At 34.8% G+C, this 41,876-nt stretch carries 35 protein-coding genes and 1 pseudogene (1 of these 36 only partly in view); 22 read left to right on the forward strand and 14 right to left on the reverse strand.

The features are described 5' to 3' along the window. A protein-coding gene (locus tag B3L86_RS08740; RefSeq protein ID WP_291117782.1) for a hypothetical protein crosses the window boundary here: on the reverse strand, window positions 1-88 show its 5' end (the start). 410 nt of this gene lie to the left of the window's left edge; 88 of the gene's 498 nt are visible here — the first part of the coding sequence; the start codon lies at window positions 86-88; its stop codon lies off the left edge, out of view. A gap of 177 nt (window positions 89-265) precedes the next feature. Between B3L86_RS08740 and der the strand changes: the two genes are divergently transcribed. Then, window positions 266-1,576 (forward strand): ribosome biogenesis GTPase Der, encoded by a 1,311-nt coding sequence (der, locus tag B3L86_RS08745; RefSeq protein WP_188360606.1) that lies wholly within the window; start codon window positions 266-268, stop codon window positions 1,574-1,576. 195 nt (window positions 1,577-1,771) lie between these two features. Further along, a complete protein-coding gene (locus tag B3L86_RS08750; protein ID WP_291117786.1) occupies window positions 1,772-4,555 on the forward strand; it encodes a TonB-dependent receptor in 2,784 nt (927 codons plus the stop codon). Window positions 4,556-4,585: 30 nt separating this feature from the next. Here the strand turns inward: B3L86_RS08750 and B3L86_RS08755 are convergent, their stop codons facing one another. From B3L86_RS08755 to B3L86_RS08770, 4 genes are read right to left on the reverse strand one after another with little or no spacing between them, the layout of a single operon-like run. Then, window positions 4,586-5,530 (reverse strand): M48 family metallopeptidase, encoded by a 945-nt coding sequence (locus B3L86_RS08755; protein WP_291117788.1) that lies wholly within the window; start codon window positions 5,528-5,530, stop codon window positions 4,586-4,588. A gap of 3 nt (window positions 5,531-5,533) precedes the next feature. Further along, window positions 5,534-6,097 carry a LemA family protein gene (locus tag B3L86_RS08760; RefSeq protein ID WP_291117791.1) on the reverse strand — a complete coding sequence of 188 codons (564 nt, stop codon included), beginning with the start codon at window positions 6,095-6,097 and terminating at the stop codon, window positions 5,534-5,536. Between the two features lie 18 nt (window positions 6,098-6,115). Then, window positions 6,116-6,445, reverse strand: coding sequence for a MerR family transcriptional regulator (locus B3L86_RS08765; protein WP_291117794.1), 330 nt, complete (start codon window positions 6,443-6,445; stop codon window positions 6,116-6,118). Beyond that, the gene (locus B3L86_RS08770; RefSeq protein ID WP_291117796.1) at window positions 6,445-7,425 is read right to left on the reverse strand and encodes a M23 family metallopeptidase; all 981 of its coding nucleotides are present in this window, start codon (window positions 7,423-7,425) and stop codon (window positions 6,445-6,447) included. The genes B3L86_RS08765 and B3L86_RS08770 overlap by 1 nt, the downstream gene beginning before the upstream one ends. 181 nt (window positions 7,426-7,606) lie before the next feature. Between B3L86_RS08770 and alaS the strand changes: the two genes are divergently transcribed. Further along, complete coding sequence (alaS, locus tag B3L86_RS08775; RefSeq protein WP_291117799.1) at window positions 7,607-10,270, forward strand: alanine--tRNA ligase; 2,664 nt, start codon at window positions 7,607-7,609, stop codon at window positions 10,268-10,270. A gap of 79 nt (window positions 10,271-10,349) precedes the next feature. After that, window positions 10,350-11,227 (forward strand): annotated as a pseudogene (locus B3L86_RS08780) (GSCFA domain-containing protein). A 101-nt stretch (window positions 11,228-11,328) separates the two neighbouring features. Here the strand turns inward: B3L86_RS08780 and B3L86_RS08785 are convergent. The 5 genes from B3L86_RS08785 to B3L86_RS08805 form a co-directional block, all read right to left on the reverse strand. Beyond that, window positions 11,329-11,637: a rhodanese-like domain-containing protein gene (locus tag B3L86_RS08785; RefSeq protein WP_291117802.1), complete on the reverse strand. Its 309-nt coding sequence runs from the start codon at window positions 11,635-11,637 to the stop codon at window positions 11,329-11,331. Between the two features lie 83 nt (window positions 11,638-11,720). Then, window positions 11,721-13,478 carry an aromatic amino acid hydroxylase gene (locus B3L86_RS08790; protein WP_291117805.1) on the reverse strand — a complete coding sequence of 586 codons (1,758 nt, stop codon included), beginning with the start codon at window positions 13,476-13,478 and terminating at the stop codon, window positions 11,721-11,723. Between the two features lie 289 nt (window positions 13,479-13,767). Beyond that, on the reverse strand, window positions 13,768-14,298 hold the full coding sequence (locus tag B3L86_RS08795; protein ID WP_291117808.1) for a DUF4136 domain-containing protein: 531 nt from the start codon (window positions 14,296-14,298) through the stop codon (window positions 13,768-13,770). An 84-nt stretch (window positions 14,299-14,382) separates the two neighbouring features. After that, the gene (locus B3L86_RS08800; protein ID WP_291117811.1) at window positions 14,383-16,359 is read right to left on the reverse strand and encodes a urocanate hydratase; all 1,977 of its coding nucleotides are present in this window, start codon (window positions 16,357-16,359) and stop codon (window positions 14,383-14,385) included. 47 nt (window positions 16,360-16,406) lie between these two features. Then, entirely contained in the window at window positions 16,407-16,598 is a 192-nt protein-coding gene (locus tag B3L86_RS08805; protein WP_291117814.1) for a DUF5522 domain-containing protein, read from the reverse strand. A gap of 28 nt (window positions 16,599-16,626) precedes the next feature. Here B3L86_RS08805 and B3L86_RS08810 point away from each other — a divergent pair, with 28 nt between their 5' ends. The 4 genes from B3L86_RS08810 to hemL all read left to right on the forward strand — a co-directional run bounded on the left by B3L86_RS08810 (window position 16,627) and on the right by hemL (window position 20,109). Further along, on the forward strand, window positions 16,627-16,971 hold the full coding sequence (locus B3L86_RS08810) for a hypothetical protein (protein WP_291117817.1): 345 nt from the start codon (window positions 16,627-16,629) through the stop codon (window positions 16,969-16,971). Window positions 16,972-17,046: 75 nt separating this feature from the next. Beyond that, complete coding sequence (locus tag B3L86_RS08815; protein ID WP_291117820.1) at window positions 17,047-17,961, forward strand: 1-aminocyclopropane-1-carboxylate deaminase/D-cysteine desulfhydrase; 915 nt, start codon at window positions 17,047-17,049, stop codon at window positions 17,959-17,961. Further along, the gene (locus tag B3L86_RS08820) at window positions 17,945-18,796 is read left to right on the forward strand and encodes a glucosaminidase domain-containing protein (RefSeq protein WP_291117823.1); all 852 of its coding nucleotides are present in this window, start codon (window positions 17,945-17,947) and stop codon (window positions 18,794-18,796) included. The genes B3L86_RS08815 and B3L86_RS08820 overlap by 17 nt, the downstream gene beginning before the upstream one ends. Before the next feature lie 26 nt (window positions 18,797-18,822). Further along, window positions 18,823-20,109, forward strand: a complete 1,287-nt coding sequence (gene hemL, locus B3L86_RS08825; RefSeq protein ID WP_291117825.1) for a glutamate-1-semialdehyde 2,1-aminomutase — start codon at window positions 18,823-18,825, stop codon at window positions 20,107-20,109. A 53-nt stretch (window positions 20,110-20,162) separates the two neighbouring features. Here the strand turns inward: hemL and B3L86_RS08830 are convergent, their stop codons facing one another. Together B3L86_RS08830 and B3L86_RS08835 are read right to left on the reverse strand one after the other, a co-directional pair. Next, complete coding sequence (locus B3L86_RS08830) at window positions 20,163-20,516, reverse strand: hypothetical protein (RefSeq protein WP_291117829.1); 354 nt, start codon at window positions 20,514-20,516, stop codon at window positions 20,163-20,165. Window positions 20,517-20,568: 52 nt separating this feature from the next. After that, window positions 20,569-21,045 carry a hypothetical protein gene (locus tag B3L86_RS08835; protein ID WP_291117832.1) on the reverse strand — a complete coding sequence of 159 codons (477 nt, stop codon included), beginning with the start codon at window positions 21,043-21,045 and terminating at the stop codon, window positions 20,569-20,571. 147 nt (window positions 21,046-21,192) lie between these two features. On the opposite strand from B3L86_RS08835, the gene B3L86_RS08840 reads away from it, so the two are divergent. After that, complete coding sequence (locus B3L86_RS08840; protein WP_291117835.1) at window positions 21,193-21,453, forward strand: hypothetical protein; 261 nt, start codon at window positions 21,193-21,195, stop codon at window positions 21,451-21,453. Window positions 21,454-21,521: 68 nt separating this feature from the next. Here B3L86_RS08840 and lysS read toward each other — a convergent pair whose 3' ends face one another. Then, on the reverse strand, window positions 21,522-23,210 hold the full coding sequence (gene lysS / locus B3L86_RS08845) for a lysine--tRNA ligase (protein ID WP_291117838.1): 1,689 nt from the start codon (window positions 23,208-23,210) through the stop codon (window positions 21,522-21,524). 126 nt (window positions 23,211-23,336) lie between these two features. On the opposite strand from lysS, the gene B3L86_RS08850 reads away from it, so the two are divergent. Together B3L86_RS08850 and lipB are read left to right on the forward strand one after the other, a co-directional pair. Then, entirely contained in the window at window positions 23,337-24,170 is an 834-nt protein-coding gene (locus B3L86_RS08850) for a hypothetical protein (RefSeq protein WP_291117841.1), read from the forward strand. Window positions 24,171-24,176: 6 nt separating this feature from the next. Beyond that, entirely contained in the window at window positions 24,177-24,887 is a 711-nt protein-coding gene (gene lipB / locus B3L86_RS08855; protein WP_291117844.1) for a lipoyl(octanoyl) transferase LipB, read from the forward strand. Window position 24,888: 1 nt separating this feature from the next. Here lipB and B3L86_RS08860 read toward each other — a convergent pair whose 3' ends face one another. Beyond that, window positions 24,889-25,494, reverse strand: a complete 606-nt coding sequence (locus B3L86_RS08860) for a ribonuclease HII (protein WP_291117846.1) — start codon at window positions 25,492-25,494, stop codon at window positions 24,889-24,891. A gap of 193 nt (window positions 25,495-25,687) precedes the next feature. Here B3L86_RS08860 and B3L86_RS08865 point away from each other — a divergent pair, with 193 nt between their 5' ends. From B3L86_RS08865 to B3L86_RS08915, 11 genes are all read left to right on the forward strand, one after another. Further along, window positions 25,688-28,906: a SusC/RagA family TonB-linked outer membrane protein gene (locus B3L86_RS08865; RefSeq protein WP_291117849.1), complete on the forward strand. Its 3,219-nt coding sequence runs from the start codon at window positions 25,688-25,690 to the stop codon at window positions 28,904-28,906. An 11-nt stretch (window positions 28,907-28,917) separates the two neighbouring features. Then, window positions 28,918-30,429 carry a RagB/SusD family nutrient uptake outer membrane protein gene (locus tag B3L86_RS08870; protein ID WP_291117852.1) on the forward strand — a complete coding sequence of 504 codons (1,512 nt, stop codon included), beginning with the start codon at window positions 28,918-28,920 and terminating at the stop codon, window positions 30,427-30,429. Window positions 30,430-30,449: 20 nt separating this feature from the next. Beyond that, window positions 30,450-31,274 carry a hypothetical protein gene (locus B3L86_RS08875; protein WP_291117855.1) on the forward strand — a complete coding sequence of 275 codons (825 nt, stop codon included), beginning with the start codon at window positions 30,450-30,452 and terminating at the stop codon, window positions 31,272-31,274. A 458-nt stretch (window positions 31,275-31,732) separates the two neighbouring features. After that, window positions 31,733-33,679: a S8 family serine peptidase gene (locus B3L86_RS08880; RefSeq protein ID WP_291117858.1), complete on the forward strand. Its 1,947-nt coding sequence runs from the start codon at window positions 31,733-31,735 to the stop codon at window positions 33,677-33,679. Window positions 33,680-33,783: 104 nt separating this feature from the next. After that, window positions 33,784-35,754 carry a putative porin gene (locus tag B3L86_RS08885; protein ID WP_291117860.1) on the forward strand — a complete coding sequence of 657 codons (1,971 nt, stop codon included), beginning with the start codon at window positions 33,784-33,786 and terminating at the stop codon, window positions 35,752-35,754. 57 nt (window positions 35,755-35,811) lie between these two features. Continuing rightward, window positions 35,812-37,173: a pyridoxal-phosphate dependent enzyme gene (locus tag B3L86_RS08890; RefSeq protein WP_291117863.1), complete on the forward strand. Its 1,362-nt coding sequence runs from the start codon at window positions 35,812-35,814 to the stop codon at window positions 37,171-37,173. Between the two features lie 104 nt (window positions 37,174-37,277). Continuing rightward, window positions 37,278-38,558, forward strand: coding sequence for a DUF2851 family protein (locus B3L86_RS08895; protein WP_291117866.1), 1,281 nt, complete (start codon window positions 37,278-37,280; stop codon window positions 38,556-38,558). Window positions 38,559-38,563: 5 nt separating this feature from the next. Beyond that, complete coding sequence (locus B3L86_RS08900; RefSeq protein ID WP_414655128.1) at window positions 38,564-38,986, forward strand: 6-phosphogluconate dehydrogenase; 423 nt, start codon at window positions 38,564-38,566, stop codon at window positions 38,984-38,986. After that, window positions 38,983-39,210, forward strand: a complete 228-nt coding sequence (locus B3L86_RS08905; RefSeq protein WP_291117869.1) for a PspC domain-containing protein — start codon at window positions 38,983-38,985, stop codon at window positions 39,208-39,210. Before B3L86_RS08900 ends, B3L86_RS08905 begins: the two co-directional genes overlap by 4 nt. Before the next feature lie 86 nt (window positions 39,211-39,296). After that, on the forward strand, window positions 39,297-40,793 hold the full coding sequence (locus tag B3L86_RS08910; protein WP_291117872.1) for an alanine/glycine:cation symporter family protein: 1,497 nt from the start codon (window positions 39,297-39,299) through the stop codon (window positions 40,791-40,793). 94 nt (window positions 40,794-40,887) lie between these two features. After that, window positions 40,888-41,757, forward strand: coding sequence for a ComEA family DNA-binding protein (locus tag B3L86_RS08915; RefSeq protein WP_291117875.1), 870 nt, complete (start codon window positions 40,888-40,890; stop codon window positions 41,755-41,757). The last annotated feature ends 119 nt before the right edge of the window (window positions 41,758-41,876 follow it).

The raw sequence follows: 41,876 nt of genomic DNA on the forward strand, positions 1-41,876 counted from the left end.
CTTCGCAACTGTTTAAAATGTCATCATAGGATTTGGTCACCACTTTATCAAAGCGATATCGAAGCGATATTTGTTCGTCTATATCCATCTAAATGTAGGAATGTTTAGGAAGTACTAATTTACGAATAATAACTTGAAACGAAAAAAAAGCAGCTTTATTTTTTAAAAAAGAACGGTTTGAAAATCTTATTCCGCTTCGCTTTAAGTTTAAATGGTATACTTCAAACAAAAAACCTACCTTTGCAAAATATTAGAAATTAGAAGTATGAGTACTATTGTAGCCATTGTGGGAAGACCAAATGTTGGAAAATCAACGCTTTTTAATCGTTTGATAAAACGAAGAGAAGCAATTGTTGACTCCGTAAGTGGTGTAACCCGCGACCGAAATTATGGAAAAAGTGAATGGAATGGAAAGGAATTTTCAGTAATTGATACCGGTGGATACATTAAAGGTTCAGACGATATTTTTGAAGCAGAAATCCGTAAACAAGTAGAATTAGCCATTGATGAAGCTGATGTTATTATGTTTGTAGTTGATGTTGAAGAAGGCATAACGCCAATGGATGATGAGGTGGCAAAATTACTTCGCAAAATCACTAAGCCTGTTATTGTGGTGGTTAACAAAGTAGATAATGCCATGCGTGAAAAAGACGCCTATGAATTTTATAATTTAGGATTAGGCGAATTCATCACTATTTCAAGTACTTCCGGAAGTGGAACAGGAGAGTTGTTGGATGAACTAATCAATGTTTTTCCAAATAGACCCGAGCCTACACAAGAAGAGATAGAATTGCCTCGTTTTGCTGTAGTTGGTCGACCTAATGCCGGAAAATCAAGTTTCATCAACGCACTTATTGGGGTAGATCGTTATATAGTTACCGATATTGCCGGGACAACCCGAGATTCTATTGATACCAAATACAACCGATTTGGGTTTGAATTTAATTTGGTAGATACTGCCGGAATTAGAAGAAAAGCCAAAGTGAAGGAAGATTTAGAATTTTATTCTGTTATGCGTTCTGTTAGAGCCATTGAACATGCCGATGTTTGTATTTTGATGATTGATGCTACTCGCGGATTTGAAGGTCAGGATCAAAGTATTTTTTGGTTAGCCGCTAAAAACAGAAAAGGGATTATCATTTTGGTTAACAAATGGGATTTAGTTGAAAAAGAAACCATGTCAACCCGTGATTATGAAGTGAAAATCAGAAAAGAGTTAGAGCCTTTTACAGATGTAACAATTTTATTCGTTTCGGCTTTGACCAAACAACGTTTGTTGAAAGCGTTAGAAGAAACCGTTAAAGTTTTTGAAAACAGAAGACAACGAATTCCAACTTCAAAATTCAACGATTACATGTTGAAATTGATTGAAGCCTATCCGCCACCGGCTTTAAAAGGTAAATATGTGAAGATTAAATATTGCATGCAATTGCCAACGCCAACACCTCAGTTTGTGTTTTTTGCTAACTTACCACAATATGTAAAAGAAGCTTACAAACGATTTTTAGAAAATAAAATCAGAGAACATTGGGATTTTTCAGGTGTTCCTATTGATATTTATATAAGAGAAAAATAAAAATTAGATTTCTATTTTAATCCATTAAATAATTAAGATTCATNNATGAATCTTAATTATTTAATGGATTTTTTATTTCGAGTTTGAATTCTAATTTTAAATGTTAAAGTTTATGTAAGAAATTTTAACATTTCATACTAAAAGTGTTAATTCGCTGTTATAGAATTTTCTCACAGCCAAATTTTTTAACATTGTATGTCTAAACATTTCCTAACCCTAGCTTTGTTTTTTTGCATTTGTATTGCCAATAGTCAAAATTTTGTAACCGTTAAAGGTAAAATTATTGATGAAACATCTAAGCTCCCCCTTGAATCGGCAACTGTTTTTTTAACTTCAAAAAAAGACTCCACCGTAATTGACTATACTATTTCGGAAAAAAACGGGAATTTTGAACTCAAAACACGAAAGAATGACCAAGCGGTATTTTTAAAAGTTTCCTACATGGGCTATAAAAGTTTCAGAAAAGAAATCAATGATTTGAAAGAAAACGTAGAATTGGGATTTATTTCTCTGAGTGAAAATGGCACCGCATTGGATGAAGTGGTTATAAAAGGCGAAGCACCACCGGTTCGAATTAAAAACGACACTTTAGAATTTGATGCCGCTTCTTTCAAAGTTGGTCCTGATGCCAATGTTGAAAAATTATTGCGTCAATTGCCGGGGGTTGAAATTTCTCCTGAAGGTAAAATCACCGTTAATGGTAAAGAAGTAAATCAAATTTTGGTGAATGGAAAACCGTTTTTTGGCAAAGACGGAAAAATAGCTACGCAAAACTTACCCGCAGATATTATAGAAAAAATACAAGTAGTAGATACCAAAACAAAAGCTGAAGAAATCTCTGGCGATGCAGCTTCTGCAGAAGAAAAAACCATCAATTTAACGATACAAGAAGATAAGAATAAAGGATTTTTCGGAAAAATAATGGGCGGATTGGGTTCTGATGATCGTTATGAATCGAGTTTGTTGCTGAATTGGTTTAAAGGCGAACAAAAGATTAGCGTACTCGCTTCGGCAAACAATATCAACTCGGTCGGGTTTTCGATGAATGAGATTTTTGATAATATGGGTGGAGGCAGAAACAGCTCCATTTACTATAGCGATGACGGCTCGTTTGGAATTAATGGTATGACATTTGGCGGAAGTAATGGCATCACTACTTCCAATTTAGTAGGGTTGAATTATGTAGATAAATGGTTTAAAAAAGTAGATATGAGCAGCAATTACTTTTTTACGAATGCAGAAACAGAAAATGTGAACCGAACATCAAGAACCAATTTGTTGCCCAATCAAACTACGTTTACAGCATCAGAATCAATGACCAACAGAATTGGTAATTCACACAATCTAAGTTTTGATTTTGAAGTAAAATTAGATTCAACGGCAACCCTTTATATGAGTCCAAAATTCACAAAGAGTTTGAATAAAGAGCGATCGCAAAGTAATCAACAAACAAGCAATGAACTTAACGAATTGAGTAATGAAAGTAACTCTTTCGCATTTTCTGATGTGGATAACGGATCTTTTGAAAACAATAGCTATTATTATAAATCTTTTAAAAAGAAAGGAAGAGGTTTGTCGGCTAGTATAGATAATGAACACAGAAAAACAACCACTTTTTCTAATTTGAATTCTGAAACTTTTTATTATTTGACAGCCGAACCTGATGAAATCAGAAACCAAAATCAGGCATTAAATAGAAACTTTGATAAAATCAGAACTGAAATTCGGTTTGGAGAGCCACTAACCGATTCATTGAAGTTAAGCGTAACCACTGAGTTAAATTATTATGCTTCAAAAGAGGCAAACAACACCTTTGATTTTGATGCGGATTCGGGAAATTATGATGCCTTCAATGCAGAACAATCCAATGCAATTAATTCCAGTGTTTTGAAATTCTTTCCATCTACTGGTTTAAATTGGGTAAAGAAAAAGTTAAAAGCTCGATTTAATGTGGGGCCGGAATTTGTAACTTTTAAAAACGAATCCGATTATTTAGGCTTTACAACCGAGTTGAATAAAAACTATATTTTCCCGAGAGTCACCGGAAATTTGAGTTACAACATCAGTAAAACTAAATCCATTTATTCTAATTATAATTTTAGAATGGAATTGCCTCTGGCTAATCAAATTTTACCGGTTGTCAATCTTTCCAACCCATTGAATACAATAGTTGGAAATGAAGAATTGAAACCCACACAACAACATTCCTTGTATTTGAATTATAACAATTATGATTGGCAGACCCGCACCGGATTGTTTTATTATGGAGGTATGAATTTTACTAAAAATCAAATAGTAGCTTCTACCGTTTATGATGAAAGTTTTAGAGCACAAACAACCTATGAAAATGTTGATAGAGGATTAAATAGTTATTTTGGTGTTACATGGAGTAAATCATTCAAAAAAGACAAGAGAAACTTGCGTTTAAGTGTTGGGATGGACTCCGGATATACTATAAATCAAGGATTGACTAATGATGAATTATTTGAATCAAGAGGTTGGAGAATGGAACCTAAAGTGAGTTTTAATTGGAGTATTGAAGAACTGATAACTATTGCTCCTTCTTATAGCTACGCTTTTAATTCGACCAATTTTTCCAATTATGTGATTGATAATGCCAATAATTTTGTACATCGTTTCAAAATGGAATTCACCAGTTATTGGCCGAAAAAAGTAGTCTTTGGAAATGATTTTGGCTATACCTATAACTCCAACATTGCCGATGGTTTTCAAAAAGATTTTTACCTATGGAATACCAGCTTGGGATACAATTTTTACAAAGACCGATTGCTGGCCAAAGTGAAAGTATATGATGTGTTAAATCAAAATGTAGGTGTCCGAAGAACCATTACACCAATCGCAATTACCGATACGGAAAACATCGTCTTACAACGTTATGTCATGTTTTCTCTGACTTACAAATTAGATAAATTTGGAGGTAAGAAAGAAGGTGAAGGAGGGATTTTTATTATAGATTAACTAAAAATAGTGACGCTTTTTTGGCTTAATTTATACTTTTTCCAAAAAGGCAATGCGTTTTTCGATAGGAGGATGGGTGGCAAAAAATCCACTCAAACTACTAAAGATATTGGTCTCTTTTTTATCGGGAGTATTTTCGATGAACATTTGTTTAATTTCTTCGCTTTTGACATCTTTAATATGGTGACGCCCTGATATTTTTTTCAAAGCAGAGGCTAAAGCCCAAGGTTTTCGGGTCATGGCGGCAGCCCCACTATCGGCCATGTATTCTCTACTACGGCTGAGTGAAAAACGGAACAACATGGTGAGCAGATAGGCGATAACAGATACCACTAAAATCACAAGCATAAATTTGCCGGAGTCTTTATTGTTTCTTCTACCGCCTCCGTAGAGCATACTTCGAAAGGAAATTTCCATTATAAAAGTAAAAATCCCTACAAAAATGATTGAAATGACAAGTAGTCTTACATCTCGGTTGCGAATGTGCATGAGTTCGTGGGCAATGACACCTTCGAGTTCATCCTCATCTAACGCTTCGATGATGCCTCTGGTGAGTGTTACTGTATAGGTTTTGTTGTCAATTCCGCTGGCATATGCATTTAGAGCGGCACTTTCGATGATTTCGACTTTTGGCATTTGCATTCCTTGGCTGATGCAGAGGTTTTCAACCAAGTTGTAAATCTTCATGTTGTTTTTTCGCTCCAAAGGTTTGGCTCCGGTGGCCATAGAAATCATTTTGGTATGTCCAAAATAAGCTATAGCAAACCAAATACCTACTATTACTACCACAATGGGAGCAATCCTGAGAAAGTTTTGGTTGATGTAATCTAGGTCATAGCCGTAATCGGGTTGGTATTGCAATAGGAACACTACCGCATAGACCGACAGCAATAAAACGGTCGGAAATGCAAAGAGTAACAACACTGATTTGCGGTTGTTTTTACGGATTTGTTCCTGTATACCTACGTATTTCACGGATTAAAATTTAACTTCTGGAGCTTTGTCTAGATTGGCTCTTTCAGTCGCACCCAAGTCAAACATCGGCTCTGTTTTAAAACCAAACATTCCTGCCAAGATATTGTTGGGAAATTTTTGCACTGCATTGTTTAATTCGCGTGTGGCCGAGTTGAAGTATCTTCTGGCTGCAGCCAATTTGTTTTCGATGTCTGAGATTTCGTTTTGCAACTGCATGAAGTTTTGATTGGCCTTCAAATCCGGATAAGCTTCCACTTGGATGCTTAGCCCACGTAAAGCTCCGCTCAATTCTTGTTCGGCAGCTATTTTGTCGTTGATGCCTGTGGCGTTCATAGCTCGTGAACGAGCATTGGTGATGGCTTCCAATGTTCCACGTTCGTGTTCCATATAGCCTTTTACTGCACCAATCAACTGAGGAATAAGGTCATGGCGTTGCTTAAGTTGAACGTCGATGTCGGCAAAAGCATTTTCACGATTGTTGCGATTACTCACCAATCCATTGTAAATTCCTATCGCCATAAAAGCCAGTAAAACGATAAATCCGATAACAATTAATAGTCCAGTCATAATGTTTGTTTTAGTATATTATAATGCGTTTTTTAATTCAGTTAATTGTGTTTTGATACCTTCAAGTTTCGTAATGATTTCAAATTTGTCTAATGATTTTTTTTGTCCTTCTTTCAAATGTATTTTTGCTCCATCAAGTGTAAAACCTCGTTCCTTAACTAAATGAAAAATCAATTGTAGGTTTTTTACATCTTCGGGGGTAAACATCCGATTGCCTTTGGCATTTTTTTTAGGTTTAAGGATGTCAAATTCTTTATCCCAAAATCGAATTAAAGATGCGTTTACATCAAAGGCTTTGGCCAATTCGCCAATACTATAATATCGTTTTTCCGGCAGATTTAAATGCATTAGTCGAGTGCTTGATTTTCTTGGTTAGCAATTTTTGAAATGGCAATATATTCTTGAGCGGAAATACTTCCGTAGTAAAAGTTAATCGGGTTGATAGGTTCACCATCTTTATGTACTTCATAATGAAGGTGAGGAGCCTCACTACGGCCGGTGCTTCCCACGTAGCCAATAATATCACCACGTTTCACTTTTTGTCCGGCTCTCACTTTAAATTTGCTCAAATGAGCATAAAAAGTTTCATAGCCATAACCATGTCTGATAACGATTAAGTTACCATAACCTGACAATGAATTGTCTGCTCGTTCCACAACGCCATCGCCACTGGCATAAATTGGAGTTCCGGTTTTAGCAGTAAAATCCATTCCGTAATGGAATTTTCTAATTTTGGTAAAAGGGTCATTTCGATAACCAAAACCGGAAGCAACTCGTGTCAAATCTTCATTTTTCACAGGTTGAATTGCCGGAATTGCGGCAAGTAATTTTTCTTTATCTTTTGCTAAACGCAAAATTTCATCTAATGATTTTGATTGAATGGCTAATTGTTTTGAAAGCATGTCTACTCTTTTTGTAGTAGTAATAACCAGTTCAGAATTGTTGTAGCCTTCTAATTCTTTGTAGCGATTTATACCCCCAAAACCTGCTTTGCGTTGTTCGTTTGGAATGGGAGAGGAGTTAAAATAAACACGATATAAGTTGTTGTCTCTTTCTTCAATACTTTCTATAACTTCATCCAGCTGACTCATTTTTTTATTTAAAATGGCATACCGTAATTTTAAGTTTTCAATTTCTCGAGCTTGCAACCGGTCTTTTGGCGTTTCAAAATATGGGGTGTTGATTAAAAGCACAAAACATAAAAACCCAAATAAAGCAGCAGAAACTAAAAACAATGTTATATAGCCGAGTCTTCGGCCCTTTTTTGGACTAATTTTTTTATAAGCTAAACTTTCGGTGTCGTAATAATACTTTACTTTCTTCGACATTTCTTAAATTATACTATTTTTGTGCTTTCAAAAAGCATTAGACGAACAAATTTAAGAAATGTTTCATTCTAATACTAATTTAATTTTTTTATAGAAGGGGTTTGTCTTTAACGGTAAAATTCGCTTTTTCATATAAAATTAAACTAACCTTTTGAAAATTAAACATTGACAAATTATTACAATGAAATCACAAGATATCCGTAAGCAGTTTTTACAATTTTTTGAAAGTAAAGGACACTTAATCGTTCCTTCGGCTCCTATTGTTCTGAAAGATGATCCAACCTTGATGTTTAACAATTCAGGAATGGCCCAATTTAAAGAATATTTTTTAGGAAATGCCGAGCCTAAAAGTAAACGAATTGCTGACACTCAAAAATGTTTGCGAGTTTCCGGCAAGCATAACGATTTGGAAGATGTTGGGTTTGATACCTATCATCACACCATGTTTGAAATGCTTGGCAATTGGTCATTTGGTGATTATTTTAAAAAAGATGCCATCAATTGGGCTTGGGAATTGTTGACTGAAGTCTATAATATCCCGAAAGAAAATTTATATGTTTCTGTTTTTGAAGGAAATCCAGAAGAAAATGTGCCTTTTGACCAAGAAGCTTGGGATATTTGGAAGGAATTGATTGATGAAGACCGAATTATTCTTGGAAATAAAAAAGATAATTTTTGGGAAATGGGCGATCAAGGACCGTGTGGGCCTTGTTCTGAAATTCACGTTGATTTGCGTTCTGAAGAGGAAAAAGCAACCGTTTCCGGAAAAAGTTTGGTAAACAACGACCATCCTCAAGTGGTGGAAATTTGGAATAACGTATTTATGGAATTCAACCGTAAAGCCGATGGTTCGTTAGAAAAATTACCCGCTCAACACGTGGATACCGGAATGGGATTTGAACGTTTGTGCATGGCTTTACAAGGAAAAACATCCAATTATGATACCGATGTTTTTACGCCATTGATTGAAAAAGTGGAGCAAATTACGGGATTGAAATATACTTCCAACGAAGTTGCAACTATATCAGAAGAACAAAACAAAACTAATATTGCTATTCGTGTAATTGTAGACCATGTTCGTGCTGTTGCTTTCGCGATTGCCGATGGTCAATTGCCTTCCAACACAGGAGCCGGTTATGTGATTCGAAGAATTTTACGTCGTGCGATTCGTTACGGATTTACATTTTTGAATACGAAAGAGCCTTTCATCAATAAATTGGTTGAAGTTTTGGCGAATCAAATGGGTGCGTTTTTCCCTGAAATTAAATCGCAACAAAATTTGGTTACCAATGTGATTCGAGAAGAAGAGGCTTCATTTTTAAGAACATTGGAACAAGGTTTACAGTTGTTGGAAAATGTGGTTTCTGAAACCAAAGGAAATGAAGTTTCAGGAGCAAAAGTATTTGAATTGTATGATACCTTTGGATTTCCAAAAGATTTGACGGCTTTAATTTTAAAAGAAAAAGGATTCTCGTTTAACGAAGTTGAATTTGAGAATGAGTTGCAGAAACAAAAAACGCGTTCTCGTGCCGCTTCTGAAGTTTCAACCGAAGATTGGTCTATTTTAATTCCCGGAAATGTTGAAACCTTCGTGGGTTATGACCATACCGAAAACGAAGTAAAAATCACTCGAATCCGTAAAGTAGATTCTAAAAAAGACGGAATTTTATATCAAATCGTTTTGGATGCAACTCCGTTTTATCCAGAAGGTGGAGGACAAGTAGGCGATAAAGGAACTTTAGTTTGCTTCGCCAATTCGCATTCGCTCGGGTCAGCCAATGAAACCATAGAAATTATTGACACCAAAAAAGAAAATAACCTGATTTTGCATTTTGCAAAGCAACTTCCTGAAAATCTTAACGCTGCTTTTGTGGCGAAAGTGAATACCGATTTACGCACATCCACATCAAAAAATCATTCCGCTACGCATTTGATGCATTTGGCTTTGCGAACGATTTTAGGAACGCATGTGGAGCAAAAAGGGTCATTGGTCAATCCGAATTATTTGCGTTTTGACTTTTCGCATTTTTCGAAAGTTTCTGATGACGAAATCAAGCAAGTGGAAGATTTTGTAAACCAACGCATTGAAGAGCAATTGCAATTGGTTGAGCACAGAAATATTCCAATTCAACAAGCCATGGAACAAGGTGCAATGGCCTTATTTGGCGAAAAATATGGCGATTCTGTTCGTATGATTGAATTTGGCGATAGCAAAGAATTGTGTGGTGGCATTCACGTGAAAAATACAGCCGATATTTGGCATTTCAAAATTGTTTCTGAAGGAGCTGTAGCAGCCGGAATTCGTCGAATTGAAGCGATTACCGGTGATGCCGTAAAAGACTTCTACAAAAATCAAGAAAATACTATATCAGAGCTAAAAGAAACATTGAAAAATCCGCAAGATATTTTAAAATCGGTGGTTTCTTTACAAGACGATAATGCCAAATTGAAAAAGCAAATTGAGCAATTATTGCGTGAGAAAGCAAAAAACTTAAAAGGTGAATTAGCTTCAGAATTACAAGAGATTAACGGTATAAAATTCCTAGCCAAACACGTCGATTTGAACCCGGAAGGAGCAAAAGATTTGGCGTATGAATTAGGTAACTTGGGTACTAATTTATTTTTAGTTTTGGCTACAGCCGAGGAAAATAAACCGATGTTAAGCTGTTACATTTCCAAAGAATTAGTTGCTTCACACAATTTGAATGCCGGACAAGTAGTTCGAGAATTAGGAAAATATATTCAAGGCGGCGGCGGCGGACAACCATTCTTTGCAACGGCCGGTGGTAAAAATGTGGATGGAATTAAAGAAGCGTTGGAGAAAGCGGTTGAATTTGTAAAATAGTTTATAAATGAATTTTAGAACGCCAATTTTCCTTTCTGAAAGTGATAATCAAATAGATTATACTTCCAGATTGGTATCAATGGGTTCGTGTTTCGCTGAAAACATTTCTGAAAAATTCCGCTATTATAAATTCCAAAATTCAGTAAATCCTTTTGGTATTATTTTTAATCCCGTTTCAATTGAAAGTAGTATTGAACGAATTACTCAAAAGAACTATTTTACTGAGGATGCTATTTTTTTTCACAATGATTTATGGCATTGTTTTGAGGTGCATTCCGAATTAAGTAATCCCAATAAGGATGAATTGTTAACAACGTTAAATGCTATACTTGATACGGCATTTCTTGAAATTAAAAATGCTACAACTTGTATCATAACTTATGGAACTTCTTGGGTTTATAGAAATAATGAATCAGGGAAAGTAGTAGCCAATTGTCATAAAGTACCTCAGAAGGAATTTTCAAAAGAATTGCTTTCTATTGCTCAAATTGAAGCTAGTATTCAAAGAAGTTGTGCTTTAGTTCAAGAAATAAACCCAAATTGTCATTTTATATTCACCATTTCACCCGTTCGTCATTTAAAGGATGGCTTTGTAGAAAATCAATTGAGTAAGTCGCATTTAATTGCAGCAATTCACAACTCGCAACCCACACCCGAAACTCAAACTATTTCCCCAGTTACGAGATTATGATGGATGATTTGCGGGATTATCGTTTTTATAGTGAAGATATGCTACATCCGAATCAAGTGGCAATTGACTACATCTGGCAACAATTTAAAAAAGTGCACCTTTCAGAATCAAGCTATGTTATTATGGATGAAATAGATTCCATTCAAAAAGGATTGGCTCACAGGCCTTTCAATCCCGATACTACTCAGCATCAACTTTTTGTTGAAAAACTTCAACAGCGGATAGCTTTACTTCAAAAAAAGTATCCTTTTATTAATTTGGGATAACCCTTTTCAGTTGTATTCAAAATTTTGTGAGTATTGTTTTTTTTAAAATTAAGACGTTAAAAAAAGCTCAAATTGAGCTTTTCTATTTTTGGATAATCGTTTTATAATTTTTGTTGTAAACTTGACCAACCGCCACCGTTTATCACCTCTATGCCATTTTTTTGCAAGAGTGAAGCAGCTTGACTACTTCTCATACCACTTTGACAACAAACAATTACAGGTTTGTTTGCTTTTTTAATGTCGTTTATTTTTGATGACAAGGAACCTAACGGATAATTTTTTGAACCCGTAATATGGCCGTTTTTAAATTCATCAACAGTTCTTACATCAATGATAACAGCTCCTTTTTCTTTAAATTCTTGAATGGAATTGGTTTTTGATCCAAATCCTAAAATATCTAATAAGCCCATAATTTTTTATTTAATTTATTGGACAAAGATAGGATGTGTTTTTATTGGAAAAAGTAACAATGGTTACAGAACTATTTTTTTATTTATACTGTTTCAGATTCAAAAATTAATTCTAAACCATCATTAATTAAATGACTTACATTGGGTCTGTTGGCTTTTACTTTTTCCAAGTGAATGATGACTTGTTCCAACATTTCTTGGTTGTTGTTTTTGTGTAACAACTCAATTAATTCCAATGGAAGCAACCAGTCATTCGGATGATTTAATTTTAAAATCTCAAAGGTTTTTTCAACAGACATTAACGCTGTTTTGCCTTCTCTTAGTTGACGAACGTTTAAATAAAGTTGTTCTAATTCATGACGCTCAGGCGATTTTTTAGCTTTTATCGTGTGACTTGATGGCACATGATCAATCATGTCAAAACTATTTACATCAGCAGGACCTGAAAAAGCCGAGATCACTTTTTTACCAACAGCCATGTCATAAACGCCCCATTCCGGTTTAAAGAGTACGGTGTCGTTATGCGTAACAGTACAGTTTTTAAAGCTTATCAAAATGATTTCACCTTGTAAATTTCTTGAGCCTGTAATTATCTCTCCGGAAACAGTGATGTTACCTTCAAATTCTAAAGTAACTTTTTCGGCTTCATAAATGTCATACGCTCGCAAATCTCTCGGACTCATGTCTTCAATGGCCAGATTAATCCCTTTTAACATGCCTATAGGGCTTCCAAATCCATCTTTGTGGGTATTTGTGCCATGACCTACTAATTCTTTGTTTCTATACGACAGAGCTGTTTCTCCTGTGGTTTGAATATAGATGGATTTGCCATTGTGTTCAATTACATTGGTGAATAGTCCGGAAATTTGTAAGCCCGTACTTAATTCAATTGTTCCCAAAGCTTTTGAGTCAATAAGTTTTTGAACGCCTTTCGGGCCTCCGGTTCGCAAAGCCATGGTGTTGGCAAACTCTTCCAAAACCAAACTTAAATGGGCAAAATCGGGAGTAACATATAATTGTGGTTGTGGTTTTGTGATGTCAAAACTTTGATCAGCAGCGGATATGTCATACGGTATTTTTTTTACTTGGTCGGTCATGCACCAGGCACTTTCTCCAATTGACGATAAAAGTCCCGCTCCATAAATCTTTGGGTTTTCGGGTGTGCCAATTAGGCCGTATTCAACAGTCCACCAATGTAAATTTCGGATACGTGACATTTCTGAAAGTTCTCCCATGTTATTTTGTAAAAAAGCTACTTGGTCTTCGGCTTTTTGAATTTCTTCTTCCGGAGTGCCTTCTGCTTCTTTTAGGATGGACAACAAACGGATGGCTTCATACATTTCATAATCGCGTGACGATGAAATGGCTTTACAGCCAATTTCTCCAAATCGACGTAAATATTCAGCATATTCCGGATTGGCAATGATAGGTGCGTGGCCGGCACCTTCATGAATAATATCCGGTGCGGGTGTGTATTCAATATGTTCTAATTGTCTGATGTCGCTGGCAATAACCAAAACGTTATAAGCCTGAAATTCCATAAATGCATTTGGTGGAATAAATCCATCAACAGCAACAGCGGCCCATCCTATTTCTTTCAGGATGCGGTTCATGCCATACATGTTGGGGATGTTATCCACTTCCAGTCCGGTTTTTTTTAATCCGTCTAAGTAGGATTCGTGTGCTACTTTTGAAAGATAGTCCACATTTTTCCGCATAACATACCGCCAAACTGCTTGGTTTATTGGTGTATAGTCTTCATAAACCTGAGGTTTGATAAACTGCTTTAAATGTTTTGGAAGTCTGTCTATCAGTGGGTTGCTTTCAAAATGGGTTTCCATACAATTTTTTTGTTGATGTCTCGTAAAGGTAAAAAACTTTAGCGTCACTGCAATCAAACCGGAATAAGTTTAACTTATTTTAGTATTTGTGTTTTATTTTATTTAGAAATTTCGTTGCATTTTATCATTTAATTTCAGGTTTGGGTTTATGTTTAGGGTACCACAACGTGGGCTTTACTATGGCTTTACTATGGCTTTAGTATGGAACCACTATTAGCAAGTACAATATATATAAAAAAAAACCACAGGTTTACTGTGGTTGTAGTTTTTCGATTCAATTTCTTGACTTTTATTTTTTCGGCGGATATTGTGCTAAAATTTTAGTCACAAATTCTTTAATTCGTTCGTCTTTTTTGTTGGTGTTTTGGGTTAACACTCCCGAACCTTCGCCTTGCCAAACCAATTCATTTTTTTTGGTGTCGATAATGTCGATGTAAAGGGTTCCTTCGTTGACGGTGCTAACAGAGGTTCTGCCTCCCCACATCCAAGGATCAAATCCCCAACCCCAGCCCCAACCCCAACCGAAGTTGTTGTTCCAAACATCAACACGTTTGTTGTCTTTGGTAAAGATGCTGATCATTACATCAGGTTTTTCACTTTTTGTAAATCCTTTTGCCAATAATTCTTCGTCAATTGCCTTCAGGATTCTTTTTTTATCCAAATCAGAGATTTCCACTTTGTCAATACTTGCTTTGTGGTAAGCAAAGGTTTTATATTGTTCAAACGGGGCTGTTTTGTCAAAATCCGAAGCTACTCTCACGGAGCTGCAAGAAGCTAGGGTAAAGAGTAGTAGGAGGGGTAAAAATTTGAGTGTTTTCATAGCTTTTTTTGTTTCAAGTTTCAAGTTTCAGGTTTCAAGTTATAACATATAACATATAACTTGAAACCTGAAACTTGAAACAATTTATAATAAATCATCATCTACTACATTAGGGATGGTAACTTTCAATAAAGGTTGCGTTGCCATGGCTCTTTTAATTGCAAAGATGGCTCCTTCGTTTCTGGCCCAGTTTCTTCTTGCAATTCCATTGTTTACATCCCAAAACAGCATCGCTTTTAAACGTCTGTCACTGTCTTCACTACCATCAAGAACCATTCCAAATCCGCCATTTATAACTTCGCCCCATCCAACACCGCCGCCGTTATGGATTGATACCCAGGTAGCTCCGCGGAAACTGTCGCCAATTACATTTTGAATGGCCATGTCTGCTGTGAAACTAGAGCCGTCATAAATGTTTGACGTTTCCCTATAGGGTGAATCGGTTCCGGAAACATCGTGGTGGTCTCTACCTAAAATGACATAGCCAATTTCATTGTTTGCAATGGCTTTATTGAACGCTTCCGCAATTTTCATTCGTCCTTCTGCGTCGGCATATAAAATTCTGGCTTGCGAACCCACAACTAATTTATTTTTTTGGGCTTCTTGAATCCATTTGATGTTGTCCTGCATTTGTTGTTGGATTTCGATCGGAGCTGTTTTAGCCATTTCTTCCAATACTTCACAAGCTATTTGGTCTGTTTTGGCTAAATCTTCCGGTTTTCCACTGGCACAAACCCATCGAAAAGGTCCGAATCCATAATCAAAACACATCGGTCCCATGATGTCTTGCACATAACTTGGGTATTTGAAATGAATGCCGTCTATAGCCATAACATCAGCTCCTGCTCTTGAAGCTTCTAATAAAAAGGCATTTCCATAATCAAAGAAATAGGTGCCTTTTGCGGTATGTTTATTGACTGCTGCTGCATGACGAATCAATGTTTCTTTTACTTTAGTTTTGAACAATTCGGGATTGTTGGCCATCATTTCGTTTGATGCTTCAAACGATTGGCCTACCGGATAGTAGCCACCTGCCCAAGGATTGTGAAGTGATGTTTGATCAGAACCCAAGTCAATATGAATGTTTTCTGTGTCAAAACGTTCCCAAACGTCTACGATATTGCCAAGGTAGGCGATAGAAACAACTTCTTTAGCAGCTTGAGCTTTTCGAACACGAATGACCAAATCATCAACGTTTTCAATTACTTCATTGATCCAACCTTGTGAATGACGAATATGTGTAATTTTAGGATTTACCTCTGCACAAACCGTAATACAACCCGCTATGTTTCCTGCTTTGGGTTGAGCTCCACTCATACCGCCTAAACCGGAGGTTACAAAAAGGGCACCTGCGGGTTCTTTTTTAATTTTTCTGAATCCGTTTAAAACCGTAATCGTAGTGCCGTGAACAATACCTTGCGGTCCAATGTACATATAACTTCCCGCTGTCATTTGACCGTATTGCGAAACGCCTAATGCATTCATTTTTTCCCAGTCATCCGGTTTTGAATAATTTGGAATGACCATACCGTTGGTTACCACAACTCTTGGGGCCTCTTTATGGGAAGGAAACAATCCCATTGGATGGCCGGAATACATCACTAAGGTTTGCTCGTCTGTCATTTCAGACAAGTATTTCATGGTTAAAAGGTATTGAGCCCAATTTTGAAACACCGCACCGTTACCTCCATAGGTTATTAATTCATGAGGATGTTGAGCCACTGCATAATCCAAATTGTTTTGAATCATCAGCATAATGGCTTTTGCCTGTTCACTTTTCCCAGGATATTCTGAAATGGGTCGTGCATACATGCGATAATCAGGTCTGAAACGGTACATGTAAATCCGACCATATTTTTCTAATTCTTCTTTAAATTCGGGTAGTAGCGTTGCGTGGTGTTTTGTTTCAAAATAACGTAACGCATTTTTTAAAGCCAATTTTTTTTCCTCTTCAGAAAGAATTTCTTTTCGCTTTGGAGCGTGGTTTATAGTGGGGTCATAAGGTTTTACAGCCGGCAATTCGTTTGGAATGCCTTGTGTGATTTGTTGTTGGAAATTCATGTCGGTTGTCTGTTGTCTGTTATCTGTTGTCTGTTATCTGTTGCCTGTTATCTGTTGTCTGATTGCTTTTTAATCGCACCTGTTTTTTTATCATAGCCATAGGGACAATGGCGGCAGCCGCTTTTGCAGCAATAGCCTCGCTTTAAATGGTGTTTTTCGGTGAAACATTTATAACCTTCTGGTGTATAATAAAAATCTTCGCCTTCGATTAACTTATTTTCAGAATTTGGTGTATTCATAGCTACAAAATTAGCAACTTTGCAACAAATGATTGTAGTAGTTTTTAAATATTTAACCCCAAAGCGTTTTCGAGGCATCACGCTTTTTCCTTTTGTGGTGTTAAAAAACAAATTAGATAAGCAAAATTTGGTTTTGTTGCATCATGAACACATTCATTTGAGACAGCAACTTGAACTGTTGGTTGTACCTTTTTTTATTTGGTATGGTATTGAATTTCTTATTCGATTGTTTCAATCCCGTTCCCGATTTAAAGCGTATCGCATGATTTCATTTGAGCAGGAAGCTTATCAAAATGAAAATGACCTCGACTATTTAAAGAAGCGGTCCTTGTGGAATTTTTTAAACTACATAAATTTTAAGTATTCCACTTAATAGTAGTCTTATTTTTCCTTATTTTGTTGCATAATTTAAAATAGATACACTTTTTATTAAATTTGAAAGTTTCTTATGCACTCCATAAATCAACAAATTACAAAATTCAAAACTACTTCTCAATTTGTTTCCATTAAGCGAGACGATTTGATTCATCCCTTTGTCTCGGGAAATAAATACAGAAAATTGAAGTATAATTTACTGGAAGCAAAATCTCAAAAGGCAACTACCTTACTTACTTTTGGAGGTGCTTTCTCCAATCACATTGCGGCAGTTGCTTATGCAGGAAGAGAAAATGGGTTACAAACCATTGGTGTTATTCGTGGCGATGAATTAGAAAATCAGATTGCACAAAATCCCACTTTGAAATTTGCCCATGAAAGCGGGATGCAGTTTAAATTTATATCAAGAGCCGCTTATAAAGACAAAGAAAGTTCCGATTTTTTGTTGGCATTACAAGAAGAATTTGGTAGCTTTTATCTACTTCCTGAGGGTGGTACAAACGATCTGGCAGTAAAAGGTTGTGAAGAGATTTTAACACCCGAAGATGCGATATTTGACTATATATGTTGTGCAGTTGGAACGGGTGGTACTATAGCCGGTATTATCAATTCTGCTTTACCACATCAAAAAGTTTTGGGTTTTCCTGCTTTAAAAGGTGATTTTTTATCAAATGATATTCGTAAATTTGCCAACAATGAGCGTTGGGAATTGATTACAGACTATCATTTTGGGGGTTATGCGAAAGTAACACCTGAGTTGATTTTATTTATGAATTCCTTTTATGAACAAACTAAAATTCCATTGGATCCCGTTTATACCGGAAAAATGGTTTTTGGCGTTTATGATTTGATACAGCAAAATTATTTTCCAAAAGACGCCCGTATTTTAATGATTCATACCGGAGGATTGCAAGGTGTTGATGGAATGAATCAAAAGTTAGCACAAAAAAAATGGCCCAAAATTATATTCGATGTTAAAAAAACTTAGTCTTTTATTGCTTTTATTTTCCATTGTTGCTTGTAACACTTCAAAGCCCGTAGTCCGAACAACCAAACCACAACCTGTTCAGCGGACTGTTAAAAAACCGATGGCTCAAACCTCTTCAACATCAAAATCAACAACTGCTACAACGGCTCCAAAGTCAGAAGTTTTAACGGCTACTTCCAATGTCAAGGTGACCACTGAAATTGTTTTGAAATATATTGATGACTTTAAAGAAATTGCCAAAAACAATATGGTTCAATATGGAATTCCGGCAAGTATTACGTTGGCACAAGGAATTTTGGAATCCGGTTCAGGAGTGGGTTCTTTAAGTCAACGGGCCAACAATCATTTTGGTATAAAGTGTCATAAAGAGTGGACAGGCCCATCAGTTACACACGATGATGATGCGGCTCAAGAATGTTTTCGAAAATATGAGCACCCGAGTGAATCGTATCGTGATCATTCCTATTTTTTGACCTCCAGAAGCAGATATGCCGGATTATTTGATTTGCCAAAAGATGATTACAAAGCGTGGGCACGGGGATTAAAAGCGGCGGGATATGCCACAGATCCAAAGTATCCGGATAAATTGATTAGTTTGATTGAACGCTATCAATTGCAACAGTATGATGGGGAGGTGATAGGTAGTGGAAAAATGGGTTCTACAAAAGTGGTTGTTTCAAGGGAGACTACTTCAAACGTGCAGGTGTATACGGTTGTAAAAGGCGATACGTTGTATGGTATTGCACGAAAATTTAACCTTACTGTTGACGAAATTAAAAAGAAAAACAACCTAAAAGATACAGATTTAATTATTGGACAAACCTTACGTCTGTAATTCGTACTAAATTTTAAATTATACTTATGTTATATCAACGAAGCAGTGCATTATTTGCTGCAGCAGAACAAGTTATTCCCGGGGGTGTTAATTCGCCCGTGAGAGCCTTTAAAGGTGTTGGTGGAACTCCCATCTTTGTAGAAAGAGCTAAAGGAGCTTATTTGTATGATGTGGATGGTAATCGGCTCATTGATTATATCAATTCTTGGGGTCCTATGATTTTAGGACATGCATATGAACCTGTTGTTAACGCTGTAATTTCAAAAGCTAAATTAGGCACTTCCTTTGGAATGCCTACAGAAATAGAAACTCAAATCGCTTCTTTGGCTTTATCGATGATTCCGAATGCGGATAAAATTCGATTTGTAAACTCTGGTACAGAAGCTTGCATGAGTGCGATTCGATTGGCTAGGGGTTTCACCGGAAGAGCAAAAATTATAAAATTTGCGGGTTGTTATCACGGTCATTCGGATTCTTTTTTAATTCAAGCGGGTAGTGGAGCCAGTACCTTTGGCACGCCAAATAGTCCCGGAGTTACACAAGGAACGGCTCAAGATACTTTATTGGCAGACTATAATGATTTGGCTTCTGTACAAAAATTATTTGAAGCGAATCCCAATCAAATTGCAGCTATAATTGTGGAGCCTGTAGCCGGAAATATGGGATGTGTTCCTCCATTAGCAGGTTTTTTAGAAGGATTACGAGCACTTTGTACGGCTCAAGATTCTTTACTGATTTTTGATGAGGTGATGACCGGTTTTCGATTGGCAGCTGGCGGTGTTCAAGAACTTTATGGAATTACTGCTGATATTAGTTGTTTTGGCAAAGTGATTGGCGGAGGACTACCGGTTGGAGCTTTTGCGGCTCGAAATGAAATCATGAATTTTTTAGCACCCCTTGGTCCAGTTTATCAAGCGGGTACCTTATCCGGTAATCCCTTAGCTATGGCAGCAGGATTAGCTATGTTAACTGCTATTGCTAACGATAAAGACCTTTTTACCCGATTGGATGAAAAAACGGCTTATTTGGAAACAGGAATCAGAAATGTTTTGAATAAGTACACTTTACCATTTACAATCAACCGAGTAGGTTCAATGATTTCTGTTCATTTTTCAGCACAATCCGTAATCGATTTTGCAACAGCAAAGGCAGGAGATAATGAAACGTTTAAAAAGTTTTTCCACGGTTTGTTGAATGAAGGCGTTTATATTGCTCCCTCAGCTTATGAAACGTGGTTTATTACGGATGCTTTAACTTATGAGGATTTAGATTATACAGTTACTGCCATTGATAAAGTAGTAGCAACACTATAAAAAAAAGGCTCCAATTTTCGTTGGAGCCCTTTTTCTTAGTTTAGGTGTTTTATTTATTTTGTAAACTTTTCAAACAATTCTTGGTTTGTTTTTAGTTTTTCAATCTGTCCTTCATTTAATAAACTCAAAAACTTTTTGCCTAAGCCTTTTTTCAATGCCACTTTTTCTTCTTTAGTGATGGTTGAATCGTTTAATAATTCCATTCTCAATTGTAAAAAACTTTTAAGATTTTCCTCTTGTGTGCCATCAAAATCAACATATTCAGACAGTAAAATCATATCAGATTTTAAAGTTTCCTGCATTAAAATTTCTTTTCTTTCGTCAGACATTGAATTATCTAATTGTTGGGCTGACATTGATGTTGAAAAAGCCAAACAAGCTAATCCGGCAAAAATTATATTTTTCATTGTGTTCAAGGTTATTGATTAGAAGGCGAATATACTTTATTTTTTAAAACCTTCAAAATTTGAGCTTACTTTTTTCTTCTTTGTTTTTGAATTTGCCCATTTTTTTCTTTGCCATTCTTTGTTTTTGCATTGCCTGTTTTTCTTCAAACTTTTCAAATTGCTCTTTAGTCAGAATTTTTTTCATTTCAGCTTTCATAGCGATTTGATTGTCCAATCTTTCGTTTTGCATTGCATATCTTTCCTCGGCACTCATCGCTTTTCTGTCCGCTTTTTTGGCTTTCATTTCTGCTTTTTTGGCTTCGCTTTTTTTGCTGTTTTCTAAAACAATTTTTTTAATTTCAGTGCGTTGCTTTTCCGTTAAATCCAAATGTAAGGTCATTTGCTTAACACGAAGTTCGGCTCTTTGTTCCGGAGTCATTGCTTCCATTGCAGCAGCTCTAGTTTGACTGTCTCCTTTTTTTGTTTCTTTTTCTTGTGCGAAAGTGGCAGCTGTTACTACCATCAACGCCATAATAATTACTTTTTTCATGATTTTTATTTTTTATGATTATACCACTTTGACCGAAGCAGCTTCAAAAGGTTTAATCGGTTGCTGTCTTTTAACTTTTTAAATGGATTTATTTAACATTATTAAAAAATCAGTATCTTGCTTTTCCTAACCAAAAAAATTTAAAAAATGGAAACAATTCAAGATCAAAATTTAAAACCAATGTCAGTTAAAGATTGGGTTATCACGCTGCTAATCATGGCTATTCCGCTAGTGGGTTTTATAATGCTTTTTGTTTATGCGTTTGGTTCTAATGAAAACATAAACAAACAAAATTGGGCCAAAGCACAGCTTTTGGTAGCGGCAATTGTACTTGGTTTTGTTTTGTTGTTATTTATGATTTTCGGAGCCTTTTTTGCTTCTAATTTTGCAGGAATGCAACAGTATTAAAAATATAATTGAAACTAAAAAAGGTGTCATTGTTTAAATGGCACCTTTTTTTATATTTAAAGTACTTATTATTTCAATTCCACTGTTTTGAGATCACCGTCTACTTTTACTGTGATTACGCCGTGTTTTGATAATCCTTTCATGGCAGCATCCCATTTTTTTCCGCTAAGGGCGGTTTTTTCTTTAAGTTCAGAAAGTGACATGTTGTTTTCTTTTTTTAGTAATTCAACAATGGCCTTTTCTTCTTCAGTTAATTCAATTTGTTTTTTCTCCGGACGCATTTGCGGGAAAAACAACACTTCTTGAATCGATTGGTTGTTGGTTAAAAACATGATGAGTCGGTCCATTCCAATTCCTAATCCAGAAGTTGGTGGCATTCCATATTCTAAAGCTCTCAAGAAGTCGTTGTCAATAAACATCGCTTCATCATCACCTCTGTCTGCTAATTTTAATTGGGCTTCAAAGCGTTCTCTTTGGTCAATTGGGTCATTCAATTCTGAATAGGCATTGGCTATTTCTTTTCCGCAAACCATTAATTCAAAACGTTCGGTTAATTCCGGGTTGCTGCGGTGTACTTTGCACAACGGACTCATTTCTTTTGGATAATCGGTAATGAAAGTAGGTTGTATAAAATTACCTTCGCATTTTGCCCCAAAGATTTCATCAATTAATTTTCCTTTACCCATTGTTTCATCCACAGGAATGTGCATTTTTAAAGCGGCTTCTCTAATCTCATTTTCCGTTTTTCCTGAAATGTCAAAACCTGTAAATTGGATGATTGCATCTGTCATGGTTACTCGAGCATAAGGAGCTTTGAAATTGACTTGATGTTCTCCAAAAGTAGTTTCAGTGGTTCCATTTACTTGAAGAGCACAATATTCCAAAAGATTTTCAGTGAATTCCATCATCCAGTTATAATCTTTGTAGGCCACATAGATTTCCATGGCTGTAAATTCCGGATTGTGCGTTCTATCCATTCCTTCGTTACGGAAGTTTTTAGAAAACTCATAAACGCCATCAAAACCTCCAACAATTAAACGTTTTAGGTATAATTCGTTGGCAATTCGCATGTATAAAGGAATGTCTAAGCTGTTATGGTGTGTCATAAATGGGCGGGCTGCGGCTCCTCCTGGGATTGGTTGCAACACCGGAGTTTCTACTTCAAAGTAGCCTTTGTCGTTGAAAAAGGTACGCATGGCGTTGAACAATTTTGTTCGTTTCACAAATACTTCTTTCACTTGTGGGTTTACTACTAAATCCACATAACGCATGCGGTATCGCAATTCGGCATCGTTAAAAGCATCGTGTACTTTTCCTTCTTCATCCACTTTTGGTAAGGGTAACGGTCGTAATGTTTTGCTTAGAAAAGTAAAATGATCCACTCGCACACATTGTGCACCTACTTTTGTGGTGAACAATTCGCCTTCTATTCCTATAAAATCGCCTAAGTCGGTTAATTTTTTAAAAACTTGGTTGTATGTTGTTTTATCCTCTCCGGGACAAATTACGTCACGGTTCAAATATAGTTGTATCCTGCCATCACTATCTTGTAGCTCTGCAAAAGAAGCTTTTCCTTGGTCTCTAACGCTCATGATTCTTCCGGCAAGAGTTACTTTTTTACCATCTTCAAATTGGTCTTTTACCTGCTTTGAAGAATGAGTTACCGGATATAGATCAGCGGGATATGGGTTTATTCCCAAGTCGCGTAACGCATTCAGTTTTTCTCTTCTAATAATTTCTTGTTCCGAAAGTTGCATAGCCTAATTTTTAGCGTGCAAATATAGGGATAAAATAAAAATGTAACAATTTGTTTTTTTTGTAATTGAAAACAAAGTTTGGTAAAATTTAAAAACATATTTGTAGTTTTGAAAAAAATATGACTCATGAAAACAAACTTTCTTTTTTTATTGATTGGTATTCTATTTTGTTTAAGTAGTTGTGCGATTACGGAAAATTTGATTATCAATGAAGACGGTTCCGGAAAGTTTGCCTACGATATTGACATGTCAGAATTGATTGCGTTAGCAGGTGAGGTTGGGCAACAAGAAGAACCAAATTCTAAAAATAAGAAAAATAAAAAAGGCAAAGAAGTTACCAATGAAAAAATAATGGATAGTACTTTTTCATTTAAATCGCTACTAGCCGAAAAAAGCGACAGTATTTCTATGTTGCCGCTTGAGGAGCAAAAGCGGTTAAAAATGTTAGAACGTTTTTCGATGCGAATGGTTGTTAATGAGCCTGAGAAAATTATGACCTATTCCATGTTCACTGATTTTAGTTCGGTAAACGAATTGCAGGAAATCATGTCACCTATGAATTCTATGAAATCGATAGGCGGAAATAATAAATTGGCCGGGTCGTTAACTGAAATGAAAGATGATGACAGTACTACACGTTTTTATTATGATGAGAAAAAATTCACTAAAGTGGTTACTTCAACAAATATGAAAGAAGCATTGATGAATGAATTAAAAAATGAGGAATATGACATGGAAGATTCAGAAGAACTTTCAGAAGAAAGTCTTTCGGAATCCTTTTCAATGATTTATGAGCAAAGCTCCTTTAAGATGGTCTATCAATTTCCAAAGCCTGTAAAGCGAGTTTCCATTCAGAACGCACAATTTAGTGTCGATAGAAAAACCATTACTGTGGAATATCCTATGGAAACCTATATGGAAAAACCGGAATCTATGAGTTTTGAAATAGATTTTGAATAAAACACAATGAATAAAAAAATTGCATTTACCGATTTAGGTTTAAAGGACTACAAAGCAACATGGGAATTGCAGGAAAAGTTGTTTGCCTCCATAGTTGATTTAAAAATTAAAAATCGTCGTCTTCAAGAAGAAACACCAACACCTAATTATTTTTTATTTGTTGAACATCCTCATGTTTACACTTTAGGGAAAAGTGGTGATTTTTCTAATTTGTTGCTTTCAGAAGAGCAATTAGAAAAAAAAGGAGCCACTTTTTATAAAATAAACAGGGGAGGTGACATTACCTATCATGGTCCCGGTCAAGTTGTGGGTTATCCTATTTTGGATTTAGAAAACTTTTTTACAGATATTCATAAGTATCTTCGTTTTTTAGAAGAGGCTATTATTCTCACCTTAAAAGAATATGGAATAGAAAGCGAACGCAGTCCCGGAGAGACGGGAGTGTGGTTGGGAGTAGGTACACCATTTGCACGAAAAATTTGTGCTATGGGCGTACGAGCCAGTCGGTGGGTAACCATGCATGGGTTTGCTTTAAATGTGAATGCTGATTTGGGTTATTTTGACAACATAATTCCTTGTGGTATTCGCGGTAAAGCCGTAACTTCTCTACATGTTGAATTGGGTGTTGTTGCAGTTGATGAAGAAGAAATAAAACAAAAAATCACTACCCATTTTTTACATCTTTTTGAAGGCACAATAGAAGTCGCTTCGTTTTAATTTATTTATCAAAATCTAATTTCAATTGATCAGGTAGTAATCTGAAGCTTTTTCTATGGTATTTTGTTATGCCGTATTTTTGAATTGCATCTCTGTGTTCAATTGTTGGGTATCCTTTGTTTTTTTTCCAATTGTACATTGGAAATTCTTCATGAATTCTATTCATGTATTCATCTCGGTAGGTTTTAGCCAAAACAGATGCTGCGGCAATGCTCAGGTACTTGCCATCACCTTTTATAATACATGAGAATGGTGTGTCATTGAACGGATAAAAACGATTTCCATCTACAATAATATATAAAGGTATAGGGTTTAATCTCATAATTGATTCTTGCATGGCTTTAATGGATGCATTGAGAATGTTGATTTCATCAATAATTTCCGGTTCAAGATGCGTCACTGCAAAAGCAATTGCATATTCTTCAATGGTGGGTTTTAGTTCAAAGCGATTTTTTTCAGAAAGTTTTTTTGAATCATTTAAAAGTGGTAGCTGAAAATTTTCAGGCAAAATAACTGCTGCTGCTGTAACCGGTCCGGCCAAACAACCTCTGCCAGCTTCATCTGTACCAGCTTCAGGAAAAATTCTTGAGTAATTTTGAAATAACATAATTTATGAAAAAATAGTTAAAATTTACGCAACCATAACGTCTGTTTTACATCTAACTAACAAGTTTGTAGCTTAACATCGAGCTGTTCGCTTATTTTTTAACAAAAATAAATAATATTATTCCGAAGTAATATTTGTTTATTTAAGAAATTATTAAGAAGTTTGCGGAATAACTAACTCAAATAAATTTAATATGAGATCGAAATTTAAATGGATTTACACGCTTTTGTTAGCGTTTTTTATTCAGTTTTCTTATGCTCAACAAGAGAAAACTATCACGGGTATTGTGTCTGAAGGGGGTATGCCGCTTCCTGGGGCAACCGTTATTGTTAAAGGTACAAACAATGGTGTTTCATCAGATTTTGATGGAAAGTATTCTATTAGAGCCAAAACGGGAGATGTTTTGGAATTTTCTTATGTTGGTATGAAAACTAAGACATCAACAGTTGGTGCTTCTAATGTAATTAATATTACTCTAGAAAGTGATACTGCATTGGATGAGGTTGTTGTTGTAGGTTATGGTTTGACAACTAAGGAGGCATATACTGGAACAGCAACTAAAATTAAAACTGAAAACATTGAAGCCAAAACTGTATCAAACGTTTCTCAAGCATTAAGAGGAGAGGTTGCAGGGGTAAATGTTATTACTACTTCCGGTCAGCCAGGGGTTGATGCTACAATTCGTATTCGTGGATTTGGTTCTGTTAATGGGAATAGAAGTCCATTATACGTTGTGGATGGTGTGCCTTACACAAGTGATATTAGTGCAATTAATCCTGCAGATATAGAAAACATGACTATATTAAAGGATGCTGCTGCAACTTCTGTTTATGGTTCAAGAGGTGCTAATGGAGTTATTTTAATTACTACTAAGTCTGGTAAGTCAGGAAAATCTGTTGTGTCGGTTGATTTTAGAACAAGTATCAATACAATGTTTTTACCAACTTATGATGTTATTAGGTCTCCAGAAGAATATATTGAGTTGTCTTGGGAGGGAGTTAAGAACAGAGGGGTGCTTTCCGGAGCTGCTGATCCAATTTCTTTTGCAAATTCAAATTTGTTTGGAGGAAATGGTATAGATCCGCATTATAATTTGTGGAATGTTAGTGGAGCTCAGTTGATTAATCCTGTAACTGGAAAGTTTAATTCTGGGGTATCACGTAGATATAATCCAGAGAATTGGGCAGATTATGCTTTCAGAACTGGGGTTAGACAAGAGGCCAATTTTCAGTTCAGTGGAGGTACTGACAAAACTAAGTATGCAACTTCATTCGGATATGTAGATGATGAAGGTTATGGTATAAATTCAGATTATACTCGTTATTCAACTAGAATTAATCTGGAGCATAAGCCAACTGATTGGCTTAAAGTGGGTGCTAATATTGCTTATTCAGGTTCTAGATATACTAGAAATGGTCAGACTTCTGATACCGGTAGTATTTTTTTAATGGCTAATAATGCTCCTCCTATTTATTCTATCTTTTTGAGAGATGATGAAGGAAACAAGATTGTTAATAACAATACGGGTGATTATTTTTATGACTTTGGTAATCTTTATGGTAGAGGTTTTTCTCCGCTTACAAATGGTATAGCAGATGCAAATTATAACTTAGTTAGAGATTATGTTCATACATTAACAGGGAATTTCTCATTTGATGTTAATTTAGCTAAAGGTCTTGTGTTTGAAACTCGATATGGAGGTCAGTATGAAAATTCAGATTATATTGATATGGATAATGTTGAGGCTATTTCTGGTAATCCTGGTAATCCACTTGGGTATCTTTCTAGAACTGATTATGAGACAAAAAATCAAAACTTTTTGCAGTTGTTGCGTTATAGCAATAAATTTGGTAGTCATGGATTAGAGGCTTTTGTAGCACATGAGTCAACAGAGTGGACTAGTAATTATTTTAGAGCAGCTAAACAAAATGCAATTATTTTTGGATCTACTGATTTGTCGCAATATACCCAAATTGTTGGTAAACCAACCTCTTATACACGTGGATATACTTTAGAAAGTTATTTTGGTCAAGTTAGTTATAATTATGATCAAAAGTATTATTTGACTGCCTCAGCAAGGCGTGATGGTTCTTCTCGTTTTAGAAATGATAAATGGGGGACATTTGGTTCGGTAGGTATTGGTTGGATTGCTTCTAAAGAGGGCTTTTTAGAGAATGTTAAATTTATTGACTTCTTGAAATTTAAAGCTAGTTATGGAGTAATTGGTGATCAAGGAAATCGTTTGCAATATGGGTGGCAAATTTCAAACATTGGGGCAGATGATGAGTATGCCTTTTTGGTTAATTCGGAAGAAAGAAATTTAGATTTAACTTGGGAAAAATCCAAAGTAGCACAAGTTGGTTTTGAAAGTACTTGGTTTAATAATTCCTTAGATATTAATGTAGATTATTATGTAAAGAATACTGATAATTTATTTTTCTCACAAACTCTACCAACATCACCAGGTTTTCAAACAATTTTCTATAACAGTGGTCAGTTACGTAATAGCGGACTTGAGTTTGATGTAGCTTTACATTTATATAAAGCAAAATCATTAGGAGATTTTTCTTTATCAATTGGTGTTAATGGTGAAATACTTAAAAATGAAGTTACACAAATGCCTATTGATTATTTAAATCCTGGAGAAAGAAAGATAATTGACGGAGCTTTGTCTAAAGGTCGTTCTATTTTTGATTTTTACATGCGTGAATGGGCGGGTGTAGATCCTGCAACAGGAGCTGCTTTGTGGAATATGTACTATGATGATGTTAATGGAAATGGTATATTTGACGCAGAAGATACTAATATTCAAAATATGGTATTGTATTTGGCAAGTAATCCTGATGCTAAAGTTGAACAAACTGTAACTTCTACTTATGCACAAGCAACTCAAAAGTATGTTGGTAAGTCTGCAATTCCTAAAGTAAGAGGTGCGTTTCGTTTGAATACAGAGTTTAAAAACTTCGATTTGACAGCTCAATTTAGTTATAGTATAGGTGGTTATTCTTATGATAATTATTATTCATGGTTAATGGCAAATGCTGCCATCGGACAGGATAACTGGCATACTGACATTAGAGATAGATGGCAACAACCAGGCGATGTAACAAACATACCAAGATTGTCTGATAATTTTTCTACTGATGCAAATTATACAAGTGTATCAACAAGATTTTTGACAAGAGCTGATTACTTGTCTCTGAATAACGTTAAGATTGGTTACACATTTCCAGAAAGATTCATTAAAGATGCTCATATGAGTAAATTAAATATTTTCTTTGCTGCAGATAATTTAATGTTTATTAGTGCTAGAAGAGGATTTAATCCATCTACTTCTGAAAGTGGTGCTTCAAATATTTATAGATATAATCCATTGTCTAGTTTTAGTTTTGGAGTAAAAGTTGAACTTTAAAAAAAAATGATATGAAAAAAAGAATTTTAGTTTATTCATTCTTCACCGCTATTTTTATTAGCTTAATTAGTTGTAGTGAAGATTTTCTTGAGCCTGTTAGAGATACTTCGGTATTAACTGATGCTGATTTCGCTAATAATGCAGACATTAATCCTGGCTTAATTGAAGGTACATTGACAGGTGTTTATTCTTATATGGCAAGACCATTTGCAGTTTATGGAACAGCAGGATCAAGACATTATGATTTTGGACACAAATCAATTGATATTTGGTCTGATATGTTAACTGGAGATATGGCATTATCTAATAATGCTTATAACTGGTATGCTAATTTTACAAACTTGGTGTCAACATCCGATTTTACAAGAGAGGAGAATGCTTTGGTTTGGACTTATTTGTACAAAGTCATCAACTTATCTAATATTGTTATTAATAATTTAGGTGGTAATGATGCAGTTCCTGAATCTGATCAAACTAAATATATGATGGGTCAAGCTAAGGCTATGCGTGCCTATGGATATTTTTATTTGACTCAGATGTTTCAACGAGAATATAATCCTTCTCAAGAAATTTTACCAATTTATGATGGTGTTCAAAGTTTATATTCTAAACAGCCTGCTTCTGATGTTTACAACTTGATTATAAGTGATTTAAATCAATCGATTGTTTTGTTGGATGGTTTCCAAAGAACAGCTAAAAATCAGGTTAATAAGTCGGTAGCTCAAGGATTATTGGCTTATACATATGCAGCAATGGGTATGTATCCAGAGGCAAAAGTATTGTCTGATGAAATTATTGCTACTGGTGGTTATTCTTTAACTACAGCAGGTCAATTAGCTTTTCCTGGTGTTGGTTCCGGTTTTAATAATGTAAATACAGGTTCTTGGATGTGGGGATTTGATATTACTACTGATCTTGGATATGGTTTAGTTTCTTGGTGGGGTCAGATGGATGTATTTACTTATAGCTATGCTGGGGCTGGTGATAGAAAGGCAATAGATAATGGATTATATGCTTTGATTCCAGCAAATGATGTTAGAAAAAATCAATTCAATGCAGCTCCTGGAGCGACAAATTTAATGCCAATTAACAAATTCTTCCATCAAGGAAGGGTTAGTATGGGACAACAAGTTATTGAAACTGATTATATATACATGCGAATTGAAGAGTTTTACTTGTTGAGTGCTGAAGCTGCTGCAAAATCAGGAAATGAAGCTGCTGCCAAATCAAGATTAGAAGAATTAATGACAATTAGATTAGGAAGTTTAGCTGCTGCAACAGCTTATGTTAGTCCATTGACTGGAGATGCTTTAAAAAATGCAATTTATTTACAAACTAGAATAGAGTTTTGGGGCGAAGGTAAAAGTTATTTAGCAATGAAACGTAACAAGGCTACGATTACTAGAGGCACTAATCATACGTATTTGTCTGGCATTTCAGTTCCTTATGACGATTCTAGATTATCATTTAAGATTCCACAGGTAGAAATTAATAATAATCCTAGTATTACTGAACAAAATTAATAACATTAAACTTATAAAGTATGAATTTTTTTAAATTTAATACCTTTCCAATTTTAGCATTTCTTTTAGTTGGAATTTTGGTATCATGTGAAGATGATTCTTCATCAAGTAATCCTTTAGCTAGTCAAAATTTTGTTAGTTTTGAAACTAATAAAACGGTACTGATTGAAACCGGGCAAACTGTTGCTATTGAAGCAAAGGTGTTTGCTTCGCAAACATCTACTGTTGATAGAGTTTTAGAATTGGTAGTAGGTTCGACTAGTACTGCTAATCCTATGTATTATTCGATGCCTTCAACAGTTACTATTCCTGCAGGTTCAAAAGAAGGTACAATAAATCTTTCAATTCAAGGCGTTGAGCTAGATAGTACTGGAAAAACAATTGTTATTGGGTTTGTTCCTCAAGAAGGACTTAACGTAACAACCACGTATTCAGGATCTAAGGCGTTGGGTACTTATGCTGTTGCTTATAAGCAATTAGTAATAACAGCCAAAGAGGTTTGTAGTGCTTCTCCATTGCGAATTCAAATAGTAACTGATAGATATGGTGATGAGACTACATGGGAATTGTATAATCAGAATATGGATGTAATTGCTTCTGGTGGGCCATATGCAACACAAAGTGCTTCTGGTGCTTTTCCTCAAGCACCTATTGATTTGTGTTTAGCAAGTGGTAGTTATACTTTTGTTGTTTATGATTCTTATGGTGACGGTATGAATAGTGGCTATGGAGCTGGATATTACAGATTAGTTTCCATGAATTCTGATTTTAGTTCTGAAGTGTTGCAAATTGCTCAAAATGGAGTATTTGGAGCATTTGATATTGTGGAATTTACTTTACAGTAGATTTAAGCAAATTGAATCAGTAATTGTAAATAATCTATATAGATTATTTAGTAATATTTATTTAAACACTTGCAAATTTTTTTTGCAAGTGTTTTTCTTTTTTAAAATGTTCAAACTAATTTTTCTTTTTTTGTACACTTATTTTTGTTTTATTTATTATTAGATTTTTAGAATAACTTCTTCTTGATTTGAATTTTTATGTATGTTATTCGTTTTTTTAACTTACTTAGCTTTTGAATTGAATTTGTTAATAATTCAAATTACTATAATTTTGCTTAACTTGAAATATAGTTTCCCTTTAATATAGGCTGTAGTAGTATGATTAACTATTTCGCATTTTAATTTTTTTTTCTTTTTATATGACTATAAGTAAATATGTTTAAATTTTCATAACAACTTATTTAAATGCATTTTGTTTTTATATATTTGTAAAGTCTAAACTTTGTTCGTAATTAAAATTGAAAAAGATAAATAATTTAGAAAAAATGATTAAAAAAATAGTTTTGTTTGTTCTTGTATTTTATTATGGTTTAATAAATTCCCAAAATGTTGATGAGGTTAGAAAAATTATTTCTGAGTATGATCCAGAAAAATATTCTCAATTAGAATTTTCATTTCATCAGAATGAATTAATTGTTCGACAAAAAATTTATGATTTTTTGTCAATTAATCCAAATGTATCTACTGATATAGAATCTAATGGAAGATTTTATAAGTTGGTTGATGTTATAAATGACAAGCCCGTATATGTTGCTACGGACAATTTTTCTGCTGCTGTAGCCTCTAGAACAAATAGGTTATATCCAGGTGGATTATTGGGGCTTAATTTGCAAGGAGAAGGAATGAATGTTGGTGTTTGGGACAGCGGTTGGATTTTAAAAACACATGTTGAATTCAACACTCCGTCTGCAAGGGTCATAACACCTGATAATTTATCAATAACACCAACTTCAAATTTTCATGCAACTCATGTAGGCGGTACTGTTGGTGCCGCTGGAGTCGTAAATTCTGCAAGAGGAATGGCTCCTAGATCAAATATAAGATCTTATGATTGGTCAGGTGATTTGAATGAAGTGCTATTCGATGTTTCTCAAAACGGTTTGCTGATTTCTAATCATTCTTATGGCGTTCCTATTTATAATGATAACAATGTGTTGAATGTTCCAGTTTGGTACATGGGATGCTATAATGATACTGCTGTAGCATGGGATGAACTTGCTTACACATATCCTTATTATTTGATGGTTGCTTCTGCCGGAAATTCTGGAAACGATTCTTATACTGGTGGATTGGCACCAGGTTTTGATAAGCTTACGGGTAATAAAAACTCTAAAAATAATTTAGTAGTTGCGAATGCAAATCCTTCAGTTCATCCAATTACAGGCAACATTACTTCCTTATTTATAAATGGTAGTAGTAGTCAGGGACCAACAGATGATGGAAGAATTAAGCCTGATATTGCGGCAGATGGTACAAATGTTTTTTCTACATTTAACAGTAATAATAATGATTATGATACAATTTCAGGAACTTCAATGGCTTCTCCTGTAGTGTCTGGAACTATATTGTTATTACAAGAACATTATAATAATTTGTATTCTAATTTTATGAAAGCCTCTACTCTTAAAGGATTGGTATGTCATACTGCATTAGATGATACAAATATTATTGGTCCCGATACTCGATTTGGTTGGGGGCTGTTAGATGCCCAAGCTGCTGCTAATGTAATAACTAGTAATAGTACTGGTGGCTCATTAATCCTTGAGTCAAATTTAGTAAATGGACAAACTTTCACATATTTATTTAATGCCTCTTCATCAACTCCACTCAAGGCAACAATATGTTGGACTGATCCTCAAGGGACATCCAGAAATGGTTTGTTAAATGATGCAACACCTGTTTTAGTAAATGATTTAGATTTGAGAATCACGAATAGTAGTGAAACTTTTTTTCCTTGGAAATATGATTTGAACAATTTAAGTGGTGGTGCTATTAAGGGGGATAATAATGTTGATAATTTAGAAAGAATTGATATTACTAGTCCAACTTCAGGTCAATATACATTGACAGTTAGTCATAAAGGAACATTGCTTTCCGGGAATCAAGCTTTTTCGTTAATTTTAACTGGAGGCGACTTGGTTTTGAATACAATTGATTCAAATATTCAAGAAGTTAAGGTGTGGCCAAATCCAGCAAATGATTTTTTAAATATAAATTTAACTACATCAAGTGATCCAACATTTATCACAATTTATGATATTCATGGTAGGATAGTCTTCTTTAAAGAGGTTAAAAATCATGAGTTAAATCATTCTATTGATTTGAAAAACTTCACTCAAGGGATGTATTTATTAAGTGTTAAAAGTGGTTTGAATTCAATCATAAAAAAAGTTTTAATTAATTAATTCTTCATGCATTTTATAAAAAGTGAAAGAAGCAGATTTTCAAGTTTGCTTCTTTCATTTTTTATTATCAAAATGAATTACTTTTACAAAAAAAGAGAAATAAAATGAGAATTATTCTTATTATAGTTGTGATTTTATTTTCTTCTTCAGTGAAGTCACAAACTAGATTAGGTTCAATTGGAGGAGTAAAAAAGGGAGAAGAAAATGAAAGTGCTAAAAAGAAAGAAGCATCTCAGTCAATGGTTTTAGAGGATGCTAAAATAGAGCAGTATCAAATTTTCACTATTGAGCGAGATACCACAGTTGTAGATACTTCGCTTACAATTAAAAAGGAATACAGTTATAATTATTTAAGAAGAGATATTTTTGGTTTATTGCCTTTTGCTAATGAAGGATATGTTTATACTGTCTTAGATTATGGATTAAATTCCTATACCACTTTCCCTGAAATGGGTTTCAAAGCCAAGCATTTTGGTTATATGGATCCAGAAGATATCTCTTATTATAAAGTAGCAACCCCTTTGACTGAGTTGTATTTCAAAACCGTGATGGAGCAAGGTCAATCACTAGATGCCTTTATTACTCTCAATACTTCAGAACGATTAAATTTTTCAATGGCTTATAAAGGATTACGTTCTTTAGGTAAATATGTAAATCAATTAGCCAGTAATGGTAATTTTCGATTTACAACCAATTATACCAATCCAAACGAGCGTTATCATTTACAAGCACACTTTACATCACAAGATTTTTCTAACGGTGAAAACGGAGGTATAGTAAGAACCAATGATTTTGAAAGTGATGATGAAGATTTTAAAAATAGGGTTCGACTGCAGGTTTTTTTTGAAGATGCTACCAGCTTTTTGAAGGGAAATCGTTATTTTATCAATCATTCCTATCATTTGACAAATTCAAAAAGCGATTCAAAACTGACCTTATTGCATCAATTTAATTATGAACACAAGTTTTTTGAGTTCAAACAACGCACTCTTTCCACAACAATTATAACTGATGAAGGTTCCGTTACAATTAATCGACTCGGAGATTCGTATCGTTTATCCAATATCAATGATCAAACCCGGTACAATCGTATGTATAATAAGTTTGGAGCTTCCTATGAACATAAAGTTTTAGGTAGTTTTGTTTTTTTTACTGAAGACTTTAGATTCAATCAATATTACAATAGGGTATTGCTTTTGTCTGACACTACGATACCAAGTACCTATAGTGATGAGATAACTACAATTGGTGGTCAGTATTCCTATCGAAAAGGAGATTTGAACGGTAAAGCGATACTAACTCAAACATTGTCTAATCAAGATTTATCTTCTTTGGATTTGCAATTAGCGTATCAATTTTTAGAGTCGTATACATTGGATTTTCACTACCAGGCCATGACGCAAATGCCTGATAATACCTATGTTTTTTTTCAAAGTAATTATGTGACTTACAATTGGAACAACTCGTTTAAAAACGAGAAAGTTCAAAATATAAAAATTAAAGCAACTACACCTTGGATCAATGCTACCGCACAGTTTACTTCAATTAATGATTTTTTATATTTCAGTAATGATGATCCAACAGCTGTTCAATTGCTTGTTACTCCCAAACAGTTTGACCAAAGCGTTACTTATTTTTCGTTAAAAGCTGAAAAAGAATTTAAGTTCAGAAATTTTGCTCTTGATAATACCCTCTTATATCAAAAAACCGATCAGTCTGAAGTAGTTTTGAATGTGCCGGAACTGGTTTTGAGAAATACGTTTTATTATTCCAATCATTTTTTCAAAAAAGCCTTGTTTTTGCAAACCGGAGTAACCTTTACTTATTTTACAGATTATTATGCGGATGATTACAATCCGTTATTGGGGTCTTTTTTTGTACAAGATCAAAAGAAAATAGGTGGGTTTCCTATGTTTGATTATTTTATCAATGCAAAAATCAAACAAGCCCGTTTGTTCTTGAAAGCAGAACATTTTAACTCGTCGTTTACTTCGTCTAATTTTTATACAGCACCTAATTATCCTTATCGTGATTTTATGGTGAGGTTTGGAATTATTTGGAATTTTTTCCAATAGTAGATTGAACGGACTTATTAAATAATTTAATTACCTTTATTAAATAGAACTACAAAAATGAAATTTGCAAAAAATATATTAGAAACAATCGGGAATACTCCTTTGGTTAAAATCAATAAAATTACCAGTGAATTGGACTGTTTGGTACTGGCCAAAGTTGAAACATTCAATCCCGGTAATTCTGTCAAAGACCGAATGGCTGTAAAAATGATAGAAGATGCTGAAGCTGATGGAAGGTTACAACCGGGTGGGACAATTATTGAAGGTACTTCTGGAAATACAGGAATGGGACTTGCTTTAGGGGCTATCGTCAAAGGATATAAATTAATTTGTGTTATTACAGACAAACAATCCAAAGAAAAGATGGATATTTTGCGAGCTGTTGGAGCCAAAGTGATTGTTTGTCCAACCGATGTAGAGCCCGAAGATCCAAGATCGTATTACTCTGTTTCGAAACGATTGGGTACTGAAATTCCAAATTCTTGGTACGTAAATCAATATGACAATCCAAGTAATGCAATAGCTCATTATGAACAAACGGCTCCTGAAATTTGGGAACAGACCGATGGAAAAATCACCCATTTTGTTGTTGGTGTAGGAACAGGAGGGACCATTTCCGGAGTGGCAAAATATTTAAAAGAACGCAATCCGGCAGTTAAAATTTGGGGTATTGATACCTATGGTTCCGTATTTAAAAAATACCATGAAACCGGCATATTTGATGAGAATGAAATTTATTCGTATATCACAGAAGGAATAGGTGAAGATATTTTGCCAAAGAATGTTGACTTTTCTTTAATTGACGGTTTTACAAAAGTAACCGATAAGGATGCTGCAGTTTATACCCGTAGGTTAGCTCTAGAAGAAGGAATTTTTGTTGGGAATTCTGCCGGAGCAGCTATAAAAGGGGTTTTACAGCTAAAAGAACATTTTAAACCTGAAGATGTAGTTGTGGTATTATTTCATGATTCGGGAAGCCGTTATGTAGGCAAAATGTTTAATGACGATTGGATGCGGGAGCGTGGCTTCTTAGATGAGGAAGTTGCGAAAGCTTCCGATTTAATTAAATCGCATAGCGATAAACCTTTAGTCATTGTTCGCACAGAAGAATTGGTTTCACATGCCATTGAACGTTTGAAAAAATACAACATTTCTCAAATTCCTGTTATTGACACTACTGGATTTGTAGGTTCCATTGATGAATCAGATTTGTTTAAAAGTTATTTTTCAGATAAAAATATCGCGGAAAAACCAATCAAAGAAATCATGGGTAAGCCGTATCCGATAGTTCATGAAAATACCCCTATTGAAGAAGTTTCAAAACTGATAAGCAAAGACAATCAAGCAGTTTTAGTAGAAATGGCTAATAAAAAATACCATATTATTACCAAGCATGATATTATAAGTTCGATCAACTAATAGCACTTTCCCTTTAAAAAAATAATCCCTGAGTTTATACATTCAGGGATTTTTTTGTATTTTAGTAGTTCAAATTAGTAATCGCCAAAAAAATAGTATACGCCATGAAAGAAGATTTTCTACATTATGTGTGGCATTTTAAAAAATTTAAGTTCACACAGTTACACACTTTTCAAAACCAAGAACTCTCTATTCTTCATACGGGTTATTATTTAAAGCAATCCGGACCGGATTTTTTTAATGCCCAATTACTTATTGACAATCAAAAATGGGCAGGAAATATTGAAATACATTTAAAATCTTCCGATTGGTATGTTCACCATCACGAAAACGATTCCAATTATGACAATGTGATTTTGCATGTGGTTTGGGAACACGATGTTGAAATTTATCGAAAGAATACTACTGTAATTCCTGTTTTGGAATTGAAGCATTATGTTGATGCCTCCGTTTTGGAGAATTACAAGCAATTGGTGGCTACCAAATCATGGATAAATTGTGAAAATCAATTAAAAAATATACCGAAGTTTACCCTTTCTCACTGGGTAGAGCGATTGTATGTGGAGCGATTGGAACAAAAAACGAATGAATTGGAACTGGTTTTAATGAAAACTACTACTAATTGGGAGTATGTTTTTTACATTTCGTTGGCAAGAAGTTTTGGATTGAATACCAACGGCATTTCTTTTCAGGAACTTTTGCTTTCAATACCTTTTTCGGTTCTAAAAAAAGAGCAACATGATTTATTGGCTTTAGAAGCTCTGTTTTTTGGAAGAGTCGGATTATTAGAACATTATTTTGAAGATAACTATTATCATGATTTAAAAAATAAATGGCACTTTTTGGTTCACAAATACCAATTGCAACCCACTTCTATTGTAGCTCCTGAATTTTTTAAGCACCGACCTGATAATTTTCCAACCATTCGTTTGGCTCAATTGGCTCAATTGCTTCATCGGGAATCTAATTTGATGCAACGTTGTTTGGATGCTAATTCACTTTCAGAATTTTATATGATATTCACTATTCAAGTTTCCGACTATTGGAAAACGCATTATACTTTTGATCATGCAAGTACTTTTAAGTCAAAATCACTTTCAAAAAGTTTTATTGATTTGTTGTTATTGAATTGTGTTTTGCCTATAAAATTCAGTTACTCAAAAAGCAAAGGGACACAAAATAGTGAAGAGTTACTTGCACTGGCTCTAGAAATTAAATCAGAAAAGAACCGCATCATTGAAAAATTCGAACAATTTGGATTACAGTCCAGCTCTAGCTTGCATTCTCAGGCCTTACTACATTTGAAAAGCAAGTATTGCAATCAAAATAAATGTTTGCAGTGTGAAATTGGCAAAAACTTAATTAACTTTACCTCACCAAAATAATTCACATGGAAACTTCTCCAAAAAAACTAACGTTTCTTCAAAAAGTTGCCAAGTATTTCAAGCGATTTCTTTTTGCTATGGTTTTAGTTGTGATTGCTTTTTTTACTTTTATATATTACGTGCCTTATTCCGAAGGTTTTCGTTCGGGTGAATTAATCAAAATTAGCAGAAAAGGTATGGTGTTTAAAACATGGGAGGGCGAAATGAGTCAAGGGATTTCGGGAGCTCAAATTTTTAAGTTTTCCATTGCAAATAAAGAAAAACAAGTGGTTTCCGATTTGGAAAAATATCAAGGGAAGTATGTGAAATTGACCTATGTTGAGAGATATCGAGCCTTTTCCTGGTGGGGAGACACACGTTATTTTGTGACTCAAGTAGAAGAAGAAGATTCACCATTTGTTCGACCTAAACAAAATTCAGAACAATGAGTTGGATAAAAACAATGCGGCATTTTTTTGAAAAGTATGGATTTCATGTGTCTTCTCGTGTAGCAGATCGATTAGGCATGAGGGCTACTAACGTACGGTTGTTTTTTATTTATAGTACTTTCTTTACAGCCGGACTTTGGTTTTTTGTATATCTCACCTTGGCGTTTTGGTTAAAGCTTAAGGATATGATATATACCAAAAGAAGTTCCGTCTTCGATTTGTAGATTATTCTTAAAAAACTGTCTTAACTTTTTTTTAAAAGCATTTTTTTTCGCATATTGCTGTCCTATTTAAATAAACCACCACTTTTATGAAAAAAGTAACGCTACTATTAGCCTTATTATTACCCATTTTTTCGTTTGCACAAGAACGAGGATTAGATGAAAAAATTAATGATATAATTCAGCCGGCAGTAGATGCATTAGCGGCTGTATTTTTTTATAAACCTCTTTCTTTTATAGGTTTTGAAATGCCTTTGGTTGTTTTGTGGTTGGTAATTGGAGCTACTTTTTTTACCCTTTACATGGGTTTTATCAATTTAAAAGGAATCAAACATGCTTTTCAGTTAATTCGAGGTGACTATGACAAACCGGAAGATGAGGGAGAAGTTTCTCACTTTCAAGCTTTGGTTACCGCATTATCGGGTACTGTTGGTTTAGGAAATATTGCCGGTGTGGCTGTTGCAGTAACTATCGGTGGAGCCGGAGCCACTTTTTGGATGATATTGGCCGGATTTTTAGGAATGTCTTCCAAATTTGTAGAGTGTACCTTAGGGGTTAAATACCGAAAATTGAATGATTTAGGCGAGGTTTCCGGAGGCCCGATGTATTATTTGTCAGAAGGATTGCGAAGAAGAGGTAAAGCCGGTTTAGGAAAAGTTTTAGCTGTTGTTTTTGCAGTTCTTGCAGTTGGAGGTTCCTTTGGTGGTGGAAACATGTTTCAAGCCAATCAATCATTCGCTCAATTGGCCAATGTATTTCCTTTTTTTGAAGGAAAAGGATTTTGGTACGGTTTGGTTATCGCCTTTTTTGTGGGGATAGTCATAATTGGGGGTATCAAGAAAATTGCTAATGTTACGGATAAAATAGTGCCTATGATGGTTATTTTATATATTGTTACATCTTTAATCATAATAACCGTAAATATAAGTCATATTGGTGAAGCATTTGGTTTGATAATTGATGGAGCGTTTACCGCAGATGGTATTACCGGAGGGGTGATTGGAGTATTAGTTGTTGGTTTTCAACGAGCAGCTTTTTCAAACGAAGCTGGAGTTGGTTCTGCCGCGATTGCACATTCTGCCGTTAAAACGGATGAGCCGGTTAGCGAAGGAATTGTTGCTTTATTAGAGCCGTTTGTTGATACCATTGTTGTTTGTACCATGACAGCCCTAGTATTGATTTTTTCAGGTTTTGCACAAGATACCCAAGGATTAGTTGGTTCTGCATTGACCTCTGCTGCTTTTAGTAGTGTGTTTCCGTGGTTCCAATACGTGTTGTTAGTTGCTATTATATTATTTGCTTTTTCTACGATGATTTCCTGGTCGTATTATGGAATGAAATCATGGACGTATCTTTTTGGGAACACCAAGAAAATGGAAAACGTGTATAAATTACTTTTCTTAGTGTTTGTTGTTATTGGTTCTTCGGCCAGTTTAGGTGCGGTGATGGATTTTTCGGACATGATGATTTTAGGTATGGCATTTCCGAATATTTTAGGATTGTATTTCCTTTCTTCAGAAGTTAGAGATGATTTGAAAGATTATTTTAAACGTTTGAAGTCGGGTGAGATAAAAAAATACAATTAGTTTTTTTATTCATCCTATACGTTATATTAAGTTTAATTATTAGTTTACACATGAGTTTTTAAAGAAGTTTTATTTAGTTGTAAATAAGTACGATATGAATTATAGATCCCTTTTTAGTTTTTCTTCTGATCAACGAAAAGGGATTTTTGTTTTGTTGTTTTTAATTGTTGCTTTACAAGGAGCTTATTGGTTTTGGGTTTCAAAAACAGACAAAAAGCCAAGCACTAAATCAAAAGCGGAATGGATGGCTATGCAAGTGTATATTGACAGCTTGAAAGAAGAATCTTCTAGTGCAACTCAGAAAATTTATCCATTTAATCCCAACTTTATAACCGATTACAGAGGCTATCAATTAGGAATGACTACTGCGGAATTGGATCGTCTGTTTGCCTTCCGAAAAGAAAATAAGTATGTCAATTCTGCCAAGGAGTTTCAACAAGTCACCCAAGTTTCGGATAGTTTGCTTCAGGCGATTTCTCCTTATTTTAAATTTCCAAGTTGGGTCAGTCAACCAAAGGCTACTTTTAAGTTTAAAGATTATTCCAAACCAAAAAAGGAAGTGATTGTTCGCTTGGACATCAATCAAGCCAGTCAGGACGATTTAATTAAACTGTATGGTATTGGGCCAGCATTATCAGAACGAATTTTAAAGCAAAAAGAAATTTTTGGAGGATTTGTTTCCATGGATCAAATGGACGTTATTTGGGGTTTGTCGCCTGAGGTGGTAGAGAATCTCAAGAAACATTTTGAGGTACAACAACCGCCTGCTATTAAGAAGATTAAGATTAATGATTTATCAACAAAAGAGTTGGCTAAGTTTCCTTATTTCAACTATGCCATTTCTAAGGAGATTGTGACTTTCAGAAGCATGAATAATGGAATTAAAGGCATTGAGGATTTAACAAAAATTAAGGGATTTCCCGTTGAAAAATTAAATATTATTGCCTTATATTTGGAATTCTAAAAAAATAACCCAAAAAGGGCAATACAATTTAATTATATGAATTCAATTTACTTCACAGAAGAGCATCATTTGTTTAGAAAAACGCTACAAGATTTTTTACATAAAGAAGTGGTTCCTCA

The organism is Flavobacterium sp. UBA6135 (assembly GCF_002428305.1).
GTDB lineage: Bacteria > Bacteroidota > Bacteroidia > Flavobacteriales > Flavobacteriaceae > Flavobacterium.

What these genes read in the sequence shown, in the direction of transcription:
- alaS (WP_291117799.1), top strand. Translation starts at nt 7,607, where the DNA reads ATGAAATCACAAGATATCCGTAAGCAGTTTTTACAATTTTTTGAAAGT.
- B3L86_RS08910 (WP_291117872.1), top strand. Translation starts at nt 39,297, where the DNA reads ATGAAAAAAGTAACGCTACTATTAGCCTTATTATTACCCATTTTTTCG.
- B3L86_RS08905 (WP_291117869.1), top strand. Translation starts at nt 38,983, where the DNA reads ATGAGTTGGATAAAAACAATGCGGCATTTTTTTGAAAAGTATGGATTT.
- B3L86_RS08810 (WP_291117817.1), top strand. Translation starts at nt 16,627, where the DNA reads ATGATTGTAGTAGTTTTTAAATATTTAACCCCAAAGCGTTTTCGAGGC.
- B3L86_RS08865 (WP_291117849.1), top strand. Translation starts at nt 25,688, where the DNA reads ATGAGATCGAAATTTAAATGGATTTACACGCTTTTGTTAGCGTTTTTT.
- B3L86_RS08785 (WP_291117802.1), bottom strand. Translation starts at nt 11,637, where the DNA reads ATGGGCTTATTAGATATTTTAGGATTTGGATCAAAAACCAATTCCATT.
- B3L86_RS08800 (WP_291117811.1), bottom strand. Translation starts at nt 16,359, where the DNA reads ATGAATTTCCAACAACAAATCACACAAGGCATTCCAAACGAATTGCCG.
- B3L86_RS08820 (WP_291117823.1), top strand. Translation starts at nt 17,945, where the DNA reads ATGTTAAAAAAACTTAGTCTTTTATTGCTTTTATTTTCCATTGTTGCT.
- lipB (WP_291117844.1), top strand. Translation starts at nt 24,177, where the DNA reads ATGAATAAAAAAATTGCATTTACCGATTTAGGTTTAAAGGACTACAAA.
- B3L86_RS08770 (WP_291117796.1), bottom strand. Translation starts at nt 7,425, where the DNA reads ATGTCGAAGAAAGTAAAGTATTATTACGACACCGAAAGTTTAGCTTAT.
- B3L86_RS08765 (WP_291117794.1), bottom strand. Translation starts at nt 6,445, where the DNA reads ATGCATTTAAATCTGCCGGAAAAACGATATTATAGTATTGGCGAATTG.
- B3L86_RS08760 (WP_291117791.1), bottom strand. Translation starts at nt 6,097, where the DNA reads ATGACTGGACTATTAATTGTTATCGGATTTATCGTTTTACTGGCTTTT.
- B3L86_RS08835 (WP_291117832.1), bottom strand. Translation starts at nt 21,045, where the DNA reads ATGAAAAAAGTAATTATTATGGCGTTGATGGTAGTAACAGCTGCCACT.
- B3L86_RS08850 (WP_291117841.1), top strand. Translation starts at nt 23,337, where the DNA reads ATGAAAACAAACTTTCTTTTTTTATTGATTGGTATTCTATTTTGTTTA.
- B3L86_RS08915 (WP_291117875.1), top strand. Translation starts at nt 40,888, where the DNA reads ATGAATTATAGATCCCTTTTTAGTTTTTCTTCTGATCAACGAAAAGGG.
- B3L86_RS08875 (WP_291117855.1), top strand. Translation starts at nt 30,450, where the DNA reads ATGAATTTTTTTAAATTTAATACCTTTCCAATTTTAGCATTTCTTTTA.
- B3L86_RS08840 (WP_291117835.1), top strand. Translation starts at nt 21,193, where the DNA reads ATGGAAACAATTCAAGATCAAAATTTAAAACCAATGTCAGTTAAAGAT.
- B3L86_RS08790 (WP_291117805.1), bottom strand. Translation starts at nt 13,478, where the DNA reads ATGGAAACCCATTTTGAAAGCAACCCACTGATAGACAGACTTCCAAAA.
- B3L86_RS08900 (WP_414655128.1), top strand. Translation starts at nt 38,564, where the DNA reads ATGGAAACTTCTCCAAAAAAACTAACGTTTCTTCAAAAAGTTGCCAAG.
- der (WP_188360606.1), top strand. Translation starts at nt 266, where the DNA reads ATGAGTACTATTGTAGCCATTGTGGGAAGACCAAATGTTGGAAAATCA.
- B3L86_RS08890 (WP_291117863.1), top strand. Translation starts at nt 35,812, where the DNA reads ATGAAATTTGCAAAAAATATATTAGAAACAATCGGGAATACTCCTTTG.
- B3L86_RS08750 (WP_291117786.1), top strand. Translation starts at nt 1,772, where the DNA reads ATGTCTAAACATTTCCTAACCCTAGCTTTGTTTTTTTGCATTTGTATT.
- B3L86_RS08870 (WP_291117852.1), top strand. Translation starts at nt 28,918, where the DNA reads ATGAAAAAAAGAATTTTAGTTTATTCATTCTTCACCGCTATTTTTATT.
- B3L86_RS08830 (WP_291117829.1), bottom strand. Translation starts at nt 20,516, where the DNA reads ATGAAAAATATAATTTTTGCCGGATTAGCTTGTTTGGCTTTTTCAACA.
- B3L86_RS08885 (WP_291117860.1), top strand. Translation starts at nt 33,784, where the DNA reads ATGAGAATTATTCTTATTATAGTTGTGATTTTATTTTCTTCTTCAGTG.
- B3L86_RS08805 (WP_291117814.1), bottom strand. Translation starts at nt 16,598, where the DNA reads ATGAATACACCAAATTCTGAAAATAAGTTAATCGAAGGCGAAGATTTT.
- B3L86_RS08895 (WP_291117866.1), top strand. Translation starts at nt 37,278, where the DNA reads ATGAAAGAAGATTTTCTACATTATGTGTGGCATTTTAAAAAATTTAAG.
- B3L86_RS08795 (WP_291117808.1), bottom strand. Translation starts at nt 14,298, where the DNA reads ATGAAAACACTCAAATTTTTACCCCTCCTACTACTCTTTACCCTAGCT.
- B3L86_RS08815 (WP_291117820.1), top strand. Translation starts at nt 17,047, where the DNA reads ATGCACTCCATAAATCAACAAATTACAAAATTCAAAACTACTTCTCAA.
- lysS (WP_291117838.1), bottom strand. Translation starts at nt 23,210, where the DNA reads ATGCAACTTTCGGAACAAGAAATTATTAGAAGAGAAAAACTGAATGCG.
- hemL (WP_291117825.1), top strand. Translation starts at nt 18,823, where the DNA reads ATGTTATATCAACGAAGCAGTGCATTATTTGCTGCAGCAGAACAAGTT.
- B3L86_RS08860 (WP_291117846.1), bottom strand. Translation starts at nt 25,494, where the DNA reads ATGTTATTTCAAAATTACTCAAGAATTTTTCCTGAAGCTGGTACAGAT.